Raw genomic sequence first — 57,230 nt, 5'->3', positions numbered from 1 at the left:
CGGTTGTCGACGATCACCTGCTGGCCGAAGCGCTCGGACAGCTTCGCCGCGACCAGCCGGGAGGTGATGTCCGCGCCGCCACCCGGTGCCACCGGCACGATCATGCGGATGGGCTTCGCCGGCCAGGCCTGGCCGAAAGCCGGGGACGCGAGGGCCGGTATCGCGAGCAGCGCGGTGCACATCAAGGAAGGGGGCAGAGGGTGGTACATCGGCGATGCATCCTTGGGGACGTTCACTGGGCGGCGGCCGGCATCAAGGGCGAGCAGCGTCCTTCTCGCCCAGGTCCCAGAACAGCCCGGTCATCAGCTGCAGTCCTTCGCGCAGGACCGGCGCGAGCACATGCTCGTCCGGCGCGTGCTGCGAGCAGCCGGCATAGGAGTGCGGCACCCACAACGTCGGCAGGCCCAGCACGTGCGCGAAGCAGTCGTTCGGCAGCGAGCCGCCGATGTTCGGCAGGATCGCCGGGCGCTCGCCGATGGTGCGCTCCATCGACTCGGCGGCCCACTGCACCCACGGATCCTTCGGATCCATGCGCGTAGCCTCCATGAAGCTCGAGCGCGCCGGGCTCACCCGGACCATCGGGAATCCCGCGGCATCGAGGTGGCTGCGCAGGATCGGCACGAAGGTCCTGGGATCGCAGCCGGCCACGAAGCGCACCTGGCAGGTGGCCGTCGCACGGCCGGGGATCGCGTTGACCGGGTTGTCCGGGTTGCCGGTTCGGCAGGCGAGGATCTCGAAGGTGTTCCAGGCGTAGAGCTTCTCCGCGGTGGTCAGGCCCGGCTCGCCCCAGCCTTCGTCGATCGTCGGCTCGCCTGGCTCGGGCCGCGGTGCGCAGTCGACCAGGACTTCGCGGATGCTGTCCGGGATACCGTCTGGCAGCAACCCCGGCACCAGCACCTTGCCATCGCGCGTCACGATGCTCGCCAGCGCATGCGCCAGCACGATGCCCGGGTTGGCCAGCAGCCCGCCCCAGTTGCCCGAGTGGTGCGCGCCCTCGCGCAGGTCGATCGCAAAGTCGATGTTCATCACACCCCGCGAACCGAGGTAGAGCGTCGGCCTGTGCGCCGACAGCCTGGGTCCGTCGGAGGCGATCAGCACGTCGGCGCGCAGCCGGTCGCGATGCCGGTCGCAGAACTCGCGCAGGCCGGGCGAGCCCATCTCCTCGCCGGTCTCGAGCATGAAGCGCGCATTGAAGCCGAGCCGGCCGCGCTCGGCGATCACCATCGCGAGCGCGGCCATGTTGATCGAGTGCTGCGCCTTGTTGTCCGCGGAACCGCGCCCGTACCAGCGCTCGCCCTCCTGCTTCAGCACCCAGGGGGACAGTCCGTCGCGCCATTGCCCCTCCAGGCCGCGGATCACGTCACCATGGCCGTAGCAGAGCATGGTCGGCAGCGATTCACCCTCGATGCGCTCGGCGAGCAGGATCGGCCCGGCACTTTCCACCGGGTTCGGCAGGATGTCGACACGGAAGCCCATCGCCTCGAAGGCACCGGTCATCTCGTCGCGCAGGTAGGCATCGAGGTGGGGACGGCTCTCTGGCACCTGGCTCTCGGTGCGGATTGCGACACGGCGCGCGAGGTCCTCGATGAAGCGGCCTTCATCGAAGTGGCGCGTGGCGCGCGAGACGGCGGATTCACGGGTCATGCTGGGGCTCCGGGATGCGTTCCATCGCTACGGTACAGCCTTTGCCGCAATCGCGTCAGCGCAGCTGGAGGTCGACCTTGCCACGCAGCGCGACGAACTGCGCGACCTGCGCGCGCAGGAAGGCGTCGAACGCCTGCGGCGTGCCCTTCACCAGTTCGGCGCCCTCCTCGGCGAGCGCCTCGCGCACCACGGGCTCGTCCGCGGCCGCGTTGATCGCCGCGTTGAGCCGTTCGATCGCAGCCCGGGGCGTACCGCGCGGTGCGACCATGCCGTACCAGGATGCGATCTCGTAGCCCGGCACGCCGGATTCCGCGAAGGTCGGCACGCCAGGCAATGCGGGTGAGCGCTTCGCAGTGCTCACCGCCAGCGCCCGCAGCCGGCCGTTGGCGATCTGCGGCTTCACCGACAGCGGGCCGAGCATCGCCATCTGGACCTCCCCGGACAACAGCGCCGCGATCGACGGGGCCGCGCCCTTGAAGTTCACGTTGACCATGTCGACCTTCGCCATCAGCTTGAGCATCTCGAGCCCGACGTGCGAGATGCTGCCGATGCCGCTGCTGGCATAGTTGAGCTTGCCCGGGTTCGCTCGCAGCCGGGCAAGCAGTTCCGGCAGCGTGGAGACGTTCAGCGTCGGGCTCACCACCAGGATGAACGGCAGCTTCGCGAACAGCGCGACCGGATCGAACGACTTCACCGGATCGTAGGGAAGGTTGCGCTCGAACGCGGCACTGATCGCATGCGAGCCGGACACCCAGAGCACCGTGTAACCGTCGGCCGGGGCCTGCGCGGCCAGTGCCGTACCCAGCACGCCGCCACCGCCGGGGCGGTTGTCGACCACCACCGGCTGGCGCAGCGACGCGGCCAGCGACTTCGCCAGCAGCCGCGCGGAGAAGTCGCCGCCGCCGCCGGGGGAGACCGGGGCGATCAGGCGGAGCGGGCGGTCGGGCCAGGTAGCGGGGCTCAAAGTCTGCGTCTGCGCCTGCGCCTGAAAGAAGGCGGCACAGGGCAGCGTCAGCAGTACGGCAAGGGATCTGGACAGGGACATCGCAGTTTGCTTCGACACGACAAACTCGGTCGCTGGAGTCTATGTCCTCGCGCCGGCAGGGTCCATCGGCGCCTCGATGCATCCTTTTGCAGCCAGCGCCACTGCACTGCGCAGCCACCGGTGTCCGGCGTCGCGATGGCTGCGTTCATGCCAGTACGCCGCGTACCGTACCCGCGGCAATGGCAATGGCACATCAAGCACCTGCACAGGATGCTGCTGCCTGAAGCGTGCCGCAAGCGCCTGGGGCAGCGTGGCGATCATGTCGGTGCCGACGACCATCAGCGGTATGGTCAACACATTCTGCACGAGGAACATCGGCCGCGAGCCGCCACCGGCCTTCTCGATCGCCCCGTCAATCACCTGGCCTGCCGTCGTTCGCCCGCCGCCGAGCAACCGGATATGTGGCAGCGCAAGGTACTGCGCCAGCGACAGCGCGCCGTGCACGGTCGGATGATCGCGATCGGCAATGCAGACGATGCGGTCCTGAAACAGCGGCGTCGAGCGTAGCGAGGGTGGCGGCTTCAGGATCCAGGCGATGCGCAGGTCGACCTCGCCCCGCTCGAGCCACATCGGACCCCGATCGCGGTCGGGGGTGCGCACCTCCACGCTGATGCCCGGTGCATTTTCACGCAGGTGCTTGAACAATAGTGGCAGCAGCAGGTGCTCTGCATACTCGGGTGCGGTCAGCACGAAACGTCGCTGCGAAAGCGCGGGATCGAACAGCCCCTGCGGCGAAACGAGGCGGTCGTAGTCTGCCAGCAGGCCATCGACGACGCCGATGATCTGGCTGGCGCGTTCCGTCGGCACCATACCCTTGCTCGATCGCAGGAGCAGCGGGTCGTCGAACATCACGCGCAGTCGTTGCAGCGCGTGGCTCATCGCCGGCTGGCTCAAGCCCAGTCGCTCGGCCGCACGCGAAACGCTGCGTTCCGTCATCAGGATGCGGAAGACGCGGAGCAGACGCAATTCGCTGCGATCCATCGCCTGCATGTTCATTCTTTCAAATGAATAGTGGGTATCGAGTGCAGTGCATGGCGGACCTGCCATGACGAAGTCTAGACTTCTCCTGCGTCCACTGCCTCGCGGCCAGCAGAGCCAACGACGAAGGCGGGGAGCACCCAAGGAGGCTTACGATGACCCGACGTCGATTGTTGTCCGGCGCGGGGCTGGTCCTTGCCTGCCTGCTGGCCCTCCCGGCCTGGGCTCAAGGATGGCCCGTACGACCCGTCCGCATCATCGTCCCTTTCGCACCTGGCGGAGGCGTGGACACCGTGGCGCGCCTGCTCGCACAGAAGCTCGGCGAGCAGACGGGTGTTCCATTCATCGTCGACAACCGCCCGGGAGGCGGTGGAGTCGCGGGCACCACCCTCGTCGCCAAGACCGCGGGCGACGGCTACACCCTGCTCGTCTCGGCGCCGGAGTTCTCGATCAACCCCGGAATGCGAGCGAAGCTGCCGTACGATCCCATCAAGGATTTCACCTTCGTGTCGCAGCTGACCGAAGGACAGTTCATGCTGGCGGCGCACCCGTCGGTGCCCGTGAAGACCGTCGGACAGTTGATTACGCTGGCGAAACAGCACCCGGGAAAGCTCAACTACGGGTCCTCCGGGACGGGCGGAATAAACCACCTGGCCGGCGCTTTGTTCCAGTCCATGGCGGGCATCCGCTGGACACACGTGCCGTTCAAGGGCGCAGGCCCGTCCACCGCTGCGCTGCTCGGCGGCGAGATCGAATTCGTGATCGCAAGTACCACGGGCTTGCTGGAGCCCGTCCGAGCCGGCCGATTGCGCGGCATTGCGCTGACTGGCTTGGGCCGGTTCAGTGAACTGCCCGATGTACCGACGATCGCCGAGTCGGGCGTACCCGGCTACAACGTGTCCGGCTGGTACGGACTGTACGGCCCCGCCGGCGTACCGGTCGAGATCGTGCAGCGGCTGCATGCGGAATCGCGCCGTGCATTGACCCAGACCGACACCGCCTCGCGCCTGGTGAGGACAGGCAATACGCCCGTCGTCAGCGCGCCCGAGGAATTCGCAGCGTTCATCCGCACCGAGATCGACAAATGGATCCGGGTGATCAAGGCCGAAGGCATCGCCCAGGCCGAGTGACAGGTCGTTAGAAGAATCCCGACGCACGAAAGGAGCTGGAAGATGAGGCTGGTTGCCATACCACCGTACCGGAACCCCGCGGTCGAATGGGGATGGGTGTTGCGTTACCTCATCGAGGACTATCGCAGCACCGGCGCATTGCAGGGTGTCGAGGTCGACGTGGACGAAGGCTACATGGTCGACAGCGCCTCCGAGACGCGCGACGAAGAAGTCCTGGCGGTCATCAATGTCGGCATCGTGAACCGCGTCAAGCATTACGGGCTCAGCGGCAAGTACGACGGCATCGTCCTTACGGGCGGGATCGATCCGGGTTTCATCGCGGCGCGCGTGGTGATGCAGGACAAGGTGGCCGTGACCGGAGCGATCCACGCGGCGCTGCATGTGGCCTCGCTGATCGGCGAACGAACGAGCGAGATCCACACCGTGCCGTCTTCCTCGCTGATCGTGCGCCACCTCGCCCGGAAGTACGGCTTCGGCGACAAGCTGGTCAGCGTGCGCATCCCTATGCACACGTCGACGGAGTCCTACCTGCTGCTCGCGAAGTACAAGGAGAACTGGGCTGGACGTCTGCAGGATCCCGGCCTGATGAAGATCATGGACGACCTCGCAGCCGAATGCATCGCGGCGGTCGACGAGAACCGCGCCGATTCGGTCATCCTGTCGTGCGAACACCTGCAGGCGATGGCCGACGGCATCCGCCAGCGGCTCGATGACAAGGGATACGGCGAAATCCCGATCATCCGCACGCTGCCCGCCGGCATCGAGATGGCGCTCGCGATGGCCAACATGAAACTGCTGCAGACCGCACGCGCCTATCCAGGCCACAACCTGAAGCTGGCGCCAAGGTTCTGCTGACCAAGTCCATGCCCCGCTGGGCTGGCTCACAGCCGCTGGTTCACCTGCCAGCCCAGTCCTCCACCTGCAGTCCCTGGATCCGGCGAAATTCGCCGACATTGCTGGTGACCAGCGTCGCCTCCTCCGCGAGAGAATGACTCGCGATCCACAGGTCGTTGCCACCGATGAGCCTCCCATCGGCCTTCAGGCGCGCGGCTTGTTCCTGATGAAATAGATCAGCGTGTCCGTATGCAGCATGTAATTCAAGGCGCATCACGCTCCTGGACCGGCACCTGTTCCTTGCGATCCGCAGACACGAGCGCGGTGAACTCTGCCGTCATGTCGTCATCGAACGCCCCGAGCGCATCCAGCAGCGCCTGGCCACGATCTTCCGCCAGCGGCTTCAGGACGAGGTCGCCTTCACCATTGCGACTGATCTCGACACGGGTCGCATCAAGGCGGAACTCCTGCGGAATCCGTACCGCCTGACCGTTCCCGTTGCGGAACACCCTGCTGACCACTGCACCCATGAATCGCTCCTTGGTGTGCACACCTATGCGTGCATGGTACGTACATCCGTCAGCTGCAGCCATCGCAAGTAGCGTGGCAAGCGACCCGATTTCAGGGCCATCTGCGGGCAAGGTAGTGATCGGTCACTCCATCGGCACATTCGCCTGCCGAGCCACCGCCGCCCAGCGCTCGATCTCGGCGCGGTTGTAGCGGCCGTATTCGTCCGGCGAGTTACCGACCGGCTCGGCACCCTGCCCGTCCAGTTGCTTGCGCACGGTCGGGTCGGAGAGCACCTTGCGCACCGATGCGTTGATGCGATCGATGATCGGCCGCGGCGTGCCGGCGGGCGCGAACATGCCGAAACCGCTGGATACGAAGAAGTCCTTGTAGCCGGCCTCGATCATGGTCGGCACGTCGGACGCGGCCGATGTCCGTTTCATGCCAGCCTGGGCCAGCATTCGCAACCGGCCCGCCCTGACGTGCTCGATCAACGCCGGCATGCTCGAGAAGATCATGTGTACATGGCCACCGACGACATCCGCGGTGGCCGGGCCGACCCCCTTGTAGGGGACCTGGACAAGGTTGAGCTTCTCGGCGGCAGCGAGCATCTCGACCGCCAGGTGGGAGGAGGTGCCGGCGCCCGGCGTCGCATACGTGAGCTCACCCGGGCGCTTGCGGGCGAACGCGATCAGCCCGCGCACGTCCTTCACCGGCACCGACGGGTGCACCGCGAGGGCGTTCGGCACGTCGGCCACGAGCGTCACCGGCGCGAAGTCCTTCACCGAGTCGTAGGGCAGGCTCTTGCGAACCGCCGGGTTGATCACGTGCGCGCTGGAAACCATCAGCAGCGTATAGCCGTCCGGTGGTGCCTTCGCACCGATCGCAGTGCCCAGGGTGCTGCCGGCGCCACCGCGGTTCTCGATGATCACCGGCTGGCCGAGGTCCTGGGCCATGCCCGGTGCGATCGCTCGCGCGATGATGTCGGTGTTGCCGCCGGGCGCGAACGGCACGACCATGCGGATCGGTTTCGCCGGATAGTCCTGGGCGATTGCAGGCAGGCATGCGGCGGCAAGTACGATGGCAGCGGCTGGCACCACGGCAGCCGTTGAACGGTGCGGTCCTGGCATGACGCTCCTCCTCGGTGTGGGCCGCCCGGTCTGTGCCGGGTCGGTCGGGCATTACTGTACTCCAGGCCGAGGCGCGTGGATCGGCCCGCCGATGCGCAGTTCGAGCAGCAGCATGTACCAGCGCGTCCCGGCACGCGCCATCGCGTCGTCGCTGTCCCAGCGGCCGACCTGCTGGAACCCGATGCGCTCGAACAGCAGCTGGAGGTACTCCGGTGCGTACGACTTGAACAGCCGCCCATCGGCGCCGCGTTCGCCTCCAGCCACGTCGCCGCGCGACAGCGGCAGCGACAGCAGCAGCCGGCCATGCGGGCGCAACAGGTTGCGCAGCGCGAATGCCGCGTCGAACAGGTCTGCCTCGGGCAGGTGCATCATCACCGCGCTGCACAGGATGCCGTCGAACTGCCCGCCGAACGGCTGGCCGAGGGCTGGCAAAGCAACGTCGGCAAGGCGGCCAGCCAGTTGCGGATGGGCGGCTCGTGCGGCCTCTGCCATCGCGTCCACCGGTTCGGTCCCCCAGGCGTCGTAGCCGAGCGCGAGCAGTTCGGCGAGGTCTCGACCGGAACCCGCGCCCACGTCCAGCACGCGCCCGCCTTCCGGGAACGCGAGCCTGAAATAGCGGGCGACCGGGCTCGCCACCGCCTCATAGCGGCCGGCGACGTCGCTGGCGTTCAGCCGGTAGTAGCGTGCGGTATCGGGATCCACCGGGCCGGGCGGGCCGCCGTCAGACCTTCGACCCCAGCACCCGTCGGCCGATCGCGCTGCGATGTACTTCCGAAGGCCCTTCGTAGATGCGCATCACGCGCACCTGCTGGTGCATCAGCTGCAGCGGCAGTTCCTTCGTCATGCCCATCGCGCCGAGTGTCTGCATCGCGTTGTCCAGCACCGTCTGCGCCATTTCGGTCGCACGCACCTTCAGGATGGATGCCTCGCTGCGCACGTCGATACCCGCACCGAGCTTCACCGCGAGGTCGTTGACCATCAGCCGGCAGGCGTGGATTTCCATCGCGGCATCGGCCGCGAACCACTGGATCGCCTGCCGGTCGGCCAGGCGTACGCCCCAGGTCACGCGCTGGCGGGCATGCTCGCCCATCATCTCCAGCGCGCGGCGTGCCATGCCGACGCAGCGCGCACCCATCTGCATGCGGCGCACGTTCAGCCGCAACTGCATCGGGGCGTATCCCCGGTCGAGTTCGCCGAGCAGGTTGCCTGCCGGGATGCGGCAATCGTCGAACACCAGCTCGTAGGTCCTGCGGCCACCGATCATCGGGATCTCGCGCTCGATGATGTAGCCCTTCGTGCCCTTCTCGACGATGAACGCCGAGATGCCGTCCTGGCGCCTGCCCTCGCCGGTGCGCGCCATCAGGATGATGAAGTCGGCGCGCGGGATGCCCGACACCCAGATCTTGCGGCCGTTGATCACCCACTGGTCGCCCTCGCGTACTGCACGCGTGATCATGCCCGCCGGATCGCCGCCGGCGCCCGGCTCGGAGATCGCGACCGCAGATCTCAGCTCGCCCTTCGCGTAGGGCGCGAGGTATTTCTCGCGCTGCATCGGCGAGGCGACCGCCAGCATCATGTGCAGGTTGGGGCTGTCGGGCGGGATCAGGAACGGCACGCAGGCACGGCCCATCTCTTCCTCCGCAGCTGCCAGCGACAGCAGCGGCAGGTTGGCGCCGCCGAACTCCTCCGGCACGTCGAGCCCCCACAGGCCGAGCTCGCGACAGCGCGCATGCAGCGTCTTTTCCTCGTCCTCGGTCAGCCGGTAGCCCTCGCCCTGCGCCTCCCGCTTCAGGACGGCCGGTTCGAGCGGGATCAGGTCGTGGTCGACGAACTTCGCGACCAGGTCCTGCAGCATGCGGGTTTCGTCGGACGAGGGAGAGGCGGGTGCGTGGTCCATGGGGCGATCGCGGTCGTGTGCGGATTTCGAGTATAGGCGAGCGCCCCGGCAGCGCGTCCGAGGCGATCCTCGCCCCGGCGTGTCAGGACCGTCCGGTCGCCTTGGCCATCAGCGCCAGGAACAGTTCGGCGATGCGGGGTTCCCTGCTGCGCCACTCGGCCGGGTTCCAGTCGTTCAGCAGGTTGTCGTCCGGATGCTTCTCGACCACGTCGTCGTGGAACACCGCGTTGGGCAGCAGGCTGGCGGCCTTGCGCGCGGTCACCGGCGTATGCACCTTGTCGTTGCCGGCGATCAGGCAGACCGGCATCTTCAGGTTGCGCAGCTGTTCCTCGGTCGCACCGACGATCGGCAGCGTGGCCGCGGCCAGGAAGTTGTCGCGCCAGAGGTCCATCACGCGGATGAACTCGGCCGGGTCCATCGCCATCAGGCGCTCACGGTTCGAGGCTCGTGCAGCAATGCACGCCTTGAAGTGCTCCGACTCGCAGACCGCAGCCATGCCGCCAGCCTTGGCCATCTCGGCAAACTGCTCATAGTACTGGCGCGCAAGCTTCTGCACCGCATGCTGGCCGCCGGTCAGGCGCCATAGCAGCAACCCGCTGACCGCTTCCGGGTGACGCAGGGCGAACAGGATCGCCAGCCGCGCACCGGCCGAGGAACCGCCGACGAACAGCGGCAGTGCGCCGAGCTGGCCAGCCAGCGCATGCAGGTCGTCGGCCCAGATCTCGTGCTCCGAACCGATGCCCTCGATGCCGACCTCGGAGGCTCCGCAGTTGCGGCGGTCGTGCAGCAGCAGCCGGTAGCCGTCCTTCGCCAGCTGTTTCGACAGCGGGATCAGTTCATGGTACGAGCGACGGCTGCCCGGGGTCAGCGCAATCCACGGACCTTCGCTGCCGATGACTTCGTAGTTGAGGATGACGCCGCGGACAAGGGCCTCGGGCATTCGTGTTTCTCCGGTTTGTGACTGGGATGCGATGCAGGGTGCGGCGTGTGCGGTCAGCCGTGCGCCTCGAGCGGCTTGCCGCCCACGGTGACTGGCTTCGCCGACACCAGCACGAAGGCGATCATGCACGGCTCGGTACCGCGGTTCACCCAGTTGTGGATCGTACCGCGCTGGATCAGCACGTCGCCGGCGTTCAGCGTCACCGTCTGCCCGTCGAGTTCCATGTCGATCGACCCGGACATCACCACCGCGTAGTCGACCGAGTCGGTGCGATGCCGGCGCGGCACGACGCCCGGCTCGTAGCGCACGATGCGGAACACGGTGCCGTTGTCGAGCGTGGTGTCCATCGGACGCAGGCTGCCGTCCTCGTCGTCGTCGTTGTCGACCGGGAAGGTGTCGGTCGACCAGACCACGGCAGCCTCGATGCCCTGTCGCCGCGACAGCACGTTCTTCGCGATCTCGTCGATGCAAACCACTGCCTTGCCCTGTGCATCATGGCCGGTGACGACCCGGCGTACCTTCATCTTCATGCGCTCCCCCCTCCCTGGTCATGGACACTGCGGGTCACTGCGGCTCGATCTTCGCCGCCTTCACCAGCTCGGCGTACTTCCGGATCTGGTCTGCCAGTTCCACCCTGAATTCGGCCGGTGTGTTGCCCACCGGATCGAGCATCATCTTCGCATAGCGCTCGCGCACGTCCGCGACGCCAAGCGCCTTCTGCACTTCCGAGTACAGCCGGTTCACGATCACGGCCGGCGTGCGCGCCGGCGCGAACAGCCCGTACCAGCCGCCGTCGAGCACTACGCCCTCGATGCCCGCTTCGGCCATCACCGGCACCTCCGGCAGCTCGGACCAGCGCTTCGGGCCGGCAAAGCCGATCGGACGCAACTTGCCCGAGCGGATGTGCGGCATCGACAGCGGCGGCGTCACGAACATCATCTGGATATGACCGCCGATCAGGTCGGCGATCGCAGGCCCTGCACCCTTGTACGGCGCATGCGTGACGCTGATGCCGGCGCGCGTGGTGAACATCTCGGTCGCCAGGTGCAGCGCGTTGCCGAAGCCGGGCGTGCCGTAGGTGAGCTGCCTGCCGGGGGTCTTCGCCAGCGCCACCAGTTCCTTCACCGTCTTCACCGGCAACGCCGGGTTAACCACCAGGATGTAGCCCGGGCCTGTGACCACGGCGGTCACTGGCTCCAGGTCCTTCTGCACGTCGAACGGCATCTTGCGATACAGGCTGGGATTGATCGCGATGGATGTCGAGACCATCAGCAGGGTGTAGCCATCGGGGTCTGCCCTGGCCACCGCCTCGGTACCCGGCAGGCCGTTGGCGCCCGGACGGTTCTCGACCAGCACCGGCTGTCCCATCTGCACCTGCAGTTGCTGGGCGAGGATGCGCGCCGCCGCGTCCGGTGCACCAGCGGCAAAGGGGACGATCATGCGGATCGGTTTCGACGGATACGACTGTGCCGATGCTGGCGCGGACCCGTACAGCCCGAAGCATGCACAGGCGAGCAAGACGACAGGCTTCATCATTCGAGCGGTCTCCTCCTCGACGTTCCGATCCCCGCCGCTTCAGAGTACGGTCGGGGTCGAACCACAGGGCGGGAGCGATCCTGCCGCCCGAACGAAGACTAGCACGCGCGATGCCGCCGGTCGGCAGGCACGAAACGTCGCCTCAGCGCGCGCGGGCCACGGTCAGGCGCATCAGTTGCCCGACGTCGGGGCACTTTTCGATCGCCGCCACGGTATCGGCGATCCTGGCCGCACGGACGCGCCCGACGACCGGCACCGAAAGGCTTTCGAACTTCGCACGCAGTTCGTCATCGGACATCGGGTTCTGGACCGAACCCTTCGGAAAGTCGACCTGCGATACGTAAGCCTCGCCGGACGCCATCGTCATCGTCGTATGGCAGGACACACCGCGCGGCAGCTTCGGATCGGTTTCGATGCGCGTCAGCCCCATCAGGCGGCGCACCGCCGCGTTGGCCAGTTTGCGATCGGTGTACTGATCCAGCAGCGCGTTGCCTTCCAGCAGTGCGATCGCGATGGAGTACGGCAAGCTGACCTGCGCCTCGTGGTACGTACGCGGCGCGGGGTTGCGGTGGTACTCGGACCAGTCCGGATGCCGCCGGACCACGATGCTGCGGATCTTCGCCAGCGCCGGTGCATGCGCACGCCGGATCTCGAGCGCGCAATCGATCGCGTTGTGGATCGGCCGCGCACAGGAATACGGCTTGAATTCGATCTCCAGCGCGTAGGGGCGACCGAGGCCACTGACCAGGGTCGCGGCCTCGTCCCGGCCCGCGAACGCATGCAGGAAACCCCGTTCGCCTTCGAAGATGGTGTCGGCGCCGGTGAAGCCGAGCTTCGCCATCGACGCGGCGACCACGCCATTGCGTGCGGCCGGGCCTGGATTGAACCGTTTCTGCATCGACGGGCCGTACATCTCCATCAGCCCTGACGCCTGTGCACCCGCGAGGCCGAAGGCGGAAGTCAACTGGTCGGCGGTGAGCTTCATCAGTTTGCCGGCAGCGACGGTCGCGCCGAACACGCCGCAGGTGGGCGTGGTGTGGAACGCGCGGTTGCGCAGATCGTTGTTGGCGGCGGTGGACACCCGCTCCATCACCTCGCAACCGGCCGCCAGCGCGGCGATCAGCGCCTTGCCGTTCGCGCCGACCGACTCGGCTACCGCGAGCGCGGGCGAGAACACCGGCGGACTGAAGTGGAACAGTGCCAGCACGTCGATATCGTCGAGCTCGATGCTGTGGCAGGAGATCGCGTTGGCGAAGCTCGCCGCGGCCACCGGCACCCGGGTGCGCCCGCCGATCAGCGTCGCCTCTGGCCCCTTGCCCTGCAGCCCGGCGTAGGTACGCGCGATCACGCCGCTCTCCGTCTGGCTGCCTGCGATCGCGACACCCAGGTAATCGAGAAGCAGGCGCTTCATCGCCTGCCGTCCGGCCTCGGGTACGTCGTTCCAGGAAAGCCTGCCGTGATGCTCGGCAAGCTGGCGGGCAAGGGTGCGCTGCACGGGTTTCTTCTTCTGCATGGGATCTATCGTCCGGTTCAGTGGGTGGGTGCGGCAAGCAGTGCGATCAGTTCGTCGGTCGAATCGAGCCGTTCCAGCCTGCGCACGAGTTCGAGGATGCGCTCCATGCGTGCCTCGGGGATGCACGAGCGGACGACATGCCGGTACTTGTATTCGATGTCCTCGGGTTTGAGCGGGGCTTCGGGACTGCCACGGCGATGCAGGATCATCTTCTCGATCACCCTGCCGTCGCGCGTCGTCACCCTGATGCGCGCCGCGTGCCGGAACGGAGCGCCCATCGCCTCGATCTCCGGATCGACGGTGGCCGACACCCGGGAGATGAAGTCGAGCAGCCTGGGATCCTCGAGCCGATCCTCGCGGTACTGCTCGGTGAACGCCATGCCATCGACCGCGATCACGGCCAGTCCGTAGTACAGGTTCATCTGTGCGGCCGTCACGCCCTGCGCCTTGTACTCCCAGGCACAGTGCACGTGCGTCATCGGGCTCAGTCCTGCGTCCACGTGCAGTACGTCGTCCGCATGCAGCGATTGCTCCTTCAGGATGTCGGCCAGGCCGTCCAGCGCCGTGTGGATGCTCGTGACGCTGGCATGCGGCTTGTATCCGACCGCCAGGGTCTCCCACTTCGAGCCCAGGCCGTCGGTCAGCCGCGCTGGCGCGGGCTTGTCCGAATACGAGCTCAGGTAGCCGCCATAACCCGCCTCAAGGACGTCCGTGATCCCGGTGAAGTCGTCGGCAGCGAGCGTGGCTGCATAGATGCCGCTCTGCGCAGCGCGGCCACTGTGGAAGCGCTTGACCATCGCCCCTTCCTGGGCGGCCATCAGCCCTCCGGCCTGGGAGCCGACGATGCCCAGCGCATGCTGGAACCGATGTGCATCCAGGTTCATCGCACGCGCCGCCGTTGCGGCCGCGACGAACGCGCCGGAGGTGCCCTGCGGATGGAACCCGCGGAAGAACAGGCTCATCGTCGCTGCACTGCCCACCCGATGCCCGACCTCGTAGCCTGCCACCATCGCGGTGATCACCGACCGTCCCGAGCCACCACCCTGCTTCTCCGCGAACGACAGGGCGATCGGCGTGGCGATGGAACCCGCATGCACGATCGATTCCTTGTGGATATCGTCGAGTTCGAAGGCATGACCCGACGTTCCGTTGACCAGCGCCGCCAGCGACAGCGAGGTGCGCTCGCCGGTTCCATACACCGACGCGACTGGCGTGCCACCCTCGGCACGCGCGAGCGCCAACACCTTGCGCGTCCATGGCAGCGTGGATCCGAACAGAAAACATCCGATGCTGTCGAGCACGCTCGACTTGATGCGCTCGACCGCCTCGCCAGGGATCGATTCATAGGTCAGCCCGGCGGCGAACGCAGCGAGGTCGCGCGTGGCACCCGGCAGCAGGGAAGCTTCATTCGACATGGCAGTCCTCCATCATTGTCCGCACATCAGCCGGGTGAGGCGGTTCACATCGGCGATCGATTCCACCGTCCAGAGTGCCTCGAGCGCGCGGTCGCAGCCCTCGCCACCCAGCCGGTCACCGGCCAGCTGCCTGAACTTGCGCACGAGCTCGTCATCGGACATCGGCGCCTTCCAGTGGCCCTTCGGATAGCGTATCTCGACCGACAGGGCTTCGCCCCCGTCCATGTGCAGCGTCACTCGGCCGGGTGCACCTTCCGGGTACTGGCTGGAGAGTACGGGATCTTCGGCGACCTTGACCTTGCGCATCAGCGCGCAGATGACCGGATCGGCAAGCCGGCGTTCGTCGAACGACGAGGCATCGAGTTGCCCGTCGAGCAGGGCGACGGCCACGCAGTAGGGCAGGCTGTGGTCGGCCGTCTCGCGGGTCGTGGGTGCCCAGCGCGAGGCATCCGCGCCCATCATGAAGACAGCCGTACCGTAGGCGTCGACCTCGATCGATACGATCCGCGCGAGATCGACCCGGGACCTGAGTTCGATCGCAGCCAGCACCGCCGACTGTCCGTGGTAGCAGACCGGCAGGCTCTTGGTATGGGTCTGGCCGATCATCGGCGCGTCCGGCAGCGTCCAGTCGAAGCCGCCGAGGACTTCGCGCAGCCCGCCCGAGCCGTCGAATGCCGCAGCCGGTCCGGTAAAGCCCTCCCGCGCAAGCAGCGCCGCGAAAACCGCATTGCGCGACGCGTTCGCGCCGGCGCACCCCTTCCAGCTGGAGAGGTCTCCCCTGCGCGACTGCGCGAGCGCCATGTTCGGGACGAGCGCGAGCGCAATCGCATGCCCTGTCTGGTCCGGCGTGAGATCGAGCAGGCGAGCGCAGCCTGCGACGGTGCCGAGGATGCTGTAGACCGGCTGGTCCCAGCCCTTCGCGTTCAGGTCTACTGTCCGGCAGAAGCTGCAGTAGAGGTCATAAGCCAGCGATATCGCCGCCACCAGTGACTTGCCGTCGGCCTTCACGATCTCGGCCACCGCGACCAGACCGGATGTCATGTCGCTCGGATGGCCGCGGCTCAGTCCAAGGTAGGTATCGCTCACATCCAGCGCACGCGTCATCACGCCATTTGCGAACGCCGCAAGTTCCGGCGTCGTCACACGATCGCTGCCCCAGATACGCGCCACGTCATCGCCACGGTAGCGGCTCGCGAACGACCGCGCCATGCCGCTTACCGGCTCGTCCCAGGCACCCAGCGCGCTGGCGAAGGTATCGACCAGCCGGCGCCTCACCTCATGGACCACGACCGGCGACAGCGATCCATACCGTGCGCGGTCGGCGTACGCGATCAACTGCTCGATGGTCGCGTCCCACCCTGCTCGACCCTGGCTGCCTGCCATCAGTACTCCGGCGTGATCTTCGCGGTGGAAATGACCGTGCCCCAGCGCACGATGTCCGCACGGATCGCGGCCGCGAACTCGGACGGGGTGCTGCCGACAAGTACCGTCCCGCTGGGTTCGAACCGTGCCTTGACTTCAGGCCGCGCGAGCGCTGCACGAGTGGCGGCATTCAGGCGTTCGATGATGGCGGCAGGCGTCCTCGCAGGCGCGAGGAAGCCGTACCAGAGGTCGGACTCGAACTTCTCCAGTCCCGCAGTCTCGGACACGGCAGGCAGGTTCGGTACTGCAGGGTTGCGCCGGGAGGTGCTGACAGCGATCGCGCGCAGCTTGCCCTGTTCCACGAACGGCATGGCGGCGAGGATGGCGACGAACATGAACTGCACCTGCCCTCCGGTCAGCGCACCCAGCGCGGGATTGCTTCCCTTGTACGGAATGTGCGTGATGTCGATGCCGGCGAAGGTCTTGAGCATCTCGCCGGCAAGGTGGGCGCCACCACCTGAACCGGAGGACGCGTAGTTGAGCGTCCCGGGCTTCGCACGCGCGAGCGTGATCAGCTCGGCGACGTTCTTCGCCGGCACCGCGGGATGCAGCACCAGCGCGAACGGCTGCGACGCGACCAGGCTGATCGGCGCGAAGTCCTTCACCGGATCATAGGTCACCACCTTCTTGAACAGCTGCGGGTTGATCGCGATCGTCGCATTGGTCGTCATCAACAGCGTATGGCCGTCCGCCGGGGCTCGGGCGACGATCTCGGTGCCGATGTTGCCGTTGCCGCCGGTCCGGTTGTCGACGATGAAGCTTTCCTTCAACTCACGCGTGAGTTCCGCGGCCAGGGTTCGCGCCATCAGGTCCCCGCCGCCGCCTGCAGCGAACGGATACACGATGCGAACCGGCTTGGACGGATAGGCCGCGTCCTGTGCAGCCGCCTGATGCCCAAGCAGGACGAGCGATGCGGCGCACAGCGTGACCGCCAGCGTCCGGCGTTCGGCCTGGGGCGCCGGCTGCTTGCCGCTTCCGATCTGCTTCATGATTCCTCCTCCTTTGTTGCGTCAACCTCTGGACGATCTTGCAGGGTTCTTCGCAGCCGTGCGGGCGCTCTTCCCGCCGAAGGCCTGCATCGTCACCTCGGGCGTGAGCTCCGGTGCGAGCAGGTTGATGAAATGGGTGATGTACTTCCGAAGGAAGGTGTTCCGGCGGAACGAGACATAGGTCGAGCTCGACTCGAAGAGGTGGCTGACGTCGCGCGCACGCACGTTGCCGTCATGCTGGGGATCGACCGCCACGGTCGCGAGGATGGCGATGCCCATCCCCATCTCGACATAGGTCTTGCAGACATCGGCATCCACCGCGCCGAAGGTGACGTTCGGCTCGATGCCCTCGCGGCGGAAGGCCTCCATCACCTTCCACCGACCGCTGCGCGCGCGGTCGTGCGCGATGATCGGGTAGCGTGCGATGGCCTCGAGCGTCAGCGGCCGGCAGCGCAGGATCGGATGGCCGCGCCTGGCGACCAGGCTGCGGGCGATCGGAAAGCACGGCAGCATGACCAGCCCGGGGAACGGCCGCATCGCCTCGGTGCCGATTGCAATGTGCGCCTCGCCTGCCTCGACTGCCTCGCAGATCTGGGTCGGGTTGCCTTGCTGCAGGCCCAGGCGCACGTCGGGATAGCGTTCGATGAAGCGTCCGATCACCTTCGGCAGGACGTAGCGCGCATAGGTGTGGGTGGTCGCGATGGTGAGCACGCCGGACTCGACGTCCGTGAAGGCATCGCGCAGCGTCGCCAGGCTCTCGACGTCGTTGAGGATGCGCTGGGCGATCTGCAGCACGTGTTCGCCCGGTTCGGTCAGCCCCACCACCCGGTTGCGGTTGCGCTGGAAGATCGGGAACCCGATCTCGGCTTCGAGCCCCTGGATCTGCTTGCTGATGCCCGGCTGCGAGGTGTGCAGCGCCTCGGCAGCGGCCGAGATGTGGTTGCCGCACCGATGGACTTCGACCACGCACCTGATCTGGGACAGCTTCATCGTCGCACCGCCGTGGTTCGCCCGGTTCTCCCCTCGCCTGCCGTCAGCGTGCAGGCAAGTCCATCCTGCGGGTCACGGGATTGACGTAGCCACCCCAGAGCACCATCGCCCGGTTGCGATTCGGATCGCCGCAGACGACGATGTTGATGACCTCCGGCCCCGGCAGCACCCGCACGGGATCGTCGGGGCCGACGAGGTACTCCGGCGGATAGAGTCCCCGGTCGACCGCGTCGCGGATCGTGAACGCTTCGGAATGCCCGTACTTGAGCAGGAACTCGAGTTCGCGGAACGGCACCCGTGCGTGTTCATACAGATATTCCCGGATCGTCTGCTTCGAATAGCCGGCCTCGGCAAGCGACCGGGCGATCGGCGGTGCAATCATGATCATGATCATGTCGCGGAAGCCGTGCGGCCCACGCTCGGCAAGGCGCGCCAGGCAGGGCTTCTTGGTGAGCTCGATCGCGAGAAACTCCAGGGCGCTCTGCGCAGCGCTCTTGTCCGCCGTACCGTAGATGGCGGGCGGCCAGCCCCAGGTGACCGTGGCGCAGGCGGTCACGGTGCTGTCCCCGGGCTGGAACCCGTGTTCGACGTGGTAAGGCTCCCATGGCGACTCCGCCTCGTTCTCGGCGATCGTGAAATTCATCGGGTAGCCGAAGGTACCCATGTAGTTGCGGCCCAACTGGTACCCGGAGAGATTGCGGATGATCAGCCCGAGCGCACGGCCGATCGCCGGGTTCGATCCCTTCGAGATCATCTGGCCGCCGTTCTCCAGCCCCAGCGACTGCACGGCGGGCCCGTTCACCAGGAGGTAGGGCAGCACCCCCCAGGTGCTGCCGATGTTGCTGAGGTTGTACGTGTTGTCCGCCAGCGCCTCGACCGCCGCGATGAGCAGCGGCATCGCATCCGGCCGGCATCCGGCCATCACGCCATTGGCGGCGATGTTCCAGGGAGTCGCCTGCAGGTTCGCCTGCGGCAGCACGGCGATCGGCTCGTGCGGCGCACGATCGGTATGCGCCAGGAACGCGTTGACGCGGTCGAGGGTAGGCGGGACGATCGGCAGTTCATCGGTCCACAGGCGGCTGCGGAAGTGCGCGTTGACCTCGTCGAAGTCGCCCTCGAACACGATGGCGTCGCCGCGCGGGCCGGCCACGGCGCTCGCGCCGGCGACGGAGGCCGCCGGCTCGGTGAGCAGCTTGACGATCCGGCCGAACAGCACGTCCTCGACGTTGCGAACGACCCTCTCGTCCTCATGCACGCCGACAGCGCCCGGGTACTCCCCGATCCGCAGGTCGGCGAGCCCTTCCGCCTTCGCTACCGCACGCGCGATCGCGGTGAATCCGGTGGTGGTGATGACGACACTCGGGATGCCGAGCTTTTCCGCTTCGATGGCCGGCCTCACCGAGGCCGGTGTGCAGGTCCCTCAACCACCGTTGCCGGTGATCAGGGCGTCCGCCCCCCGTTCCTTCGCCAGCGCGGCGACCTGCTTCGCAACCTGCTTCTGCGTGGCCGGGTCGCCACCGACGTAGACGATCGGCAGCTCGTCGTAGGGGATCACCTTGACGCCGGGATACCTGTCCGTGAACAGGCGGCGATAGGTGCGGAACATCAGCTCGCCCTTGAAGTGGTTGTTGTACACCTCGCAGATGACCTTGCCCTCGAGCGTATCGAGGTGGGGGCTGATCCTGCCCGTCGAGGAAGGCGGCACACCTTGCGGGCTGATGACGGCGAATCGTTCGCTCATGACGCTTCCTCCTGGCTTGTCCTGCCCGGATCGGATCCGGGACGCATGGGCCACATTAGACTGCGGACTCGCACCCCCTGCCAGACTTTCGCGCTATGCCTGCATTCCTGGATGGAATACTGGACGGGCGGAGATCAATCCGACTTCAGGCCCGTCTGCGTAGCGATGCGGCTCCACTTGACCACCTCCGCGGCTACCAGCGCCCCCCACCGCTCGGGCGTGTTCGGTCCGTTCACCGGGTCGAATCCGGCGTCGATCATCTGCTTGCGCATCGCCGGATCCTGCAGGATCGCCACCACGTCGCGGTTGATCCGTTCGATGATCGCGCGCGGCGTCGGGCGAGGCGCGTACAGGCCGCTCCACTGCAGCGTCTGGAAGCCCGGGATGCCCGCCTCGGCGATCGTCGGGAAGTCGGGCATCGACGGCGAGCGCTGGCTGTCACCGATACCCAGAAGGCGAAGCTTTCCGGCCCGCACATGGGGCAGCGGCGCAGCCGCGCCACTCATCGCAATGTCGACCTGCCCGCCCAGCAGATCGGTCAGCATCGGGGCGGACCCGCGATAGGGAACGTAGATGATGTTCGTACCCGTCATCGTCTTCAGCAGTTCCATCGGCAGCGTGTTCGCGTTCGAGCTGGAGCCGTAGGTGAGCTTGCCCGGGTTCGCCTTCGCATGCTCGATCAGTTCGAGCAGGTTGCGGATCGGCAGGCGCATGCTGGCCACCAGCAGCACCTGCTGGTTCGCCGTCTGGACGATCGGCGCGAGGTCGCGCGCCGAGTCGTACGGCAGTTTCTTCTTGAACGCCACGTTGTAGGCCTGACTCGTGCCGTCGATCAGCAGCGTGTAGCCGTCGCCGGCGGCTTTCGCGACGATGTCCGTGCCGATGCTGCCATCGGCGCCCGGACGATTGTCGATCAGTATCGGCACACCCAGCGTTTCCGACAGGCGCCGCGCAACCATGCGGCCGAGCAGGTCGGTGCCACCGCCCGGCGGATACGGCACGACGAGCCTGATCGGCTTGGCGGGCCATGCCTGCGCCGAGGCCGGCAGCGGTGCCAGGATGGACACGCCCAACGCCCCGAGCGCGAGCAGCGCAGCGGCGCATTTCGGGCCGAGGAGCCCGCGGATGAATCGGACGGCTACCCCGTCCTCGATAGCCATGATCATTGCCCACCTTTCAGTCCGGCATCGCGGATGAGCTTGCCCCACTTGTCGTGCTCCAGGCGTACCTTCGCAGCGAAATCAGCCGGGTTCATCACCATCGGATCGACGTTCTGCGTGGCATAGAACTCACGCACGTCGGGCATCGCCAGGACCTTCGAGACCAGCATGTTCAGCCGATCGGCCAGCTCGCGCGGCAGCGTACCCGGGCCGAAGATGCCGTGGAAGCCTGTGTATTCGTAATCGGCAATGCCAGCCTGGGCAATGGTCGGCAGTTCCGGCATCACGCTGGCTCGCTCCCGGCCAGTCGTCGCCAGCGCGCGCAGCTTGCCGGTCTTCACGTGCGGCTGCATCACGATCGCCGAAAAGATCATCATCTCGACGCGGCCCGCCAGCAGGTCGGACAGCATCGCGCTCGAATTCGCATACGGCACATGGATGGCCTGGATGCCGGCGCGAACCTTGAACAGTTCGGTCGCGAGGTGGAAACCGGTACCCTGGCCGGGCGAGCCGAAGCTGATCGCGCCGGGCTTCCGCTTCGCCAGCGCGACGAGGTCGCCGACCGACTTCACCGGCAGCGATGGATGGACGACCAGCAGCGCCGAGAACTGTCCCATCGGCACGATCGGCAGCAGGTCGCGCAGCACGTCGATCGGCATCTTCGCCTGGATGTGCGGGTTGGTCGTGATCGACGAGCCGGGTCCGCTGAACAGCGTGTGGCCATCGGGGGGGGCCTTGGCCACCATCTCCATCGCGATGTTTCCCGAGGCGCCGGGGCGATTGTCGACCAGCACCGGTTGACCGACGACCTCGGTGAGGCGTTGCGCCATGGGCCGCGCGAGCGAATCGCTGTTGCTGCCGGGCGAAAAGCCCACGATCAGGCGGATCGGCTTCGACGGGAATGCCGAAGGCTGGACCTGCGCCAACGCGCACGCCGGCAGTACGCAAGCCAGCGCAATGCAGCTCCGGAAATGCATCACGTCTCCTCCTTCGTCGGCGTCTGTGCGCCGTCGGCTGCCTTCTGCAACCAGGGGTTCAGGTTACCGCACGCGGCTTCGACTGGCAAAACCGCGCGACTCGTCGTCGTGAGCGGGGTGCTCTTCCGGTATGAACCAGCGGAGGCTTTCGGTATCGTGTCTGCCATCGAAGCGCATCGTGTCATTCACCACCCTCGCCGCGCACGACCATTCACCGGAAAGCGACCTCACATGGACTGGTTCGAACGCCTCACCGGCTTCCGCGAATCGACCTACGCGCAGACGCAGGCCAACCTCGAAGTGGTCGGCACGACCCTGCGCTCGCGCATCAACGGTGCGGCCTACGACATCGGCACGCTCGAACTCGTATCGCTGCAGGCGCTGCGCGAACGCACCGCGAGCCAGGCCGCGCTGCAAGGTCGCCTGAAGGTCGGCATCGTCCGCGGCAACGTCCGCGACCTGCATCAGGCACCGGAGAACGCCGGCGCGCTGTTCCAGGTGGCGTCGCAGTTCAACCTGCTCGAGATGGTGGGTCCGGATGTCACGCCCGACGCCGGCGTCACGCGGTACGCGGGCGACCTCACCCAGGGGCCGGCCTGCGCGATCGCTGCCGGGGCAGCCACGATCTACCGCAACTACTTCGCACCGGTCGGGACTCAGGTCGGGCAGACCCGGCACCGGCAGCTCGACGGACTGGCGCCGCTGGGCGCCGCACTGGCGGATGCGACCGGTCTGCCGATCGATGCGCTCTGGAAGATGCGCAACGGCTACGCGCTCTGCACGCGCGAGGGCCTCGAGGCGATCGCGACCTGCCTGGGCACGCTCGACGAGGCGGCGATCGACCGGTTGCGCAGCGCGCTGTGCATCGGCGTGCACCACGATGTCGAAGTGACCGACGCACCGCCAGGCGCACCGGCAGCGGGCACACGGCCCGTGGTATCGCAGGCGTTCTGTTCGGCACTGCCGGTCGGTTATTGCAAAGACCAGGCGCCGAGCCTCTGGCGGTCGTTCGCGACGCTGGTGCTCGAAGCCGCCTACGAAGCGACGCTGTGCGCGGCGCTCGCGCGGGCGCAGGCCGGCGGCTCGTGCAAGGTACTGCTGACCAGCCTCGGCGGCGGCGTGTTCCGGAACGACGAGGCGTGGATCCTCTCGGCGATGCAACGGGCGCTTCGGCGGCTCGAAGATCGCGCACTCGACGTGCGGGTGGTCAGCTACGGCCCGCCTTCGCAGAAGCTGATCGAAATGGTCGCGGCATTCGACTGAGGGCGTGCCCTCCCGCGAAGGGCTCAGCGATGGGTACCCGGGGCGAGACCCAGGACATATCGCTCCTGGCGCGCGTTCTCGATCGCGTCCTTGCCGCGCGCGCCCCTCACCTGGCGGATCGCCTCCGCCGGCGCGGTACCGGTCTCGATGAGGATGCGGGCGGCGATGGTGCCCGCACGACCGAGGCCGCCCTTGCAGTGCACGACCGCGCGACCACCGCCGACCAGGAGGTCGCGCAGCCCCGGCCCGATGCGAGACCATCCGGCCTCGAACCGGTCATCCGGCGTGCTGCCATCCGTGATGGGCAGGTGATGCCAGTCGATGCCCCTGGCCGTGACGCCGGCACCCAGGCCCGTGACATGCAGCGCATCGAATTCGTGGTCTTCGATCAGCGTAAGCACGGCCAGCGCACCCCAGCGCCGGATGTGGTCGAGGTCGAGTTCCAGGTCGCGCGCCCAGGCCGGGCCGTTGTAGCTCGGCGCATGCTTGCCGGGACAGAGGGTGATGCCGAGTACTCCACCCTGCGTCCCCACCGGCAGCGGGTCGAGGCAGAGCGGATGGGTGATGCTGGTGCGTATGGTCATGACTTCACCACTTCCCCTCACTCACCTTCGCGGCCCCTGACCCGAGCGGCACGATCTTCTGCGGCTTGACCGCGTCATTCTCCACGATCGGCTTCTCGCCGAGCTTCACGCCTTTGGCGGCGACGCTGTCCAGGCCTGCAAGTTTCTTCGCGCCACCCAGCGCACCAAGCCTGTCATCGTAGTACTCGAACCAGGGCAAACCTGCTTTCGTGTAGTCGGCCGCCGAAGGTTGCTGCCCCGGCACAGGCTTGCCGGTCGCGATTGTCCACTGGGCGCTGTTGAGGATGTGAACGAAGCACCGGCTGGACCTGGACATGTCCCATGCGTCGTATCCATACTCGTCTTCGTAGATCTCCTGCCGCATCAGCCCACCAGGCGCCAACCCCATCGCTGCCGACATGCATGGTTCGGCAACGCTGTAGCAGACGTCTGCACCGAAAGCGCGAGTGCTCCGCTCCAATATCTCTTCGTAGCGCTCTCGTTTCATCGGGTAGACGATGATCTGGATGCCGCCATGTTCTGCGGCACCAGAAATCTGCTCCTCGGCTGTGTAACCCTGCCCGAGCGGCATCGCGACAAACTGCCTGATCAGTCCCTTCTGCACGCAGAAACCGTCGAGCCAGGGCTGATCGGGCACCACGAGATAGTCCTGCGGGTCCTTGACGAGGGCGTTGCTCCATTCGTCCCCCGTCACCGCATTGATCCTGCCTGCCGCGATCTTGACTGCGAACGGATAACTCACCCCCGTTTGCGAACCGGACTCGCTGGAAAAACTGATCCACAACGCCTCGGCCTGGTACATCGGCAGCATGACGCCGGAACGCTCGATCCATCCAGCGGGCAATCGTGAACAATGTTCTTCAACATGCGCCAATGGAAAACGGCCTAACCCCGGCGGCAGTGGATATTCCCGGTTGTCGTCAGGGATGCGCAGCGTCCGCTGAAAGTCCACTCGGCAAGCCGCATCCGCGTGTACCTCGGGAAACTGAAAAACCAGCTCGTCGTGCTGCAACTCGATCATGATCATGGCTCCTGAACGTTGCTGCCACCGGCCGACTCTACGACGCATTCGTGGGTTGAGAAACCTTTCGAGGCAGGTCGAACAGATCAGTCCGTGCCGCCAACCCCGGTGCTCTCATGGCCGCGGCCTTGCGAGATCCAATGCAGCGCAGCCAGCCCAGTCGTCAGCGCGAAAGGTAGCCAGGTTCGTCATGTCCTGACTGGAGTGGAGCGTGCCTCTCGCTAAAGTCCTTGTGATCAAGAGGATTTCAGGTGATGAAGCTCGCGGACACAAACAATCCACACGATCAAAAGGATTTTGTGCCAAATGCGTCCACTTGGCGCAGAATCCTTACTTGCGTGAGGATTCTTTCATGAAGATACCTATCGAAAACGCAGCATCCATCGGCAGGGTCGTACGCGCCAGCCGCAAGGCACAGAAGATCCGTCAGGATGATGCCGCAGGCAGCATCGGCGTCAGCGAGAATTTTCTGGGCAAGATCGAACGCGGCAGTGGATCCGTGCAGTGGGGCAAGCTCTTTCAGGTGCTCGAAGGTCTGGGCGTCCGTGTCATGGTGGATGTGCCCGAGCGCGTGGCCGCGTACTTGAACGACCCAGCGAACAGCAGAGACAAGCCGTGAACGGCCGGGCCTTGCGCGCCTCGATCAATCAGACGGAAGTTGGCACGTTGCAGGAAGTGGCTGGCCTGTGGAGTTTTCAGTACTCCGCAGACTGGCTGGGCAGCCCGAGGGGCTTCGCGCTCAGCGCGCACCTTCCACTGACAGCAGGATCGTTACTGGACGGCGCCAGCAAGCGCCCCGTGCAATGGTACTTCGACAACCTGCTCCCCGAAGAAAGCCAACGTGTTCTGCTGGCCGGCGATGCCGGGCTGGATGCGGCAGACGCGTTCGGGTTGTTGGCCTGGTACGGCGCGGAATCAGCTGGGTCGCTGACTTTGCTGCCCCCGGACGCTGCGCCGCAAACAACAGAGCCCCTGCAACCGTTACCGGACGATGCAATGGAGAACCGCATTCGTCAGTTGCCCAGGGCACCGCTGACGCATGCCGCCATCAAGCGCATGTCGCTGGCGGGGGCCCAGCACAAGTTGGCGGTCGTCCTGCAAGATGGCGCACTGTTTGAACCCGCTGGCGCGACGCCTTCGACCCATATCCTGAAGCCCGATCACCCGGATGAGGACTACCCCCATTCCGTGATCAATGAATGGTTCGTGATGCGGCTGGCAAAGCGACTGGGACTCGATGTACCCGACGTGCATCGTCGATACGTACCGTCACCGGTGTACCTGATCGATCGCTTTGACCGCGTTCGAGAGGGTCGAGGCTGGCAACGCAGACACGTGATCGACGCATGCCAGTTGCTCGGGCTGGATCGCAGCTTCAAATACAGCCAGGGCAGCATGGAAAACCTCGCGGCACTGGCCAATGCCTGTCGCAGCCCGGCAGTCGCGCGTTCCCGGCTTTTTTGCTGGTTGGTGTTCAACGTGCTCGTCGGCAATGGCGATGCCCACCTGAAAAACCTGAGTTTTCTGGTCTCGCACGAGGGCGTTCAGCTGGCACCGTTCTACGACATGCTCAGCGTCGCCGCCTATGACACACCCGCCTTCGACAAGAAAGGATGGCCCGCTCACACCCGGCTGGCGTGGCCGATTCTGGGCTTTCAGCACTTCTCGGATATCAGCCATGGCCTGTTGCTGGAGGCAGGCGCATCGCTGAATCTAGCCAGAGGTACAGCCGAGCGCCTGCTGGAAAGCCTCCGCAGCCGCGCTATCCGGGAAGCGGAAGCGCTGTACGCCGAGGTCGAAGCCGAGAATGCCCGGATCGCCCATGCACGCCCTGAACTGTCCGCGACGATGGCCGGTGAATCGCGCTGCCTCCGGGTTGTCCTGCACACCGTGCTCGAAGAAATGACCAGGCGGATAGCCTGAGCATCACTGACTGCGAAGCCTGCATTCAGGCAGATCGATATCTGTCGTGTATGGCTTTGGCCGATAATCATCGAACCTCGGTCTTCCCGTCGATCCGGCAAGAAGATCGCTGGCGACCCGCAGACGGCAGCTTTCTTCGTGGTACGAAGCTTGCGTCAGGTACGTAGCATCCGATAAGCCATCAGGAGAGCGCCAACCATGAACCGGCCCCACTCATCGTTTGCAGACGCCATCGCGATTTCAGCGTTGCTGCTTGCAGCGCCCGCCGCCGCGCAGGGATTTCCCTCGAAGCCGGTCAACCTGGTCGTCACGGTTCCCGCGGGCGGTTCGATCGACGCCGTGGCCAGGCTGATCGCAGCCGACCTCTCCCCGGTGCTGGGCCAGCCGGTGCTGGTCGTCAATCGCCCCGGCGCGGGCGGCAATCTGGCTGGTGAGTCCGTCGCGCGCGCGGCACCCGATGGCCACACGCTGATGATCAGCAGTTCGAGTACGCTGACCGTGAACCCGCATGTGTACAAGAACATGCCTTTCGATTCGATCAAGAGCTTCGCGCCGATCGTGATGCCGGCACGCCTGAACCTCATCCTTGCCGTGCATCCGCGCCATGCAGTGAACACGGTGAAGGAGTTCGTCGAGCTGCTGAAGGCGCAGCCGGGCAAGCTCACATACGCTTCGTCGGGCAACGGCACCAACCCGCAACTGGGTGGCATCCTGTTCGGGATGCAGACCGGCACGAGTTCGCTGCACGTGCCGTTCGGCGGCATCGCACCTGCGCTCAATGCCCTGCTGGGAGGACAGGTCGACTACATGTTCGACTCGGCGACCTCGATCCCGCACGTGCAGGCCGGCAAGGTCAAGGCACTGGCCGTGGTGGGTCCGGCACGACTGCCTTCGCTGCCGACGGTCCCCGCGCTGTCGGAGCTGGGCTTCGCCGACATGACGGCGGTGAACGGCTTCTATGCCGTCATGGCCACCGCAGGCACGCCACCGGACGTGGTGTCCCGCCTCAACACCGAGATCGTTCGCATCATGCGCCAGCCAGGGGTGATGGAGCGGGTCAACGGCATGGGGCTCGTGAACGCCACCTCCACGCCGGAGCAGCTGGGACAGGCCATCGCGGATGACCTGCGCCGGCTGGGACCGATCATCCGCGAGGCGAAGATCTCGCTGCAGTGACCGTCACTGGACAAGGGGACGACCGATGGGTGATAGCTGGCCGAAGCTTCGTGTAGCCGCAGCACAGGCCGGCACGGCCTTCCTGGACCGGGAAGCTGCGGTCGCGCGCGCCTGCGAGCTCATCGCCGAAGCGGGCACGCTCGGCGTGGACATGCTCGGCTTCGCCGAGAATTTCATCCCTGGCCATCCGGTCTGGTACTACTTCCATCCGGCCTTCAGCCCGAGAAGCATGGACATGGCGACCGCCCTGTTCGCCAATTCGGTGGAGATTCCGGGGCCCCAGGTCGATGCACTCTGCGCGGCAGCTGCCGCTGCCCGGGTGTTCGTCGTGATCGGCGTGACGGAGCGGCGCGCGTCGACCACCGGCACGCTCTACAACACCCAGTTGTTCATCGATCGAACGGGGACGATCGTCGGCCGGCACCAGAAGCTGATGCCCACCATGAGCGAGCGCCTGGTACACACCGGCGGTGGGGGCGACAGCCAGCGCACCTGGCCCTCCGAGTTCGGGCCAGTGAGCGGGCTGATCTGTGGCGAGAACTCGAACCCGCTGGCGCAGGCCGTCATCGCCTCGCAGTATTCGCGCATCCATGTGGCGTCATGGCCGAACCACTTCAAGCCCACGCCAGGCTTCCCCGACATGCCAGAGATGAGTCTGCTCGTCGCGCGCAACGTCGCCTATACCTGCAAGTGCTTCGTGATCAGCGCCTGCGGCATCGTCACTGCCGAGATGGCCGAGCGGTTGCCCGCGACGGATGCGGACCGCGCCTGGCTGCGCGAGCCCGCCCACAGCGGTGGCTCGGTCATCATCGATCCGCGCGGGGTCGCGATCACCGAGACCTGGCACGGCGATCGCGAAGGCATCCTGCATGCGGACATCGACCTCGAGCTCACCGTTCGCGCGCGGCTGGTGCACGACTTCGGCGGGCACTACAACCGGCCGGACGTGTTCCACCTGCAGGTCAACGATGCGCCGCCCCCCCTGGTGTCCCTGTCCGACAATCAGGTCGCAGACTGGCGCGCGGCCAGCCGCGTCGTTTCTTCCGAGTAGATCGCGTCGTCGGCGTAGCCGACGGGCCCCGGCTTGCCGGAGCCGATGAAGGTCTGCATGTAGACGTCCACGTCACCCTCGTTCTCGAAGCCGTGCAGCACGCCTGCCGGGCACGAGATAGCCTCCCAGCGGTTGAGCCGGGTCGAGACCCGGTTGCCATGGCCATCTTCCATGAAGACGGTGAGTACGCCCTCGAGCACGAAGAACGCTTCCTCGACCTCGTGCGTATGGGCGGAGCCACCCTGGCCCGGTGGCACCTGCATGATGCTGAGCGTGAAGCCGCCCGCGGGGATCGCGTGCGGATCATGCTTGCCCGACCCGCCAGCGCCGATGAAACGGTGCTGGGCGCGCCGCCGGCCTTCGACCTGCGAGTCGGCGAAGGCGTCCCAGTCACCCGGTATCGCGGTGAAGCGGGCGACGCGAGTGTCGATCAGGTCCTGCAACGGAACCCCGGCACAGGCCGGATCGATGGTGTGCTTGATCGATTGCATGGTCATCCCACTCTCTGGCAGCTTGCCGAAAAAATCAATCCTGCAACGGATCTTGTGTGACGCGCATCGCCGGATGCATCATGCGCCCCTACCTTGGCCCGAGCCCGCGCGCCGCGCGCTCGGCGATCCATTTCAGGCGCAGTTCCTCACACTCCTTCGTGCGCACGCCGGTGACGAAATCCAGCTTGCGGCCGGTGAGGTCGAGCAGCGTCTCGACGCTGTAGCGACCGATATCCTTGCGGCCGATGCCGGCGTGGCGGCCACCGATCACCAGGCAGCCCACCTGGGCTTCTAGAATCGCCCAGCAGCACATCGGGCAAGGCTCCATCGCGGTGTACAGCGTGCAGTCGGACAGTTCCACGCGCTGCTGCGCATGGCAGACCTCGCGGATCACCACCATCTCGCCATGCGCGGTCGGGTCTGAATCGGAATACACCCGGTTTCCACCGCGCGCCAGTATGTTGCCGTCGCGATCGACGATCAGCGAGCCGAGCGGCCGGTTGCCCTGCACCCACGCTTCGCGCGACAGTTCCAGCGCGATGTCCATGAAGTGCGCGTGATCAAGTGCCATTGCCTTCCTCCTGCGGGTCAGTCGAGCCGGATCAGTCAAGCCGGATCTTCGCCTGTTGTATCACCTGCCCGAAGCGTGCGAGCTCGGAGCGGATCAGCTGCCCGAGCACCTTGCCATCGCCGGGAGTCATCTCGGCGCCCTGGTTGGCGAAGCTCTCCTGCACCTGCGCATCCTTCAGCACCACGAGCAGGTCCGACTCGATGCGAGACAGTACCTCGGCCGGCGTACCCGAAGGAGCCAGCAGGCCGTTCCAGATCACCACGTCCATCGAGGGATAGCCCGACTGCACCAGCGTCGGCACGCCCGGCAACGGGTCGATCGGCCTTGCGCTGGTGACCGCGAGTGCGCGCAGCTTGCCGCTGCGCACCTGGCCGAGTACGGCCGGCACCGCATGGATGCCTGCCTGAGCCTGTCCGTTCATGATGCTCACGACGGCCGGGGCCGCGCCGGTATGTGGCAGGTGCAGCAGATCGATGCCCGCTGCGCGCTTGAACATCTCCGGTGCGAGATGGGTACTGGCGCCATTGCCGGACGAGGCATAGATCAGCTCGCCCGGCCGCGCCTTTGCGAGCTTCACCAGGTCGGCCACCGTCTTCACCGGCAGCGACGGATGCACCAGCAGCAGCATCGGCGTCGAGGAGATCAGCCCGATCGGCGCGAAGTCGCGCAGCGTGTCGTACGCGAGCCTGGGGTACAGGTTCGGGTTCACCGCGAGTTCGGTCGACGAACCGAGCAGGAGCGTGTAGCCATCGGGCTTCGCCCGCGCGGCGATTTCGGTGCCGATGGTGCCGCCGGCGCCCGGTCGGTTCTCGACGAACACCTTCTGCCCCCAGCGCTCGCTGAACTGTTGGGCCAGGATACGGCCGGCGGTGTCCGATGCACCACCGACGGTGAACGGCACGATCATGCGCACGGGTGACACGGGCCAGGACTGGGCGGACGCGCCGCTGGAGGCGGCCATGGTTGCAGCGGCTGCGACCAGATACAGGCGCGCCGATGTGGCGGTGCGGTGCGGGCTGGCGTACACGAGGGACCCTTTCATCACGGAGAGCGGTGCGGCGTGTGGGGCCGCGACCGATCCACCGGAAGCAATAACGAAGCCAGCGCAGCCGCGCGCCTTCAGGGCGCCCCGATCACCGGCAACAGCACATACGACGCCCGCTCCCGGTCGAAGTGCAGCGTATTCACGCCGCCGAACACCTCGGGCGGACGGTCGACCGGGTCGTTGTGCAGGAACGGGCCCACGCCCTTCATCGGATACGGCCCGTTCGGCGGCGATGCATCGGTACCGTCGAACTCGTAGTCGCGCCCGAGTACGGTGACCGCGAGGCGATAGCCCACCGGCACCACGATCGAGGTCGGCCAGACTTCGACATCGAGTTCGACCGGCACACCGGGCTGCAGCGGCCAGGCTTCGTCATGGGGGTGCCACGGCCGCCACGGCCGGCTCTCGCCCGGGTCGAGCTTGCGCTGGGATGCACGCAGCCAGCCGATGGCCACCGGCACGCGCGGATCGTTGGCACCGATGAAGGTGACTTCCCTGCCCTGCGGGTCGTATACGCGCACGACGAAGAATACGTCTGCATCGCGGGTGCGCGACGACAGCCAGAGCTTCGCCGCCACCGGGCCTGTGATTTCCATCGGCGTGGTCAGCGGCGGCGTGCTGAAGGTCAGCCCTTCGCCCATCGCTTCGTAATCGAGCGTGGTGCTGACAGACGGACGCGTGGTGGTGAGCGTACGGCTGGCCGGGTCGAGGTAGAACGGCGTGAAGCGGGTGCCGGCCAGCGGCCATTCCTGTTCATCGCGCAGTTCGAAACGTTCGCCCGGATGGCGCACGTTGACCGACACCCGCGGCTGCTTCGCCCAGCCGGTGTCCTCGCCCTTGAGGAAGTGGCCGAAGAACCGCTTCTGCAGGGCGATGCCATAGCTCGTGTAGAAATGCGTGAAGTGGGTATCGCCATGGATCTCGAGCCACTTCTGTCTCGAACCCGCGCGCAGGAAACCCTCGAAGTTACCGCGTGGATGCAGCCCCATGCCGCCCCAGTTCGAACACGACACCAGTGGCACCTCGATATCCTCGAAGCGCGGCATGCGCGCGCGGTAGTAGTCGTCGATCAGCGGCCGCGCCAGCGCCTCGCCACCAAGATCGACCCGGTTGGCTTCGAGTTCCGCCTCGCCGAGTTCGAGCGGACCGGCGACTGGCTCGCCGGTCACCTTGCTCTTCGGTCCGCGCGCGCCCAGGCCGTGCTGCACCGACTTCACCTGCCGCCGGTACCAGCCGTCGAGGAAACCGCACAGGATGCCGCCATGGCGCGAGAGTTCGCGGTAGTAGTCGGACGACCCCTCCCAGATGCACATCGCGGCCAGGTGTTTCGGCTTGAGTGCACCGACCTGCCACTGGTTCATCGCGTAGTACGAGATGCCGTTCAGCCCGACCTTTCCGCTGCTCCACGGCTGCTCGCCCGCCCACTCGATGCACAGCTTCATGTCGAGCGTCTCACGCGGCGACCAGCAGTCGATCACACCGGGGGAGCGGCCCGCACCGCGCGAATCGACGCGCACGCAGGCATAGCCGTCGGGCACCCACTTTTCCGGGTCGACCAGCTCCCAGTTCTGGTACTTGTTCGACGATCCTTCGAGGATCTCGGGGGCCGCCTTCACCAGTCGCGCCCAGTGGCTCGGGTAGCCCTCCTGGAAATCGAGCCCCTTCGCGTACGGCCCGCTCGACAGGATCACCGGATGGCGGCCTTCGCCCAGCGGCCGGAACACGTCGGCGCGAAGCACCACGCCGTCGTCCATCAGGATCGGCATATCCCAGTCGATCTGCATGCCGTCGCGTACCTCGCTGCGGCGGGCGTGGCGATAGGGGTCGTCGGAGATCGGGGTTGTGCTCATGTGCAGGCCGGTGGATGGAAGCAGAAACGGTGGACAACCAGGGCGGGTCGCAGGAGGACCCTCAGTCGGTCTTGTGGCCGCCAGCCTTCGCGATGCGGGCTGCGAGGTCGCGCATCTGCGCGAGGTCCTGCGCGACGTAACGCGCGAAATCGGCGGTACTCATGCCGCCGGGCAGCAGTCCGAGTTCATCGAACCGGTTGCGGATTTCCGGATCGGCAACCGCGCGGTCGACCTCGGCGTGCAGGCGGGCGATGATTTCCGGACGCGTGTTGGCGGGCAGCCACAGCCCGAACCAGCCGATCAGGTCGAAGTCGGGATAGCCAGCCTCGCGCATCGTCGGCACGTCGGGCAGCCCCTTCCAGCGCACCGGACCGGTGATCGCCAGCGGCCGCGCCTTGCCACCCTTGATCAGCGGCATCGCCACCGGGGTGGTCAGGAACAGCGTGTCGATATGACCGCCCATCAGATCGTTGGTGGCCTGTGCCGCACCCTTGTATTGCACGTATCGGATATCGGTGCCCGATACCGCCTTGAGCATCTCTGCGCCGATGTAAAGGATGTTGCCGACCCCCGCCGCGCCGTAGGTGAGCTTGCCCGGATGCTTGCGCGCGAGCGTGACGAACTCCTTGACGCTGCGCGCCGGGATCGACGGATGCACCAGGTGCACCATGCCGTAGGTGCGCGCGATCTGCGTGACCGGCGCAAAGTCCTTGACGGGGTCGTACGGTACGCCAGACGGGTTGAAGGCCGTGTTCGACGTATGCGAGCCAGTGGTGATCAGCCAGGTATGGCCGTCGGGCGCAGCCTTCGCCACCAGGCTGCTCGCGATCACCCCGGCTGCGCCAACGCGATTCTCGAGGATGATCGGCTGGCCGAGCGCTGCGGACATCTTCGGCATCACCAACCGCGCCACCAGGTCGACGACGCCACCGGCACCGAAGCCTTCGATCAGACGGATGGGACGCGCGGGAAACTCCTGGGGCTGCGCTGCCGCGGGTAGCGCGCAGGACAGCGCCAGGGTGGCCATGACAACAGGCAGCAGGCGCGAGCGGCGCTGCTGCCCGCAGAGCGGACGGGGCTGGGACATCGGGTTCTCCTCCGGATCGTGGCCCCGTCTGTCGCGTGGCTTCATGATCACATGCAGGTACGCAGTGTAGGAATCACGGGGGCAAGGCGTCAAGCGGTGTCCCTTCCCCGCGCCTCTTCCCGTGTCGTCCCATCGCGAATCCGGCACCTGTGCGGCTGGCGCTCACACGGCGTATCGCTCCGCCGCCAGTCGTACTCTCCGGGCGACCTCGGCGCGCAGCTCGGCGGGCTCGATCACCTCGACCTGCTCGCCGTGGCGCAGGATGTCCATCACCAGTTCGTGTGGCTTGGCATAGGGCAGGCGCAACTCGTACTTGCCATCGGGCAGCACCCGCGCCTTCTGCTGCGGATGCCATTGCTCGGAACGCACCCAGACGGCGGCCTGCGCTTCGAAGCGCAGCCTTGCCCATTGCAACTGCTCGCCCTTGTAGATGCCGTAGCCACCGCCCAGCCGCGCGTCGACCTCCGCCAGAGACACGCGGCGTGCCCGTGCGTCGAGGGGAACGGCCTGCTCGATCGCGTCGATCGCGAAGGTGCGGAAGTCGTCCACCTGGTGGCACCAGGCGTCCAGATACCAGGAGTTTCGATGGAACACGAGCCGCAGGGGCGACACCTCGCGCGTGGAGCGCTCGTTCCGGTGACGCCCGAGGTAGGCGATCTGCAGCCGCCGGCCGGCCATGACCGCCGCACCGACCATCTGGAACCACTTCAAGGGCACCGGGCGGCCGAGACTGCGTACCAGCTTCACCCGCAGCATCACCGCCCGCGCCGGCGCGTTCGCCCGCCCGAGCAGCCCTTCGAGCCGGTCGATCAGCGGGCGCACCTCGGCACCGATGAAACCATCCGGATCGAGTTCCTTCAACAGGGCGTTCATGGTCATCAGCGCGTGGATCTCGTCGGAAGAGAACCACAGGCCCGGCAGCGCATACCGCGGCCCTGAGCGGCTCTTCGACTTCTCGAACCGATAGCCGCCGATGAACCGGTCGAACACGATCGGCGCATTGAGGCGATCGCGCATGTAGGTCAGGTCGCGCTTGGCGGTCGCGCGCGAGACCTCGAGTGCCGCGCACAGCGACTGCATCGACAGGCTGCCGTGTTCGGTGAGCAGCTGGTCGATACGATAGAAGCGTTCGATGGGATTCAAGGCTCGCCCGTTTACCGCTGGTAGCTGCGCAGCTTACGGACTCGCTGGCTCACCACGTGAGCCAGCGCCTTACCGCCTGATGGGAAGCTTACGCTACGGCTTCTACCGCCTTGTGCACTACCGGAGCCGCCCGGGCCATTCCGGCTCAGAACTGATATACGCCCGAGATCATCAGCACCTTGATCGAGGACTCTCCGGTGGTCGCCCGGTCACCGACCTTGCTGATGTAGGTATAGTCGCCCCGGACGCCGATGCTCGGCGTGGCGAAGAACTGCGCGCCGATGCCGATCATGGGGACGGTGCTCCGGTCGCTGAAGGTCTGCCTGAAGCCGGCTGCCACGGCGGTGCCGTTGACCGTGCCGCTGCCGGTCAGGATCACTTCGTTTTCGACCTTGACATGCGCAAGCCCGGCCTTCGCGAACAGGTCGACCGAACCGATGCGATGGGTGAAGCGTGGCGCGAGGGTGAATGCGTAGCCCGAGATATCCTGCCTGGCAGTGATGGAGCCGTTGTAGGTATTGCCACCAACCACCGCGTTGGTCGCGACGAGGGACGCGTTCGCGGACAGGCTTCGAATGTTCAGGTAGCCGCCTTCGAGGGACCACTGGCTGTTGAAGCTGCGACCGAGCAGCAGGCCGGAAGCGGTACCGTTGGTGTCGGCGCTCTGGGTGAATCTGAGGCCACCGGACGTTTGCGAATAGGTGGCAATGTCGCTGCTCACCTTCGCGGTACCGAAGCCGACCGCGATGTAGGTAGAGGGCTGTGCGAAAGATCCGCTGCTTGCAGCGGCAAGGATTCCGGCCATCAGGACTGCGCGTTTCATGTCTTCTCCTGTGTGTTTGAGCCGTCCCGGATGCGATGACGTTCGCGGGTGGGCGTCGGCTTACGATGCCCGACGCATGGCTCACCACGTGAGCTTTCCCGATGGGCTCCGCGAAATAGCTCGGGGTGTTGCATCGGTCAGGACTTCAGGAGATTCGACTGTAGCCTGCGCGAACGATGAATCCAGGGTTACGCGCATCGGCCGCATCGGCATCGGCCGCAGCCGACACCGATACGATCGACTACGACTCAGGACGCCAGCGGCGCGCCCCCCCTGCCCAGCTCGGCGGCCCGCCCGCCGACCAGCTTGTCGAAGGTGCTTTCCGGATTGATCAGACCCCGCTCGACCATGAAGTCGTAGGTGCGCTGGAACTCCGCCGGCGAATAGAACTCCGGATAGTTGTAGCGCAGCCGCGGCAGGTGCAGGTCGGAGGTCTCCAGCTTCACGATGTCGGCCGGCACCTCGGCGGTGAGGTGGTGCAGCCAGGGCCGGATGTCCTGGTTGATCTTGTCGACCGCGCGGATGTGGGCGCGGCGCAGCGCATCGAACAGTTCGGTGTCCACCGACGGGTCGGCCACTTCGAGTCCGTTGTAAAACGACTCGCAGATCACCTTGAAGCCGAGTTTCTCGGCGACCGAGATCCACGGCTCCATCAGCGCGGCGGCCTGGATGCGGCCTTCCATCACGGCCTTGAAGCGCTGGTTGGGGACGCCGATGTGAACGGTCTTCACCTGGTCCTGTTTCATGAAACCGGCCAGCATGCCGAGCGTGATGTAGTGCGAGCCGGCATGGTAGTTGACGGCGACCTCGACATTCGCGAGGTCCTGCGGCACGTTGTACGGTGAATCGCCGCGCACGATGATGGCCTGTGTCGACACGGCCGCGCGCTTGGTGATCACCTTCACGCCGGCGCAGGTGTCCTGGGTGCGGCGCATCTGTCCCCATTCGCACGCGTGATAGACCGAGAACTCGCCCTTCTCGATACCCTCGTGCCAGAGGAACGACTGGATGGCCGAGTGCTGCTTGATCGGCGCATCCGCGGCCGCGATCATGGCCTTGCGCTTCTCGGGCAGGACCAGCTCGACGTCGACGCCCTCGTCGAGGAAATAGCCCTCTGCCTTGGCCACGATGTCGGGCAGCGAGAACACGGCGTTGTTGAGTTCGATGCGGGTGTGCTTCAGCGGTGTGGACATCGTCAGGGTCTCCTGTCTATCGACTCGGGGGGTCAAATGCAGCAAGGACGGGCTCGACCGTCAGGTCAGCCCGGTTTGAGTCCGATGGACCGGATCACTGGCGACCAGCGGCCGATCTCGGATTCGATGAAGCGCTGGGCGCGCTCCGGTGTATCGTCCGCGGACATTTCGAGGCCCGCGTTCAAGAACAGCTTTACCAGGGCCTTGTCGGCGATGGCGGCCCGCAGCGCATTCGAGATGCGCTCGACCGTGGCGGCTGGCGTTGCCGCCGGCAACAGCAGCCCGGCGAAATTGAGGGCGACCATGTCCCGCAACCCGGACTCGATCGCGGTCGGAATCTCGGAGGCGCTGCCGGCTCGCTTCGTGGTCGTTACCGCGAGGATGCGCAGCCGGCCCGCCCGGTGGTATTCGATCATCTGGCCGCTGATGTTGAGCACGCCGACCGGAACATGTCCGCCCAGCAGGTCGGCGGTCGCCGGACCGCCGCCGCGATAGGGCACGTGCGACAGCGACGGCAGCCTCGCGAGCGACTTGAACAACTCGCCGCCCAGGTGTGTCGCCGAGCCGGCGCCAGCCGATGCATAGGAAAGCTGGTTCGGACGGTCACGGGCGAACGCGATGAACGTCTGCAGTGTCTTCACCGGCAAGGAGGGATGGACGGCAATCGCCAGCCCGCTCACCGCGATGATGCCGACCGGCGCGAAGTCCTTCACCGGGTCGTAGCCGGGCGCGGTCGTCACCAGCGGCCCGACGATGTGGGTGGCTGCGCTGCCCAGCAGCAGGGTGTTGCCGTCCGGTTCGGCGCGCGCCACGACCGCAGCGCCGATCGTGCCGCCGGCGCCGGCACGGTTCTCGACCACGACATTGCCGAGCGATGTCCGCATGCGTTCGGCCAGTGGCCGCGCAACGGTATCGTTGATCCCGCCGGGTGCGAAGGGCACGATCAACCGGACCGGACGATCGGGCGCACTCCCCTGGGGCAAGGCTGTACCTGCGGCCACGAACATGCCGCCCCCTGCCAGGCCGGCCACCATGGATGACGCGCGCACCCAGCGGCGCAGGAGGCAGCTGGCGTGGATACGGGTGCAGCGAGCGAACAAGCCGCCCTCCTCCGTCGACGCGGCGGATGTATCCCCGCTCGCGCCATCGATCGATGCTGACAGACAACGGCATCAGCATGAAGTCTGCCGTGCGTTGCGTCAACTGCGCGCGTCGTGCGCGCCAACGTCGATGGCCGGAATCAGGAGGCCGGTTCCGGCACGGGGGACGGTTCGGGCGCAGAGGCGCCGGCAGGTGCAGCATCGCTGCACGGCGTACGCGTGCCCGCAGCCTTCGACCAGACCCCCATGCAGTCAGACGCCTTCACCAGCCGCCGCAGCGAGGACACCTGGCACTCCTTGCAGGCTGTCACGTCGGCGGGGACCGAAAGGCACACCAGAAGGGCGCCGAAACGCCGTTGCAGCAGTTCCTTCATGCCGGGCCTGGCTTCGCTCTCGAGATCACCGACCAGGCCTACGGCCCGGCGATGGTCGCCGGAGCACAGCTGCCATTCCGGTGGCCTGTGCGCAGCCTTGGCTGCCGAATCCTTTTGCTCTCGGCGCCGCCCGACAGGAAGCCCATCCGGCACCCGGCGGTACGAGCGCCGCTGGCGGCATCCGTAATGGCGATGCAGAGGCTCAAGGCTCCGATCAACGGTGCTGCAACCGGATTCGTGCACCACGATGCCGTGTTCACAAGCGTCGACAGGATGGAATTAACGAACTGCGTGTTTGGCGTGTGGAACTGGATGGATCAGCGACAAATCGATGGCCACGTAGTGGGCACGGTCGAGGTGGATGGCCTCGCTGACCACGAAGCCCGCTCTCTGGGTACGCGACTGCCGGATCCCGCTGCAACACCAGCTGGCCATGAGCTGGTCCGCGGGCAGCGGGCTGGACAAAGGGCACCTGTCGCGCCGCGAAGATGCAGAGTGGGGCACCACACGGTCACTGGCGCATCAGGCCTCTGCATTGACGCACTTCTACACCAATGCAGCACCCCAGCATCCCGGGTTCAATCAGCGGAGCACAAGCGACACCGACACGTGGTCGTGCCTGGAACGGTGGATCCTCGAGCGCGGCGTCCTGAAAGAAGGCGGAAAGACCGCCCGCATCTGCATCTTCAGCGGCCCCGTCTTCCGGGACAGCGATCCCGTCCGCAGCGGCGTGAAGCTTGCGGTCAGCTTCTTCAAGATCGTTGTCTGGTACGAGCAGGGTGGCAGGCTTCGGACGACGGCTTGGGAACTGTCGCAGGAAGCGCTGCTGCGCCAGCACCTCGTGCTCGAGGAACTGCAGCTCGATGCACTGATGCGCCCGGACCAGCGTTCGCTGCGGTGGATCGCGAACCACACTGGCCTCGCGTTCGACCGGATCATGCATGAAACCGACACGCACCGGGCGCCGGGCAACGCCGCGCAGGGCAACGGCCTGTCCGAAGCGGGCTACGACGCCCTGCCCGGCAGCCTGCGGGCGGCCGATCCTTGCAAGGCCAGACCGAAGAAGCCGCCTGCGGGTGCACCTACGATATGAACCGAAGTGTCTCGTCGTCCCCTACCGGCACGCTGCCGTCAGGCCCCTCGAAGTAGTCGCCATTCGTATCGACGGCCCGTGCGACATGGGCGACAAGCACCTGCGCGACCGTTAGTCGGGACGCGAGCGCGGACCCGAAGACGACGGGAGTGACGCCCTCGCCGGTCGCGATCCACGCGGCCGTGAACGTCTCCGTGGGGCAAAGCACGACCTGTCCGTCGGCGTAGTTCAGCGACTGGTACAGCACATCGGCCGCCGGGCGCCCATCCGCGGCATGCCCAACGAGCACGAACACGACCTGCGCGGACCGGTCGGCCAGTGACCAGCGGGCGCCACCCGTGGCGGGCCAGACCCATGCGTCCAGCTTGCGCCCCGGTCCGGTACCCGTCCACTGCTCGGCCCACGTCGACCTCGACGGAGACGGCATCTCGAATACCGCGCCATGCATCAGCCCGTAGCTGCGGCCGCCCACCGTGGTACGGCTCACTTCGTAGGCCTCACGCGATTCATAGACCAGGAGCGCCGTTTCCTCCGGGCAGCCGTGCGGAAGATCCGGCCGCGTCACGCTCGGCACATAGGATTTCAGCCCGTAACGGCGCATGACCATCCAAGTGGCGGGGATGAAGGTCTTCGAGAGCGCCTCGAGGAACCTGCTCCAGCCGCCCGGGTTTCGCAGCGATGGCACGCGCCATCCCACCCACACCCGGAACTGCGGCTCGCTCATGCGAAGAACTCCTCGGGTACCGGCTGGAGCTCGGTGTGCATGTCCAGGAACCAGTGGATCACCCGCCTGACCCTGGCGGGCATTCGGCGCTCTCTCAGGCGCACGATCGAGATCTGCTGGCTCGCCATGACCCCGCCCTGCGCGGAGCGCACGGCAGCAATCGAACCGCGGTCGAGCGAAGCCTGCGCAACATGGTCCGGCATGATCGTGCAGCCGAGCGCGCCCTCGACCATCGCCAGCGCGCCCCGCATGTCGTTGAACTCGCCGACCACCTTGAGCGCCACGGTAGAGATCGGGTCGTCTTCCTGGTAATGCGCGGCAATCCACTGGTTGAGGCAGTGCGTCATGCCGGGATAGACGACCATCGGCAGCTTCAGGAGTTCGTCGAGGCTGCCGGGCATCCCGGGCGCCGATCCTGCCGAGGCAACCAGTGAATACTGTTCGAAGCAGAACGGATAGCGCTTCACTGCCGGCAGTTCGATGTCCTGGTTCACGAAACCGAAATCGATGTCCCCCGCCAGCAGGCACTTCAATACGTCGTCGACCGGCAGCAGGTCGATCTTCAGCGTGATGTGCGGATGCTCGCGCCGACGCTCGAGCAGCCAGCCGAAGTGTGGCGCATGGATGCAGCTCTCGGGCATCGCGTAGCGCACTTCACCGCGCAGCGACTCGAACTCCGCGTTCAGCTTCTCGAGGAACTGGGTCGCGTGATCCATGTAGGCCTGCGCGTACTCCGCAAGCATCTGCCCGGCCTCGGTGGTGACCACCCGGGTCCCGGAGCGCACGAACAACTGTGCGTTGAGCCGCTCCTCGAGCTTGGCGATCTGCTGGCTGACCGCGCCCTGAGTGAGGGAGGCTGCGACGGCGCCTGCAGAGAAGCTCTGCGCCCTAGCGACCGCCAGGAAAGACCGGATCAGCCGCGGATCCAGCCGTTCGAAGTCGCTTGCCGTCCAGCCCATTCGATCCCCGGAGCGCGATTCCTGAGTACAGAGGCCGGCCAGAGAGCCGATTGCCCGACCATAAAGATCGAAATCATGGAGCATTTCTGACATATGCGCAACCCTGTCCGATCTTCCAGGCTGCGTTGTCGCAGTAGTCGCAGCTGCCTTTCTCACGCCCGAGGTGTCCACTACCGATCCGGGCGACGCCGCGTTCGTCCAGCCCTGCCACGACGGCTTCGGCGATCCGGTCCAGGGGATGGATCCACCACGAACGCATCGTCGCCACGGCGTCCCGATCGATGCGTTCGGTCTCAGCCCACAGTGGATCTTCCTTGTCGATGAACACCTGCGTGTCGGCGGTACCGTGGGCCTTTCGCACCACGGGTCCGTCCTTCATGCGCCGGCGCGTGAGGTCTGCCACCAGCGCTGGATGCTGGGCCTCGAACTGCCGCCAGTCCTCCTCCGGGAAGTAGCACTGCGGGCGCATGTTGTCCGGATACGAGAAATGCGGACCCACCACGAGGCGGACGGTCCGCTCGTCGCCGCCGACGCGGTAGTTCCACCACAGCCCCTTCCGTGCGACCACGTCGAACAGGCCATCGACACCGCCAGCGCGTTGCGGAAGGGTATCCAGTGGATGGGACAAGCGCCCTTCCGACGGCTGCGCGAACAGGCCCAGGGCAACGCGACCGGCCAGGACCACCACCGCCGGCGCACACTCCGCCAGGTCGCGGTGCATCCAGCGCTGCTCGCGCACGCAGGCCTGTTCCACCGCGCTGGTCGAAAACTCGTCGTTGTTCCAGTTCGGGCTCGCGCAGGCGACGGCGTCGTGCAAGGACATGTCTTCGCCCAGCTCCAGCCCTGGCCCGCCACGCCGCTCGGCGAACAGCTTGACCAGCTGTTCGGCATGTTCGTAGTAGGCACCGCGCCTGGAATCCGTCACGACGGGCACGTCGTGCCCAACCACCCTTTCGGTCAGGATGCCTGCAACCACCTCGCCAGCCTTGAACGAGGGACGAAACATGGCGAAGGACTGGCCGCGCTGCCAGGTGATGTCATGCTGGACGGGCGGGTCCTCGCCGTCGTAATCGACCACCAGCCTCGCCTTCCGTTGCCCGGGAATGCGAGCCGAGGCGGACGCACTTTCACGGTCCACCACGAGCCGGCCGTCCTTGCTGGCGACGATCCTTCCATCATTCTCAAGCAGCGACGCCATCGCTTCGGGCTCGATCGCGAGCCGCGGCCCCGGTGCCTTGCGGTAATGCTCAGCGTATGCCGCGTCGGAATCGAAGAAGGGCGTGACGAAGCCGGAGCGCCCCGGAAAGTGCGACGGCAGGTTCGGGTTGATCCCTACCAGCATCACCGGCGCCTTGCGGCAACCGTACAGGGTCGCCGGCTCGGGCTGGGCGAATGCCTTGATCGTGGCCTTTCCAGGCTTGGCGGGCTGCACCTGGATGATGGGCCCATAGACCGTGTCCTTCCAGAACGGTCCACAGCGTTGGCACGCTCGCACGGCGCGCACGCGGTCGACCATCGCGGACGGCTGCGTCGCCAGAAGCGAGACCGGCGCCCGGGACAGTTCATGGGACGCGGTCGCGTACGCGACGTCGGGTGGTACGGCCGAACGCAACTCGACCCGCGTGAAGGTGACCGCGTTGGCTGGTGCGCGTCCCTCGACCTTGGGCCAGTGCTTCGCGGCCAGCCGGATGAACACCGCCAGCGGCATGTTCATCCAGCGAACCATGCCGGTCGGCACCCAGGCCGCACCCTCGCCACTGCGATAGCTCGTCCAGTCGTCGCCGGTGCGCACGAGCCGGAGCCAGCCGCTTGTCTCACCGGTGGGCTTCGGGCCCGAGGTGTGACCGTAACGGTTGAAGTGATTGTCCGCGATGAGCACACCCGTCGGACCGGGCCGGGTCTGTCCCGCCGCACGGTTCCAGCCGATGCGCCAGCCGTCGTTCTCGTCGAATTCGCTGCTCACATAGGGCGGCGCTCCGTGTACGTCGTAGATGCGGCTACGGCCGTAGGCGGTCAACGCTTCGTTCGTGTTGTCCAGCGCCGACTCCCGGGGGGGATCCACCGTGACCGCCGCCACCTCGAAGGTCGTTCCCTTCGCGGGAGCGGAGACATGGAACGCGACCCGCACGTCGAAGTCGCCGACGACCGGCGTGCGCAGCGCGATGCCGGCCGATGCGTACTGCGTGCCTTGGGCCAGCGTGACCCGGAAGCCGTTCGAGATTTCCACGCTGGCTTCACGGCTATCGTTCGTGTGACCACCGACCCAGCGTGCATCCAGCACCTGCCCCCTGAATTCATCGACCCAGCGCAGCGGAAGACCGTCCAATCGCGAGCACTCCTCTTGTCATCGAAGCCTCTTCTTTATCGGATTGCGCGCGCGCTGCCAAGGTCACGCTCCTGCCCACTCCTAATGACGATCATTAGTAATCGTGGATGCCTTCGCGGTAATCGCGTCCATTAGGAAACGTAGGTTGGCATCGCTGACAGCATCCCGCAAAGTCCGCCTCGATCAAGCAGGAGCCGCCGACTCCCTCGGCGAGATGCCATCGAGCCCCCATGCCAAGTCCTATTCCGTCCGTGCCATCTTCCGTCGACCTGGGCCAGCGGCTCAGCGAGGTCCTGAATGCAATCTCGCTTCGCGTGCTGCTGCTCGATGCGCGCGCCACGCTGCTATACGCAAACCTCGCTGGGCATGCCTCGCTGGAGGCAGGCGGCGGCCTGGATCTGCGCAGCGGACAGGTCAGGGCTGCCTCGAGTGCGCAGCAGGCGTGCTTCGAACAGGCCCTCGCCGGAGCCGTCCGCGGCATGCGATCGCTGGTGGAACTCGGAGACGCGGCGGACGGCCGACTGTACGCAATCATCCCGCTCGTGGGCGAGTTCGAAGGCGCAGAGCCGATGGTCGTGCTGCTGTCCGGCCACTTCGAGCCACTCGAACCCATCGTACTCACCCTGTTCGCAAAGGCCTTCGGGCTCACGCCGAGCGAACGGGAGGTGCTGGTGGCCCTGTGCGATGGCCTTCTTCCCCAGGACATCGCAGATCAGCGCTCCGTGAGCCTGCACACCATCCGCACGCAGATCGGAGCGATCCGGGGGAAGGTGGGCGTGCGGACCATCACGCACGTCGTACGGAAGGCATCGACACTGCCGCCGATGTCCGCACTACAGGCGCGCATCAGGGACCTCGCACCGGAGGCCGGGGTTGGACCTGCGATCCCGAACACCGAACGCAGCGCGGAGAAAGGCGCAGGCCTTGCCCGGCCCGACAGTGCATTGGCATGGTGAGGGCGAGGCGGGCGTGTCCGGTGGCCGTGGCGCTGCGGCCGGCGGACTCCGGCCCCTTTGCCGACTCGATACGTTCGAAGCCGGACGGCGACGGGCGGAAGGACGGGCCTGGCCTGCGGCATCTGTCACGTCGCGCGACAGGAACCAGCCCAGCACCCGGCGTCGCGCAGGCCAGCCTCGAACGCTGACACGAGGGTCCATTCGTCCGCCTCCCGAAGCGGGCTGTTGCGCCGACCGCTGACATGTTCGTCCACACGATCACGCCCGTCTCAAGGTCGAACAGTTCGAACACGATCTGTTTGTAGCGCTGCATCACGCCAGTCCTGGGGTTGCGAGCATCGAGGGAAGAGATGCGTCCGCCCAGGCGAAAGTCGGCTCCTGCCTGCGCCTTGGTGAGGCCCGTGGTGCCGACATCGACGGCACCCGACCGCTTGAGGTCCCGCTCAAGGGCCACCGCCTGCGAGTGGTTGCGGCCCACGAACACCAGCCGGTTCCGGGCTGCGCGATTCAGGTTCAGGCGCAGGCGGTCGGTGATGAGGTTCCGGTTGATCGGCTGCGCCGAATCGTTCACGAAGTACTCGGCATCGCTGATCACCCGCGGTGCGACCGATCGCCCGACGATCTCGGGCATCGCCATCATGTCGCGCACCATCGTGTCGGTCATGGAGACAACGTCGTTGGACTCGATGCCGACGCCACCCACCGGACCCCTCAAGCCAGGGTCATGCGCGCGCGGTTGCAGGCCCGACGGGTTCTCGAGGCCGGCGTCGTCATGGTGGCTCCTGTCTGCGGCGTGCCGACCGTCCCCATGGACGGCTGCACGCTCACTGGGCAGGAGCGCGGTTAGGTGCGTGATTCTCCGAGCATATCCTCACGAATGATGAAGAACAGGGGCCCGTGGGCTGTGAACCTTGCCAACGTGGACATCGCAGCCACAGCGTGCGCGGAACGCCCGCCGCCTACTCCTGCCGTATCCCCGCGGCCTTCACCACCTTCGCCCACTTCACCACCTCGGCGCGCATCAGCGCCGCGAACTCCTCCGGCGTGCTGGCCACCGGTTCGGCGCCGCTGGAGACCAGCCGCTCGCGCGTGCCCGGATCCTGCAGCGCGAACACCACGCCCTTGTGCAGGCGCGCGATCACTTCCTTCGGCGTGCCGGCGGGGGCGATCATGCCGTACCACTGCACCGCCTCGTAGCCCGGCACGCCCTGCTCGGCGATGGTCGGGATCTCGGGGGCACTCTTCGACCGCGTGGCGCTGGTCACGCCGTAGGCGCGCAGGCGACCGGACTTCACGTACGACGTGCCGACGATCATGTTGTTCACCATCAGCGGCAGGTGGCCGGCGACCACGTCGCCGATGCCGGTGGTCGCGCTCTTGTATGGCACGTGCACCATCTTCAGCCCGGCCATGCTGAGGAACAGTTCCATGCTCATGTGCAGGCTGGAGCCAGTGCCCGCCGAGGCGAATTCGAGCGTGCCGGGCCGTGCGCGGGCGAAGGCGATCAGTTCCTTGACGTTGCGCGGCGGCAGGGACAGGTTGCCGAGCAGGATGTTCGGCAGCGACACGTACTGGCTCACCGGCGCGAAGTCGCGCACCGGATCGAACGGCAGGTTCTTCGTGATCGACGGCTGGATGGTCATGCTGCTGATCGCGGTGAGCAGCGTGTAACCATCGGGCGCGGAACGGGCCACGAACTCGGTGCCGACGATGGAGCCGGCACCCGGCCGGTTCTCGACCAGCACGCGCTGGCCGAAGAATTCATCGAGTTTCGGCGCCACCAGGCGCGTGGTGCCGTCGGTACCACCCCCCGCGCCAGAGGGCACGATGAGCCGGATCGGCTTCACCGGGAAATCCTGCTGGGCCGCGCCCTGGAGCGCGATGCCGGACAGTGCAAGGCCCAGGAAACCGGAAACCATCCCGACATGTTGGCCGACTGACATGATGACCTCCTCCGTGTAGCCGGAACGTTGCCGGCAGCGTATCCCTCGCGGGGCGCGGGAGGCCCCGCTCGCGAATGTACCGCATGCATGACGACGGCCCCCCGGCATTGAGCAGACCCCGTCGAAACGGCTACATTGCATGGTCCCTCCCGATCCGCCGTCCCGCCGTCCCGAAGTCCAGAAGTCCAGAAGTCCCACCGCACCCCAGCGCCACCGAAACGGACCGACCCTGAACACCCCTGCGCCCACTGCCGCCGCCGCGCCCCTCCTCGAGATCACCCTCGACGCCGATGCCATCCTCGGCTACGCATCGATCCAGTGTGGGGTGCCGGTGGTGCGATCCCTCGTGCTGGTCCATGCCGGCGACGCGCCGCTGGAAGACCTGCAGGTCGAGGTCGCCTGCAACCCACCGTTCGCGCGCGGGGTCATGCTGCGCTTCGACCGCCTGCAGCCGGGCGAGCGCCGGCATGTCGCACCGCTCGACCTGCCGCCGGACCACGCCTTCCTGGCCAACCTGGCCGAGGCGGTGCAGGCCAGCATCACGGTTGCCGTGCGCACCGGAGACCGTGAACTCGCCCGCGCCACCCAGGCAGTGGAAGTGCTCGCCTACGACCAGTGGGCCGGCACACGGTCACTGCCGGAACTGCTGGCGGCGTTCTCCATGCCGAACGACCCGGCAGTCGATTCGCTGGTGGGCAAGGCGTCGCAGTTGCTGAAGGTGGCGCAGCCAGGGCTGTCGATGGACGGCTACCAGTCGAAGCGCCGCGAAGCAGTGTGGCAGCAGGTGTCGGCGCTCTACACCGCCGTGTGCAACGAGGGGCTGCAGTATGTCGAGCCGCCGGCCTCGTTCGGCACCGACGGGCAGAAGGTACGCACGCCGGGCCGCATCCTCGAGCACCGGGTGGGCAGTTGCCTGGATCTCGCGATGCTGTTCGCCTCCTGCCTGGAACAGGCCGGTCTCGGGGCCGTGGTGCTGCTGAAGGAAGGCCATGCATGGATCGGCGCCTGGCTGCACGACGCCGCATTCCCGGATCCGCTGGTCGATGACGTGCAGTCGGTGCGCAAGCGGGTGGCGAGCGGCGAGCTGCTGGTGTTCGAGACCACCGGCGTCGCGCAGCATCCGACGCAGCGGCCGTCGCTGCGCATCGCGCTCGAGCAGGGGCAGGGCTACCTCGCCGATGGCGGACAGTTCCTCTATGCGATCGACATCCGGCGCGCGCGCGCGGTGCACATCCGGCCGCTGCCGTCGCGGTCGATGGCGGTGGACGGCCCCGGCGCAGACACAGACAAAGGCGCGGCGGGCGGCACTCCGGCGGCCGCGGCCGCCCCCATCGAGCCCATGCCCGACCTGCCGCCGCTCGACCCGGCGCTGCTCAGGATCGTCGACGCCGGCCCAGACGACACGCCCGAGGGCCGGCTGTCGAAGTGGAAGTCGAAGCTGCTCGACCTGACCCTGCGCAACCGGCTGCTCAACTTCAAGCCATCGAAGTCGACGCTGCGTATCGCCGCGCCCGACCTCGCCGCGCTGGAAGATGCGCTGTCCGACGGCGGCGAGTTCCGCCTGCGCGCCGAACCAGAGATCATGGACGGGAAGGACCCCCGCTCGTCCGAGGTCCATCGCAACCGCACCGGCCAGACGCCGTGGGACGAGATGGCACGCAACGCGCTCGCCGACCGCGAACTGCTGGTCAGGCTCTCGCCCGAGGACCTGAGCGCGACGCTGACCAACCTGTTCCGCAAGGCACGCGAGGGGCTGGAGGAAGGCGGTGCGAACACGCTGTTCATCGCGTTCGGCCTGCTGCGCTGGACCGACACCGAACGGGCCGAGGCCTCGCACCTGGCGCCGATCCTGCTCGTGCCGGTGACGCTGCTGCGCCAGTCGGTACGCTCCGGCTTCCGGCTGGTGCGCCACGACGACGACGCGATCGTCAACCCGACGCTGCTGCAGATGATGCGGCTGCGCGAAGAGATCCGCATCGGCGACCTGGGCAGCCTCGGCAGCACCGCCAGTGCCGGCGCTGCCGCGGAAGCCCTGCCCACCGACGACAAGGGCATCGATGTCGCCCGCCTGCTGCAGGCGTTCCGCCTCGCGGTCACCGACCTCAAGCAATGGGAGGTGCTCGATGAAGCGCACCTCGGCCTGTTCTCGTTCACCAAATACCTGATGTGGAAGGACCTGCAGGACCGCACCGCGCAGCTCAAGGCCAACCGCGTGGTGCAGCACCTGATCGACCGCCCGGGCGAAGCGTTCGTGCGTGACGAGCCACTGCCCGGCCTGGACCGCCTCGACGACACCTATGCGCCGCAAGACATCCTGGCGCCACTGATCGCCGACTCGTCGCAGCTGAAAGCCATCTGCGCGATCGACGCCGGCCGCGACCTGGTGCTCGAGGGCCCGCCCGGCACCGGCAAGAGCCAGACGATCACCAACCTGATCGCGCACCTGCTGGCGAAGGGCCGCACCGTTCTGTTCGTCTCCGAGAAGCTGGCCGCGCTCGAAGTGGTGCACCGGCGGCTGGAGCAGATCGGCCTCGGCCCGTTCTGCCTCGAGCTGCATTCGGCGAAGGCGAAGAAGGCCGAGATCGTACGCGCGCTCGGGGCGACACTCGATATCGCCGCACGGAAGCCATCCGGTGAATGGCAGCGCGAGGCCGATCGCCTCGGCGCGCTGCGGCAGTCGCTCAACGGGCTGGTCGATGCGCTGCACCGGGCGTATCCGAACGGGCTCACTGTATTCGACGCGATCGGCACCTGCATCGCGGCACAAGGGCGCGACGACGCTGCGCCTGCCTCGCCGATGCCCTGGCCAGACCCGCAGGTGCACGACCGGGAAGCGCTCGACGCGCTGCGCGAACTGTCGCGGCGGATGGCCTCGCTCGCCGACCCGGTCGGCCGCATCGAGGGCCATCCGCTCGCCGCGATCGGCCACACCGAGTGGAGTCCGAGCTGGCAGGACGACCTGCTTGCCGCGGCGCGCACGCTCGATACCGCGATCGCGGCGTTCCAGCAGGCCGCACAGGCCGTCGGTGCCCACCTGAAACTTCCGTGCAGCGGGCTGTCGATGGACGGCTGGCGCTGCCTCGACCAGCTCGCCGACCTGCTGCTCGCGGCCCCGACGGTGCCGGCCGGCCTCGCCCGTGCGGCCCACGATGCGCGTGCGCGCGCCCGCATCCAGGTGCTGTCCAGGTGCGGCAGGGCGCGCAACGCTCACTGGCAGGCCATCGGCCCTGGCTGGACACCGCTGCTGGCGAAACTGAACGCCATCGAGCTGCAGGCCGAGTGGTCGCAGGCGAGCGCAACCTGGTGGCCGAAGTCGGCACTGGACAAACGCTCGATGCGCAAGCGGCTGGCTGCCTTTCGCGACGACGGCGCACCGCCGGCCGCCGACGCCATCCCCATGCTGTTCGAACCGCTGGCCGCGGTGAACGAAGAAGACCAGCTGCTGCGCTCGATGCAGGACGATGCCCAGGCACTGCTGCAGGAGCAGTTCGACGGCATCGCCACCGACTGGGCCGCTGTGGCCGGCCATGAGCGATGGGCGAAGCAGTTCGCCGACAGCGTCACCCGGGTCGCGGGCAGCGATCCGGCGCGGACGCACGCGTTGCGCGCCACGCTGCAACCGCTGGTAGCCGAGGACCGCGCGCTGCTGCGGCCCGACGGCCCGGTGGGCCGGGCGCTGGTCGAGCAGCGCGATGCCTGGCGCGCGCTGAACACCGCGCTGCAGGCGGTCGAAGCGCTGGCGAAGACCGCGCTCGAACACGTGACGGCGCCGGCAGCTGCGTCTGTAACTGCGTCCGCACCTGCGCCGGTACAGGGCGCAACCGCCGCCGGTGGCGCACTCGAACGCATTCGCAGTACCCTCGCCGGATGGGCCGCTGCACACCGCCGGCTGCAGCCGTGGTGCCTGTGGCGCAAGGTGCGCGAACAGGCGATCGCGCACGGGCTGCAAGGCATCGTGGCCACGCTGGAGAATGCCGGATCCAGCCGCACCGTGCCGCTCGCCGCGATCGCCAGCCACTTCGAATACAGCTATCGCCACTGGTGGGTGAAGAAGACCATCGACGGCGAACCGTTGCTGCGTGGCTTCTCGAGCGCCGATCATACGCGCTGCATCCTCGAGTTCCGCGATGCCGACGCGCGCTTCCAGGCGCTCACCCAGGCCTACATCGCCGCGAAGCTCGCCGCCGGCGTGCCTTGGTCCGGCCTGTCGCTGCCGGGCGCGGACGCCGAGCTCGGCCGGCTGCGCCGCGAGCTGCAGAAGCAGCGCCGGCACCTGCCGATCCGCCAGCTGGTGCAGGCGCTGCCGACGTTGCTGCCGCGGCTCAAGCCCTGCCTGCTGATGTCGCCACTGTCGGTCGCGCAGTACCTCGATGCCGGCTATGCACCGTTCGACCTGGTGGTGTTCGACGAGGCCTCGCAGATCACCGTCTGGGACGCCGTGGGCACCATCGCGCGCGGCCGGCAACTGGTGGTGGTCGGCGATCCGAAGCAGCTGCCGCCGACCAACTTCTTCAACAAGTCCACCGACAACGACGGCGCGACGACCGACGAGGAACAGATCGAAGACCTGGAGAGCATCCTCGACGAGTGCCTTGGCGCCGGCATGAACCGCAGCAGCCTGCAATGGCACTACCGCAGCCGGCACGAGAGCCTGATCGCGTTCAGCAACGTGACGTACTACGAGTCGAGCCTGATCACTTTCCCGTCACCGGTCACCAACGACACCGCAGTACGCTACGAGCGGGTCGAAGGCGTGTACGACCGCGGTGGCTCGCGCACCAACCGCATCGAGGCCGAGGCGGTCGTCGCGGCGATCGAGCGGCACTACCTCGACGCACCGGCTGCAGCCGACGGCACGCCGATCGACCGCAAGCCCCGCTCGATCGGCGTGGTCACCTTCAACCAGCCGCAGCAGGCGCTGATCGAGACGCTGCTCGACCAGCGGCGCAGCACGAACGCCGAACTCGACCGCGCGATCTCGGCTGCCAGCAACGAGCCGCTGTTCATCAAGAACCTCGAGAACGTGCAGGGCGACGAGCGCGACGTGATCTGCTTCTCGACCACCTTCGGCCTGGACGCCGCGGGGCGCATGACGATGAACTTCGGCCCGCTCAACGGCGAAGGCGGTCATCGACGCCTGAACGTGGCGATCACCCGCGCGCGCGAAGCCGTGCGTATCTTCAGTTCGCTGGACCCCGGGCAGATCGACACCTCGAAGGTACGCGCCGCGGGCGTGCGCGACCTCAAGCACTACCTCGACTTCGCGATCAAGGGTCCGCGCGCACTCATCGCGCAGTCCACGCCGACCGGACGCGAACCGGAGAGCCCGTTCGAGCAGGCGGTGATGCAGGCGCTGCGCGAACGCGGCTGGGATGTGCATGCGCAGGTAGGCTGCTCGGGCTACCGCATCGACCTGGCGGTGGTCGACCCGAACGCACCAGGGCGCTACCTGCTCGGCATCGAGTGCGACGGCCGGACGTACCACTCCGGGGCGACGGCACGCGATCGCGACCGGTTGCGTCAGTTCGTGCTGGAGAACCTCGGCTGGAAGATCGCGCGGGTGTGGTCGACCGACTGGTGGCGCGACGCCGAAGGAGAAGTGGACAAGCTCGTCGCGTGCCTGCGCAGCAGCGAGGTACAAGCGCCATAGAGCTGGTCCGGACGCCCAGGGTCACCGCTGGCCTCAGGAACTGCATCACCAGCACCTCGGCTCCGAGTGGCCCGGCGGTGTTCGTCGACCCCGCCTCGCCGGGGTCGACGAACACCATCGACCACTCCGGCAGCGACTGCCCGCCGAGGAGCAGACTGCCGTTGGCAACGAACAGGTAGCAGCCATTGCCCGCCTTCGGGTCGAGCCCCGGCGCGAGCCCCTCGCTGCTGCAGCGCGGGCCGAAGCAGGACGCGCCCCAGTGCTATACGCCGGTGCCGCGCGAAGCGACCGGGCGCAGGGCGTCGAGGACTTCGCTGCCGTTACGGGTGTGGATCATCGATGGGCATGAATCGAAGGTGGCTTTAGTGCAGCGTGCTCGAATGCCGAGAGCAATCCCGTTTCGTATTCTGCAAAATTCAAGACCTGACCCCCACCCCCATGGGCTGCGGGCTTGCCGTTTGGCGAGGCCGGGTCGTCACTGTCGGTCGAGGCCAGGCAATCCCTCGAGCGGCCCAGCCCAGGACAGTGCCGAGCGGCACCAGATCTGTCTCTTCGGCGGCAGGTCGTTTGCGTGATCGAGGCAGCACACGCGCAGCGTGATCGAGGTCGGGCTTTCCGGCGCGCTGGCGTAGACCGGGCTTCCGCACTCGGCGCAGAACGCATGCATCCGGCGCGCACCGCTGTCGCCCGTCTTGAGGTATGTCTTCGGGCTGCCGCTCAGCAGCTTGAAATCCTCGATCGGTACCGGCAGGCGCACGCGGTACGGTGCGCCCGACAACCTTCGGCAATCGGTGCAGTGGCAGATTCCGACCTGCTCCGGATCAACCGTCGCCTCATAGGTGATCTGCCCGCATTGACACCGTCCGCTCACCTTCAACGCGGGCTGCTCCGCTGGTGCAGGCAGGCCTGGGCCAGCCAGCGCGCGATCATCGGATCGTTCGCGCGATGTCTTCGGCTGCACGAATGCCGAAGGTGGCCGCCTTGATCAGTCCACCGACATAACCGGCACCGCTGCCGCCTTCCAGCCCACCGGTCGTCGCGCCGACGGCGTACAGGCCGCTGATCGACTCGCCGCCGCCGCGAACCACGCGGGCATCGGCGCTGATGCAGATGCCGCCCATCGTGTAGGTGATGCCTGCACACAGGGGCACGGCATAGAACGGGCCTTCCCGCAGGGGCCGGGCGGAGATCCGGGTGGACGTCCTGCGCGGGCTGAGCTGCTCGCCGCTGCCTTGTGCGATGGCGTCGTTGTACCGCTCTGCAGTCAGCATCAACCGCTCGGCGGGAACGTGCATCTGCGCGGCCAGGTCGGTCAGGGTGGCTGCCTGCAGCACCGTACCCCCGCCCCTGACCAGATGCGGATTGGCTGGAATCCGGGCGTCCTTGCCCGGGCCGTTCCAGATCGCCTCGTCGAAAACGGCCCAGGTCGAGAGCGGGTCGGCGAGCCGGGCGATCATGTTGGCCACGTAGACGCCACCCATGCCTTCATCCACGAAACGCTCACCGTCCGCGTTGACGACGATACCGGCGGTGCCGAGTTCGTCAAGCTGCGGATAAGGCCAGACCTTGTCGTTGGTGAACGAGTCGCGCGACAGCATGTGGCCATAGAAGGCGTTCAGCGGACTGACTTCGGCGCCGAGCGCGCGGGCCATGCGCATGCCATCGCCGACACCGGTTGCAGCGCCACGCTGCTTGAGCCTGGCCGGTGCAGGGGTGATGTGTTCGCCGATCATCTGCAGGTTCGCCTGGAAGCCGCCATCGGCGAGTACGACCGCACGCGCGGGAAACTGCAGGGCCTTGCCGTCCCGCGACTGCGCTTCGACCCCGATGCACCTGCCGCCGCTTTCCATCAGGCTGCAGGCGGCGGTGCCGCGCAGTATCGAGCCCCCCGCCTTGGTCAACTGCGCTTCGAGCACCCGGAGCGTTACATCCGGTCCGCGCCCCTTCCAATCCAGGCCGGGGGTGATCGGTCGCGGTGGCGCAAGGACATGCTGCTGCCACACGATCTGTCCGACCTTGATGAACCGTGTGCCCGCTTCGGCGAGCCAGCCTACGGCACGGCGGGCATCGAGCGCAAGCGTGCGGGCGAGCGCTGGATCCGCCTCGCCCAGGGTGGCTTCGAGGATGACCTGTTCAAGCTGTTCCGCCGGCTCGAGCACGTTGTGCTGGGCGATATGCAGTATGCCCCCCGAGAAACGCGAGTTGCAGAGGTACAGCTCTTCCTCGCCGCGTTCCAGCACGGTCACGCGCAGGCCGAGCTGGGCCGCGCGCACGGCCGTACTCAACCCGCCCAGGCCGCCACCGACGACGACTACATCACGGATATCTTCGTTGTTCATCTGCTCTGCCTCACTTGGGAATCAGCATGTCGGCCATCACGCGCACCAGCTCGACGTAACTGCGCATCAGCAGGTAAAGGAATCCGCCGGCAACCGCTCCTGCCACAACCACGACCCAGTGCGTACCGAGCACGAACGCGGCAATCGCGCCCAGGAGCGGCAGAAGCCCGGAGACGACGGCCAGGGCCTCACCATGCCGCACGATCAGGTTCAAGGTTGGATACTGATCCATCGGAGATTCTTCCCTTCAGTGTCTCGTCAATCGATCTTGATGCTGGCCGCCTTGACGACCGGCGCCCATTTGGCAAGCTCATCGCGGATCAGGCTCCCGAACCGCTCCGGCGTTCCGCCAGTAGGCTCGAATCCGAATTCGAGCATCCTTGCCTGCATGCTCGGTGCCGCGATCATCCGGTTGAATTCGGTATTCAGCCGGTTGATGATTTCACGCGGGGTCGCCGCCGGAGCCAGCACGCCGTTCCAGGAAGTGACCTCGTAATCTGCAATACCGGACTCGGCCAGCGTCGGCAACTCGGGCATGGCCTTGGCGCGCGCCGCGCTGGTCACTGCGATCGCGCGCAGCTTGCCCGACCTGACCTGTTGCACGATGGTCGCCGGCTCACCGAAGATCATGCTGATCTCGCCCGAGATCAGCGCGATCGAGGCCGGGCCACCCCCTTTGTAGGGAACATGCAGGATCTTCGTGCCAGCGCGCATGTTGAACAGCTCACCGGTCAGGTGGTTGATGGCGCCGTTGCCGCTGGAACCGAAGGTCAGCTCACCGGGGCGCGCGCGGGCAAGCGTGATCAGTTCCTTCACCGTCTTGGCCGGGACGGCCGGATTGACCACCAGTACCTGGGGCACCATCGACAACCAGATCACCGGCGCAAAATCGCTGTCGCGGAACGGCATCTTCGAATAGATGTGTGGATTGATCGAGTGCGTGCCGGAGTAGGCGAAGGCAATGGTGTAGCCGTCGGGGGTCGAGCGTGCGGCGACCTCCGCGCCGATGTTGCCCGCCGCGCCACCGCGGTTGTCGATGATCACCGGCTGTCCCATCAGCTCGGCCAGGCGCCCGCTCAGCATGCGCGACAGCACATCGGCACCGCCACCTGGTGGCCACGGCACGATCCAGCGAATGGGCTTGTCCGGATAGGTCTGTGCATGGGCAGTCGCGGCAACCGACAGCGATGCGATGATCAATGCGCGGCAGATGCTCTTCATTCGAAGTCTCCTCCTACGGAATGATCCGCTGCGCACGCATCCGGTCGAACAGCGCGACGAGCTGCCGGGCACTGTCGAGTTGCTCCGTGAAGCCGTGCTGGCGGGCTTTTTTCATGTCTGAAACGATGTCCCACTCCGGCCAGAACACATAATCGCCGTACTCCCACAACACCGCATCGCCAAGGCTCGAGGGCTCGAGGGCATGGCGAGTGACGATGGCGTCCCATTGCGCAGCCCGAGGCGCCATCATGTCGCGCAGCCGGGCGGGACGGACCGGCCCGGGCTGCATGTCGAAGCAGGCGGCAAACACCGGCCACAGGTCGCACCAGCGCGGGCAGTCGCCATTCACGACATTGAACGCCTGGTTCGCGCAGGCTGGCGTGATCGCCATCCATTCGATCATCCGGGACAGCATCGAAAGATCGGTGAACTGCGTACGCGCGCGGTAACTGGCCTCGGTGCCGGGAAAGTACAGGGGCTCCCCGGCTTCGCGCAGGACGGATGCGTAGACCGCGATCAGCAGCGGAAGGTTTCGGGGTGTCCCGGGTGAGTCGTCGCAGAAGATGTGCGGGCGCGAGGTACTCCACGTCCAGGGACGCACCTTGCTGCGCTCGCGCAGGTAGTCCTCTTGCGGGAAGTAGAAGTTGACCCTCGAGGCCCGGGCGCTGTCTTCGCTGGCCGGCACCGGAATCGGCCCGAGGTTGTGGCCGTAATACTTGGTTCCGTGCACGGCGTGCACATGGACGAGGCGGGGCGAGGCGTCATCGATTGCATCGACCACGTTGCGCAGCATGGTCGCGTTGGTTTCGACCGACTCATGGACGCCTTCGGGATGGTCGAAACGTGCCGTATAGAACACATGCGTGACCTCATCGAGGCCCGCCAAGGCCTGCCGGCAGCTTGCGGCATCGACCAGGTCCACCGACAGCAGGGGTATCGGGCTCGGCCGGGCTGCGTTGCGGCAAAGTCCGATGAGGTCCCACGAACCGGTACCCTGCAGGTGGTGCGCCAGACGCTGCCCGATCAGGCCGGTCGCGCCGACGATCACTGCCACGCCGTGCTTCATGCCGGCTTCCCCGCAAGGCGCGCACTGACCGGACGGTAAACCGCCACCTCGGCGCGGTGCGGCAGGTGCTCGGCCGCGTCGGGCACCACCTGCACGAAGCGGCAGGGTGTCGATCGATCGAGCCCCACCGAGCGCAGGCAGTGGCCGCGGTACGAGGTCGCGCTGGCATCACCGGCGGGCACCGCATTCAGGTCTTCGAGCAGCAGCACCTGCCCTGCCTCGACTTCAGGCGCGCAATCGAGTCCTTCGAACAGATTGCGCCGGTAGTGTTCGCGGGCGATCAGCGGCAACCAGGGCCCCATGCCGCGCACGCTCTGGTAGTAGGTGCCGTTGAATACGTCTGGCGACGTGATCGTGTAGAGCCCCAGCGAAGGCGGATGGCCCGCGCTGCTGGTAGTAAACCGCTGGGC

General features: G+C 66.7%; 54 protein-coding genes (2 of these 54 running past the window's edge). 10 read left to right on the top strand and 44 right to left on the bottom strand.

Annotated elements, in window-relative coordinates; translation table 11 throughout:
- The 4 genes in view from ING98_04275 to ING98_04260 are tightly spaced (at most 55 nt apart) and all read right to left on the bottom strand, a layout consistent with a single transcriptional unit that may run on beyond the window.
- Nucleotides 1-209: the start of a tripartite tricarboxylate transporter substrate binding protein gene (locus tag ING98_04275; protein MCA3101067.1), read on the bottom strand. It extends 775 nt beyond the left edge of the window; only the first 209 of its 984 coding nucleotides appear in the window; its start codon is at nucleotides 207-209; its stop codon lies off the left edge, out of view.
- A 43-nt stretch (nucleotides 210-252) separates the two neighbouring features.
- Entirely contained in the window at nucleotides 253-1,644 is a 1,392-nt protein-coding gene (locus tag ING98_04270) for a M20 family metallopeptidase (GenBank protein ID MCA3101066.1), read from the bottom strand.
- Between the two features lie 55 nt (nucleotides 1,645-1,699).
- Nucleotides 1,700-2,689, bottom strand: coding sequence for a tripartite tricarboxylate transporter substrate binding protein (locus ING98_04265; protein ID MCA3101065.1), 990 nt, complete (start codon nucleotides 2,687-2,689; stop codon nucleotides 1,700-1,702).
- Nucleotides 2,690-2,728: 39 nt separating this feature from the next.
- Nucleotides 2,729-3,685, bottom strand: a complete 957-nt coding sequence (locus ING98_04260) for a LysR family transcriptional regulator (protein ID MCA3101064.1) — start codon at nucleotides 3,683-3,685, stop codon at nucleotides 2,729-2,731.
- Between the two features lie 137 nt (nucleotides 3,686-3,822).
- On the opposite strand from ING98_04260, the gene ING98_04255 reads away from it, so the two are divergent.
- Nucleotides 3,823-4,797, top strand: coding sequence for a tripartite tricarboxylate transporter substrate binding protein (locus ING98_04255; protein MCA3101063.1), 975 nt, complete (start codon nucleotides 3,823-3,825; stop codon nucleotides 4,795-4,797).
- Nucleotides 4,798-4,839: 42 nt separating this feature from the next.
- Nucleotides 4,840-5,652, top strand: coding sequence for a hypothetical protein (locus ING98_04250; GenBank protein MCA3101062.1), 813 nt, complete (start codon nucleotides 4,840-4,842; stop codon nucleotides 5,650-5,652).
- Nucleotides 5,653-5,692: 40 nt separating this feature from the next.
- On the opposite strand, the gene ING98_04245 is transcribed toward ING98_04250, so the two are convergent.
- The 17 genes from ING98_04245 to ING98_04165 all read right to left on the bottom strand — a co-directional run bounded on the left by ING98_04245 (nucleotide 5,693) and on the right by ING98_04165 (nucleotide 21,848).
- Complete coding sequence (locus tag ING98_04245) at nucleotides 5,693-5,905, bottom strand: hypothetical protein (GenBank protein ID MCA3101061.1); 213 nt, start codon at nucleotides 5,903-5,905, stop codon at nucleotides 5,693-5,695.
- Complete coding sequence (locus tag ING98_04240; GenBank protein MCA3101060.1) at nucleotides 5,895-6,161, bottom strand: AbrB/MazE/SpoVT family DNA-binding domain-containing protein; 267 nt, start codon at nucleotides 6,159-6,161, stop codon at nucleotides 5,895-5,897. Before ING98_04240 ends, ING98_04245 begins: the two co-directional genes overlap by 11 nt.
- A 123-nt stretch (nucleotides 6,162-6,284) precedes the next feature.
- A complete protein-coding gene (locus ING98_04235) occupies nucleotides 6,285-7,268 on the bottom strand; it encodes a tripartite tricarboxylate transporter substrate binding protein (protein MCA3101059.1) in 984 nt (327 codons plus the stop codon).
- 51 nt (nucleotides 7,269-7,319) lie between these two features.
- Nucleotides 7,320-7,970 (bottom strand): class I SAM-dependent methyltransferase, encoded by a 651-nt coding sequence (locus ING98_04230; protein MCA3101058.1) that lies wholly within the window; start codon nucleotides 7,968-7,970, stop codon nucleotides 7,320-7,322.
- A gap of 19 nt (nucleotides 7,971-7,989) precedes the next feature.
- Nucleotides 7,990-9,165: an acyl-CoA/acyl-ACP dehydrogenase gene (locus tag ING98_04225; GenBank protein MCA3101057.1), complete on the bottom strand. Its 1,176-nt coding sequence runs from the start codon at nucleotides 9,163-9,165 to the stop codon at nucleotides 7,990-7,992.
- Between the two features lie 82 nt (nucleotides 9,166-9,247).
- Entirely contained in the window at nucleotides 9,248-10,105 is an 858-nt protein-coding gene (locus ING98_04220; GenBank protein ID MCA3101056.1) for an alpha/beta hydrolase, read from the bottom strand.
- Between the two features lie 53 nt (nucleotides 10,106-10,158).
- A complete protein-coding gene (locus tag ING98_04215; protein ID MCA3101055.1) occupies nucleotides 10,159-10,635 on the bottom strand; it encodes a cupin domain-containing protein in 477 nt (158 codons plus the stop codon).
- Nucleotides 10,636-10,669: 34 nt separating this feature from the next.
- Complete coding sequence (locus tag ING98_04210) at nucleotides 10,670-11,638, bottom strand: tripartite tricarboxylate transporter substrate binding protein (GenBank protein ID MCA3101054.1); 969 nt, start codon at nucleotides 11,636-11,638, stop codon at nucleotides 10,670-10,672.
- Between the two features lie 145 nt (nucleotides 11,639-11,783).
- The gene (locus ING98_04205; protein MCA3101053.1) at nucleotides 11,784-13,154 is read right to left on the bottom strand and encodes an MmgE/PrpD family protein; all 1,371 of its coding nucleotides are present in this window, start codon (nucleotides 13,152-13,154) and stop codon (nucleotides 11,784-11,786) included.
- 17 nt (nucleotides 13,155-13,171) lie between these two features.
- Nucleotides 13,172-14,569: an MmgE/PrpD family protein gene (locus ING98_04200; GenBank protein ID MCA3101052.1), complete on the bottom strand. Its 1,398-nt coding sequence runs from the start codon at nucleotides 14,567-14,569 to the stop codon at nucleotides 13,172-13,174.
- Nucleotides 14,570-14,581: 12 nt separating this feature from the next.
- Nucleotides 14,582-15,952, bottom strand: a complete 1,371-nt coding sequence (locus tag ING98_04195; protein MCA3101051.1) for an MmgE/PrpD family protein — start codon at nucleotides 15,950-15,952, stop codon at nucleotides 14,582-14,584.
- A complete protein-coding gene (locus tag ING98_04190) occupies nucleotides 15,952-16,980 on the bottom strand; it encodes a tripartite tricarboxylate transporter substrate binding protein (protein MCA3101050.1) in 1,029 nt (342 codons plus the stop codon). The genes ING98_04195 and ING98_04190 overlap by 1 nt, the downstream gene beginning before the upstream one ends.
- Nucleotides 16,981-17,001: 21 nt before the next feature.
- The gene (locus ING98_04185; protein ID MCA3101049.1) at nucleotides 17,002-17,970 is read right to left on the bottom strand and encodes a LysR family transcriptional regulator; all 969 of its coding nucleotides are present in this window, start codon (nucleotides 17,968-17,970) and stop codon (nucleotides 17,002-17,004) included.
- A 43-nt stretch (nucleotides 17,971-18,013) separates the two neighbouring features.
- A complete protein-coding gene (locus tag ING98_04180) occupies nucleotides 18,014-19,369 on the bottom strand; it encodes a hypothetical protein (protein ID MCA3101048.1) in 1,356 nt (451 codons plus the stop codon).
- 21 nt (nucleotides 19,370-19,390) lie between these two features.
- Nucleotides 19,391-19,711, bottom strand: coding sequence for a hypothetical protein (locus ING98_04175; protein ID MCA3101047.1), 321 nt, complete (start codon nucleotides 19,709-19,711; stop codon nucleotides 19,391-19,393).
- Nucleotides 19,712-19,845: 134 nt separating this feature from the next.
- The gene (locus ING98_04170; protein ID MCA3101046.1) at nucleotides 19,846-20,871 is read right to left on the bottom strand and encodes a tripartite tricarboxylate transporter substrate binding protein; all 1,026 of its coding nucleotides are present in this window, start codon (nucleotides 20,869-20,871) and stop codon (nucleotides 19,846-19,848) included.
- 2 nt (nucleotides 20,872-20,873) lie between these two features.
- Nucleotides 20,874-21,848 (bottom strand): tripartite tricarboxylate transporter substrate binding protein, encoded by a 975-nt coding sequence (locus ING98_04165; GenBank protein MCA3101045.1) that lies wholly within the window; start codon nucleotides 21,846-21,848, stop codon nucleotides 20,874-20,876.
- A 231-nt stretch (nucleotides 21,849-22,079) separates the two neighbouring features.
- Here ING98_04165 and ING98_04160 point away from each other — a divergent pair, with 231 nt between their 5' ends.
- Nucleotides 22,080-23,111, top strand: coding sequence for a hypothetical protein (locus ING98_04160; GenBank protein MCA3101044.1), 1,032 nt, complete (start codon nucleotides 22,080-22,082; stop codon nucleotides 23,109-23,111).
- Between the two features lie 23 nt (nucleotides 23,112-23,134).
- Here the strand turns inward: ING98_04160 and ING98_04155 are convergent, their stop codons facing one another.
- Together ING98_04155 and ING98_04150 are read right to left on the bottom strand one after the other, a co-directional pair.
- Entirely contained in the window at nucleotides 23,135-23,695 is a 561-nt protein-coding gene (locus ING98_04155) for a cyclin-dependent kinase inhibitor 3 family protein (GenBank protein MCA3101043.1), read from the bottom strand.
- 4 nt (nucleotides 23,696-23,699) lie between these two features.
- Entirely contained in the window at nucleotides 23,700-24,716 is a 1,017-nt protein-coding gene (locus ING98_04150; GenBank protein MCA3101042.1) for a hypothetical protein, read from the bottom strand.
- A gap of 352 nt (nucleotides 24,717-25,068) precedes the next feature.
- On the opposite strand from ING98_04150, the gene ING98_04145 reads away from it, so the two are divergent.
- From ING98_04145 to ING98_04130, 4 genes are all read left to right on the top strand, one after another.
- On the top strand, nucleotides 25,069-25,335 hold the full coding sequence (locus ING98_04145) for a helix-turn-helix domain-containing protein (protein MCA3101041.1): 267 nt from the start codon (nucleotides 25,069-25,071) through the stop codon (nucleotides 25,333-25,335).
- Complete coding sequence (locus ING98_04140; GenBank protein MCA3101040.1) at nucleotides 25,332-26,639, top strand: HipA domain-containing protein; 1,308 nt, start codon at nucleotides 25,332-25,334, stop codon at nucleotides 26,637-26,639. Before ING98_04145 ends, ING98_04140 begins: the two co-directional genes overlap by 4 nt.
- 198 nt (nucleotides 26,640-26,837) lie before the next feature.
- Nucleotides 26,838-27,815, top strand: a complete 978-nt coding sequence (locus ING98_04135; GenBank protein ID MCA3101039.1) for a tripartite tricarboxylate transporter substrate binding protein — start codon at nucleotides 26,838-26,840, stop codon at nucleotides 27,813-27,815.
- 25 nt (nucleotides 27,816-27,840) lie between these two features.
- Nucleotides 27,841-28,866, top strand: coding sequence for a carbon-nitrogen hydrolase family protein (locus ING98_04130; GenBank protein MCA3101038.1), 1,026 nt, complete (start codon nucleotides 27,841-27,843; stop codon nucleotides 28,864-28,866).
- On the opposite strand, the gene ING98_04125 is transcribed toward ING98_04130, so the two are convergent.
- The 10 genes from ING98_04125 to ING98_04080 form a co-directional block, all read right to left on the bottom strand.
- On the bottom strand, nucleotides 28,818-29,357 hold the full coding sequence (locus ING98_04125) for a cupin domain-containing protein (protein ID MCA3101037.1): 540 nt from the start codon (nucleotides 29,355-29,357) through the stop codon (nucleotides 28,818-28,820). The genes ING98_04130 and ING98_04125 overlap by 49 nt on opposite strands.
- Nucleotides 29,358-29,445: 88 nt before the next feature.
- Nucleotides 29,446-29,928 (bottom strand): nucleoside deaminase, encoded by a 483-nt coding sequence (locus ING98_04120; GenBank protein ID MCA3101036.1) that lies wholly within the window; start codon nucleotides 29,926-29,928, stop codon nucleotides 29,446-29,448.
- Between the two features lie 31 nt (nucleotides 29,929-29,959).
- Nucleotides 29,960-30,970 (bottom strand): tripartite tricarboxylate transporter substrate binding protein, encoded by a 1,011-nt coding sequence (locus ING98_04115; protein MCA3101035.1) that lies wholly within the window; start codon nucleotides 30,968-30,970, stop codon nucleotides 29,960-29,962.
- A gap of 77 nt (nucleotides 30,971-31,047) precedes the next feature.
- A complete protein-coding gene (locus ING98_04110; GenBank protein ID MCA3101034.1) occupies nucleotides 31,048-32,757 on the bottom strand; it encodes a CocE/NonD family hydrolase in 1,710 nt (569 codons plus the stop codon).
- A 127-nt stretch (nucleotides 32,758-32,884) separates the two neighbouring features.
- A complete protein-coding gene (locus ING98_04105; GenBank protein MCA3101033.1) occupies nucleotides 32,885-33,910 on the bottom strand; it encodes a tripartite tricarboxylate transporter substrate binding protein in 1,026 nt (341 codons plus the stop codon).
- Between the two features lie 162 nt (nucleotides 33,911-34,072).
- On the bottom strand, nucleotides 34,073-35,053 hold the full coding sequence (locus ING98_04100) for a WYL domain-containing protein (GenBank protein ID MCA3101032.1): 981 nt from the start codon (nucleotides 35,051-35,053) through the stop codon (nucleotides 34,073-34,075).
- Nucleotides 35,054-35,198: 145 nt separating this feature from the next.
- Nucleotides 35,199-35,876 carry an outer membrane beta-barrel protein gene (locus ING98_04095; GenBank protein MCA3101031.1) on the bottom strand — a complete coding sequence of 226 codons (678 nt, stop codon included), beginning with the start codon at nucleotides 35,874-35,876 and terminating at the stop codon, nucleotides 35,199-35,201.
- Nucleotides 35,877-36,124: 248 nt separating this feature from the next.
- Nucleotides 36,125-37,069, bottom strand: coding sequence for an ABC transporter substrate-binding protein (locus ING98_04090; GenBank protein MCA3101030.1), 945 nt, complete (start codon nucleotides 37,067-37,069; stop codon nucleotides 36,125-36,127).
- 65 nt (nucleotides 37,070-37,134) lie between these two features.
- Nucleotides 37,135-38,169, bottom strand: coding sequence for a tripartite tricarboxylate transporter substrate binding protein (locus tag ING98_04085; GenBank protein ID MCA3101029.1), 1,035 nt, complete (start codon nucleotides 38,167-38,169; stop codon nucleotides 37,135-37,137).
- Nucleotides 38,170-38,309: 140 nt separating this feature from the next.
- The gene (locus ING98_04080) at nucleotides 38,310-38,543 is read right to left on the bottom strand and encodes a hypothetical protein (GenBank protein ID MCA3101028.1); all 234 of its coding nucleotides are present in this window, start codon (nucleotides 38,541-38,543) and stop codon (nucleotides 38,310-38,312) included.
- Between the two features lie 361 nt (nucleotides 38,544-38,904).
- Here ING98_04080 and ING98_04075 point away from each other — a divergent pair, with 361 nt between their 5' ends.
- A complete protein-coding gene (locus ING98_04075; protein ID MCA3101027.1) occupies nucleotides 38,905-39,636 on the top strand; it encodes a DNA/RNA non-specific endonuclease in 732 nt (243 codons plus the stop codon).
- Here ING98_04075 and ING98_04070 read toward each other — a convergent pair.
- The 3 genes from ING98_04070 to ING98_04060 form a co-directional block, all read right to left on the bottom strand.
- Nucleotides 39,626-40,360, bottom strand: a complete 735-nt coding sequence (locus tag ING98_04070) for a hypothetical protein (protein MCA3101026.1) — start codon at nucleotides 40,358-40,360, stop codon at nucleotides 39,626-39,628. The genes ING98_04075 and ING98_04070 overlap by 11 nt on opposite strands.
- The gene (locus ING98_04065) at nucleotides 40,357-41,319 is read right to left on the bottom strand and encodes a LysR family transcriptional regulator (GenBank protein MCA3101025.1); all 963 of its coding nucleotides are present in this window, start codon (nucleotides 41,317-41,319) and stop codon (nucleotides 40,357-40,359) included. The genes ING98_04070 and ING98_04065 overlap by 4 nt, the downstream gene beginning before the upstream one ends.
- Nucleotides 41,320-41,392: 73 nt before the next feature.
- A complete protein-coding gene (locus tag ING98_04060; GenBank protein MCA3101024.1) occupies nucleotides 41,393-43,645 on the bottom strand; it encodes a hypothetical protein in 2,253 nt (750 codons plus the stop codon).
- 230 nt (nucleotides 43,646-43,875) lie between these two features.
- Here ING98_04060 and ING98_04055 point away from each other — a divergent pair, with 230 nt between their 5' ends.
- A complete protein-coding gene (locus ING98_04055) occupies nucleotides 43,876-44,601 on the top strand; it encodes a helix-turn-helix transcriptional regulator (protein MCA3101023.1) in 726 nt (241 codons plus the stop codon).
- Here ING98_04055 and ING98_04050 read toward each other — a convergent pair.
- Both ING98_04050 and ING98_04045 read right to left on the bottom strand, forming a co-directional pair.
- Nucleotides 44,492-45,265, bottom strand: a complete 774-nt coding sequence (locus ING98_04050) for a hypothetical protein (GenBank protein ID MCA3101022.1) — start codon at nucleotides 45,263-45,265, stop codon at nucleotides 44,492-44,494. The genes ING98_04055 and ING98_04050 overlap by 110 nt on opposite strands.
- A 295-nt stretch (nucleotides 45,266-45,560) precedes the next feature.
- The gene (locus tag ING98_04045) at nucleotides 45,561-46,544 is read right to left on the bottom strand and encodes a tripartite tricarboxylate transporter substrate binding protein (protein ID MCA3101021.1); all 984 of its coding nucleotides are present in this window, start codon (nucleotides 46,542-46,544) and stop codon (nucleotides 45,561-45,563) included.
- A 139-nt stretch (nucleotides 46,545-46,683) separates the two neighbouring features.
- Here ING98_04045 and ING98_04040 point away from each other — a divergent pair, with 139 nt between their 5' ends.
- The gene (locus ING98_04040) at nucleotides 46,684-52,194 is read left to right on the top strand and encodes a DUF4011 domain-containing protein (GenBank protein MCA3101020.1); all 5,511 of its coding nucleotides are present in this window, start codon (nucleotides 46,684-46,686) and stop codon (nucleotides 52,192-52,194) included.
- Nucleotides 52,195-52,669: 475 nt separating this feature from the next.
- Here ING98_04040 and ING98_04035 read toward each other — a convergent pair whose 3' ends face one another.
- The 6 genes in view from ING98_04035 to ING98_04010 are tightly spaced (at most 49 nt apart) and all read right to left on the bottom strand, a layout consistent with a single transcriptional unit that may run on beyond the window.
- Nucleotides 52,670-53,071, bottom strand: a complete 402-nt coding sequence (locus ING98_04035) for a GFA family protein (protein MCA3101019.1) — start codon at nucleotides 53,069-53,071, stop codon at nucleotides 52,670-52,672.
- A 49-nt stretch (nucleotides 53,072-53,120) separates the two neighbouring features.
- Nucleotides 53,121-54,533, bottom strand: coding sequence for an FAD-dependent oxidoreductase (locus tag ING98_04030; GenBank protein ID MCA3101018.1), 1,413 nt, complete (start codon nucleotides 54,531-54,533; stop codon nucleotides 53,121-53,123).
- Between the two features lie 10 nt (nucleotides 54,534-54,543).
- Nucleotides 54,544-54,747 (bottom strand): hypothetical protein, encoded by a 204-nt coding sequence (locus tag ING98_04025; protein MCA3101017.1) that lies wholly within the window; start codon nucleotides 54,745-54,747, stop codon nucleotides 54,544-54,546.
- Between the two features lie 44 nt (nucleotides 54,748-54,791).
- Nucleotides 54,792-55,754, bottom strand: coding sequence for a tripartite tricarboxylate transporter substrate binding protein (locus tag ING98_04020; protein ID MCA3101016.1), 963 nt, complete (start codon nucleotides 55,752-55,754; stop codon nucleotides 54,792-54,794).
- 13 nt (nucleotides 55,755-55,767) lie between these two features.
- Nucleotides 55,768-56,820, bottom strand: coding sequence for an SDR family oxidoreductase (locus tag ING98_04015; GenBank protein ID MCA3101015.1), 1,053 nt, complete (start codon nucleotides 56,818-56,820; stop codon nucleotides 55,768-55,770).
- A protein-coding gene (locus ING98_04010) for a hypothetical protein (protein MCA3101014.1) crosses the window boundary here: on the bottom strand, nucleotides 56,817-57,230 show its 3' portion. The gene runs 111 nt beyond the window's last position; only the last 414 of its 525 coding nucleotides appear in the window; the start codon falls outside the window, past its right edge; the stop codon is at nucleotides 56,817-56,819. Before ING98_04010 ends, ING98_04015 begins: the two co-directional genes overlap by 4 nt.

It is taken from the genome of Rhodocyclaceae bacterium, from assembly GCA_020248265.1.
Classification (GTDB): domain Bacteria; phylum Pseudomonadota; class Gammaproteobacteria; order Burkholderiales; family CAIKXV01; genus CAIKXV01.
Note: the sequence above shows the minus strand (reverse complement) of the source record. Positions and strands in the feature narration are given on the sequence as shown.

Coding starts and splice junctions, on each gene's coding strand:
- ING98_04270 (MCA3101066.1), bottom strand. CDS start 1,644: ATGACCCGTGAATCCGCCGTCTCGCGCGCCACGCGCCACTTCGATGAA.
- ING98_04095 (MCA3101031.1), bottom strand. CDS start 35,876: ATGAAACGCGCAGTCCTGATGGCCGGAATCCTTGCCGCTGCAAGCAGC.
- ING98_04235 (MCA3101059.1), bottom strand. CDS start 7,268: ATGCCAGGACCGCACCGTTCAACGGCTGCCGTGGTGCCAGCCGCTGCC.
- ING98_04105 (MCA3101033.1), bottom strand. CDS start 33,910: ATGTCCCAGCCCCGTCCGCTCTGCGGGCAGCAGCGCCGCTCGCGCCTG.
- ING98_04115 (MCA3101035.1), bottom strand. CDS start 30,970: ATGAAAGGGTCCCTCGTGTACGCCAGCCCGCACCGCACCGCCACATCG.
- ING98_04265 (MCA3101065.1), bottom strand. CDS start 2,689: ATGTCCCTGTCCAGATCCCTTGCCGTACTGCTGACGCTGCCCTGTGCC.
- ING98_04240 (MCA3101060.1), bottom strand. CDS start 6,161: ATGGGTGCAGTGGTCAGCAGGGTGTTCCGCAACGGGAACGGTCAGGCG.
- ING98_04195 (MCA3101051.1), bottom strand. CDS start 15,952: ATGGCAGGCAGCCAGGGTCGAGCAGGGTGGGACGCGACCATCGAGCAG.
- ING98_04260 (MCA3101064.1), bottom strand. CDS start 3,685: ATGAACATGCAGGCGATGGATCGCAGCGAATTGCGTCTGCTCCGCGTC.
- ING98_04040 (MCA3101020.1), top strand. CDS start 46,684: ATGGTCCCTCCCGATCCGCCGTCCCGCCGTCCCGAAGTCCAGAAGTCC.
- ING98_04220 (MCA3101056.1), bottom strand. CDS start 10,105: ATGCCCGAGGCCCTTGTCCGCGGCGTCATCCTCAACTACGAAGTCATC.
- ING98_04205 (MCA3101053.1), bottom strand. CDS start 13,154: ATGCAGAAGAAGAAACCCGTGCAGCGCACCCTTGCCCGCCAGCTTGCC.
- ING98_04225 (MCA3101057.1), bottom strand. CDS start 9,165: ATGGACCACGCACCCGCCTCTCCCTCGTCCGACGAAACCCGCATGCTG.
- ING98_04250 (MCA3101062.1), top strand. CDS start 4,840: ATGAGGCTGGTTGCCATACCACCGTACCGGAACCCCGCGGTCGAATGG.
- ING98_04075 (MCA3101027.1), top strand. CDS start 38,905: ATGGCCTCGCTGACCACGAAGCCCGCTCTCTGGGTACGCGACTGCCGG.
- ING98_04055 (MCA3101023.1), top strand. CDS start 43,876: ATGCCAAGTCCTATTCCGTCCGTGCCATCTTCCGTCGACCTGGGCCAG.
- ING98_04090 (MCA3101030.1), bottom strand. CDS start 37,069: ATGTCCACACCGCTGAAGCACACCCGCATCGAACTCAACAACGCCGTG.
- ING98_04070 (MCA3101026.1), bottom strand. CDS start 40,360: ATGAGCGAGCCGCAGTTCCGGGTGTGGGTGGGATGGCGCGTGCCATCG.
- ING98_04190 (MCA3101050.1), bottom strand. CDS start 16,980: ATGAAGCAGATCGGAAGCGGCAAGCAGCCGGCGCCCCAGGCCGAACGC.
- ING98_04135 (MCA3101039.1), top strand. CDS start 26,838: ATGAACCGGCCCCACTCATCGTTTGCAGACGCCATCGCGATTTCAGCG.
- ING98_04245 (MCA3101061.1), bottom strand. CDS start 5,905: ATGCGCCTTGAATTACATGCTGCATACGGACACGCTGATCTATTTCAT.
- ING98_04160 (MCA3101044.1), top strand. CDS start 22,080: ATGGACTGGTTCGAACGCCTCACCGGCTTCCGCGAATCGACCTACGCG.
- ING98_04170 (MCA3101046.1), bottom strand. CDS start 20,871: ATGGCTATCGAGGACGGGGTAGCCGTCCGATTCATCCGCGGGCTCCTC.
- ING98_04120 (MCA3101036.1), bottom strand. CDS start 29,928: ATGGCACTTGATCACGCGCACTTCATGGACATCGCGCTGGAACTGTCG.
- ING98_04200 (MCA3101052.1), bottom strand. CDS start 14,569: ATGTCGAATGAAGCTTCCCTGCTGCCGGGTGCCACGCGCGACCTCGCT.
- ING98_04255 (MCA3101063.1), top strand. CDS start 3,823: ATGACCCGACGTCGATTGTTGTCCGGCGCGGGGCTGGTCCTTGCCTGC.
- ING98_04175 (MCA3101047.1), bottom strand. CDS start 19,711: ATGAGCGAACGATTCGCCGTCATCAGCCCGCAAGGTGTGCCGCCTTCC.
- ING98_04130 (MCA3101038.1), top strand. CDS start 27,841: ATGGGTGATAGCTGGCCGAAGCTTCGTGTAGCCGCAGCACAGGCCGGC.
- ING98_04165 (MCA3101045.1), bottom strand. CDS start 21,848: ATGCATTTCCGGAGCTGCATTGCGCTGGCTTGCGTACTGCCGGCGTGC.
- ING98_04020 (MCA3101016.1), bottom strand. CDS start 55,754: ATGAAGAGCATCTGCCGCGCATTGATCATCGCATCGCTGTCGGTTGCC.
- ING98_04155 (MCA3101043.1), bottom strand. CDS start 23,695: ATGACCATACGCACCAGCATCACCCATCCGCTCTGCCTCGACCCGCTG.
- ING98_04015 (MCA3101015.1), bottom strand. CDS start 56,820: ATGAAGCACGGCGTGGCAGTGATCGTCGGCGCGACCGGCCTGATCGGG.
- ING98_04185 (MCA3101049.1), bottom strand. CDS start 17,970: ATGAAGCTGTCCCAGATCAGGTGCGTGGTCGAAGTCCATCGGTGCGGC.
- ING98_04030 (MCA3101018.1), bottom strand. CDS start 54,533: ATGAACAACGAAGATATCCGTGATGTAGTCGTCGTCGGTGGCGGCCTG.
- ING98_04080 (MCA3101028.1), bottom strand. CDS start 38,543: ATGAAGGAACTGCTGCAACGGCGTTTCGGCGCCCTTCTGGTGTGCCTT.
- ING98_04045 (MCA3101021.1), bottom strand. CDS start 46,544: ATGTCAGTCGGCCAACATGTCGGGATGGTTTCCGGTTTCCTGGGCCTT.
- ING98_04050 (MCA3101022.1), bottom strand. CDS start 45,265: ATGACCGACACGATGGTGCGCGACATGATGGCGATGCCCGAGATCGTC.
- ING98_04125 (MCA3101037.1), bottom strand. CDS start 29,357: ATGCAATCGATCAAGCACACCATCGATCCGGCCTGTGCCGGGGTTCCG.
- ING98_04110 (MCA3101034.1), bottom strand. CDS start 32,757: ATGCAGATCGACTGGGATATGCCGATCCTGATGGACGACGGCGTGGTG.
- ING98_04215 (MCA3101055.1), bottom strand. CDS start 10,635: ATGAAGATGAAGGTACGCCGGGTCGTCACCGGCCATGATGCACAGGGC.
- ING98_04145 (MCA3101041.1), top strand. CDS start 25,069: ATGAAGATACCTATCGAAAACGCAGCATCCATCGGCAGGGTCGTACGC.
- ING98_04210 (MCA3101054.1), bottom strand. CDS start 11,638: ATGAAGCCTGTCGTCTTGCTCGCCTGTGCATGCTTCGGGCTGTACGGG.
- ING98_04065 (MCA3101025.1), bottom strand. CDS start 41,319: ATGGGCTGGACGGCAAGCGACTTCGAACGGCTGGATCCGCGGCTGATC.
- ING98_04150 (MCA3101042.1), bottom strand. CDS start 24,716: ATGATCGAGTTGCAGCACGACGAGCTGGTTTTTCAGTTTCCCGAGGTA.